The organism is Arcobacter vandammei (genome assembly GCF_016106035.1).
Classification (GTDB): Bacteria; Campylobacterota; Campylobacteria; order Campylobacterales; family Arcobacteraceae; genus Aliarcobacter; species Aliarcobacter vandammei.
This window is the reverse complement of the sequence record NZ_JADKPZ010000015.1, coordinates 1-56,541: the sequence shown is the minus strand read 5'-3', so window position 1 is coordinate 56,541 and position 56,541 is coordinate 1. Positions and strand designations below refer to the sequence as shown.

At 24.5% G+C, this 56,541-nt stretch carries 47 protein-coding genes and 1 pseudogene; 35 read left to right on the top strand and 13 right to left on the bottom strand.

Translation table 11 applies throughout. The features are described from left to right. Positions 1-617: 617 nt before the first annotated feature. Together IQC44_RS09190 and IQC44_RS09185 are read right to left on the bottom strand one after the other, a co-directional pair. Positions 618-1,634 carry a ParB/RepB/Spo0J family partition protein gene (locus tag IQC44_RS09190; protein WP_198306067.1) on the bottom strand — a complete coding sequence of 339 codons (1,017 nt, stop codon included), beginning with the start codon at positions 1,632-1,634 and terminating at the stop codon, positions 618-620. Between the two features lie 9 nt (positions 1,635-1,643). Next, entirely contained in the window at positions 1,644-2,558 is a 915-nt protein-coding gene (locus IQC44_RS09185; protein ID WP_198306066.1) for a ParA family protein, read from the bottom strand. 232 nt (positions 2,559-2,790) lie between these two features. Between IQC44_RS09185 and IQC44_RS09180 the strand changes: the two genes are divergently transcribed. Beyond that, positions 2,791-3,207, top strand: coding sequence for an NUDIX domain-containing protein (locus IQC44_RS09180; RefSeq protein WP_141051728.1), 417 nt, complete (start codon positions 2,791-2,793; stop codon positions 3,205-3,207). A 73-nt stretch (positions 3,208-3,280) separates the two neighbouring features. Here IQC44_RS09180 and IQC44_RS09175 read toward each other — a convergent pair whose 3' ends face one another. Then, positions 3,281-5,041 carry a hypothetical protein gene (locus tag IQC44_RS09175; RefSeq protein ID WP_198306065.1) on the bottom strand — a complete coding sequence of 587 codons (1,761 nt, stop codon included), beginning with the start codon at positions 5,039-5,041 and terminating at the stop codon, positions 3,281-3,283. Beyond that, positions 5,035-8,499 carry a DEAD/DEAH box helicase family protein gene (locus tag IQC44_RS09170; RefSeq protein WP_198306064.1) on the bottom strand — a complete coding sequence of 1,155 codons (3,465 nt, stop codon included), beginning with the start codon at positions 8,497-8,499 and terminating at the stop codon, positions 5,035-5,037. The genes IQC44_RS09175 and IQC44_RS09170 overlap by 7 nt, the downstream gene beginning before the upstream one ends. 673 nt (positions 8,500-9,172) lie before the next feature. Here IQC44_RS09170 and IQC44_RS09165 point away from each other — a divergent pair. The 5 genes from IQC44_RS09165 (at position 9,173) to IQC44_RS09145 (ending at position 12,502) form a co-directional block, all read left to right on the top strand. Then, on the top strand, positions 9,173-10,816 hold the full coding sequence (locus IQC44_RS09165) for an ATP-binding protein (RefSeq protein ID WP_198306063.1): 1,644 nt from the start codon (positions 9,173-9,175) through the stop codon (positions 10,814-10,816). Beyond that, positions 10,813-11,031: a hypothetical protein gene (locus IQC44_RS09160; protein WP_198306062.1), complete on the top strand. Its 219-nt coding sequence runs from the start codon at positions 10,813-10,815 to the stop codon at positions 11,029-11,031. The genes IQC44_RS09165 and IQC44_RS09160 overlap by 4 nt, the downstream gene beginning before the upstream one ends. 303 nt (positions 11,032-11,334) lie before the next feature. Further along, positions 11,335-11,730, top strand: a complete 396-nt coding sequence (locus IQC44_RS09155) for a hypothetical protein (RefSeq protein WP_198306061.1) — start codon at positions 11,335-11,337, stop codon at positions 11,728-11,730. Further along, positions 11,731-12,192 carry a hypothetical protein gene (locus IQC44_RS09150; protein WP_198306060.1) on the top strand — a complete coding sequence of 154 codons (462 nt, stop codon included), beginning with the start codon at positions 11,731-11,733 and terminating at the stop codon, positions 12,190-12,192. It begins immediately after the preceding gene. Positions 12,193-12,202: 10 nt separating this feature from the next. Further along, a complete protein-coding gene (locus tag IQC44_RS09145) occupies positions 12,203-12,502 on the top strand; it encodes a hypothetical protein (RefSeq protein ID WP_125296409.1) in 300 nt (99 codons plus the stop codon). Positions 12,503-12,551: 49 nt separating this feature from the next. Here the strand turns inward: IQC44_RS09145 and IQC44_RS09140 are convergent, their stop codons facing one another. Then, positions 12,552-13,229 carry a hypothetical protein gene (locus tag IQC44_RS09140; RefSeq protein ID WP_198306059.1) on the bottom strand — a complete coding sequence of 226 codons (678 nt, stop codon included), beginning with the start codon at positions 13,227-13,229 and terminating at the stop codon, positions 12,552-12,554. Positions 13,230-13,328: 99 nt separating this feature from the next. Here IQC44_RS09140 and IQC44_RS09135 point away from each other — a divergent pair, with 99 nt between their 5' ends. From IQC44_RS09135 to IQC44_RS09025, 23 genes and pseudogenes are all read left to right on the top strand, one after another. Next, complete coding sequence (locus IQC44_RS09135) at positions 13,329-13,676, top strand: SLOG family protein (RefSeq protein WP_198306058.1); 348 nt, start codon at positions 13,329-13,331, stop codon at positions 13,674-13,676. Between the two features lie 28 nt (positions 13,677-13,704). Further along, a complete protein-coding gene (locus IQC44_RS09130; RefSeq protein WP_198306057.1) occupies positions 13,705-14,166 on the top strand; it encodes a hypothetical protein in 462 nt (153 codons plus the stop codon). A gap of 75 nt (positions 14,167-14,241) precedes the next feature. After that, on the top strand, positions 14,242-14,538 hold the full coding sequence (locus tag IQC44_RS09125) for a hypothetical protein (RefSeq protein ID WP_198306056.1): 297 nt from the start codon (positions 14,242-14,244) through the stop codon (positions 14,536-14,538). Positions 14,539-14,606: 68 nt separating this feature from the next. Then, positions 14,607-15,533 (top strand): WCX domain-containing protein, encoded by a 927-nt coding sequence (locus IQC44_RS09120; protein WP_198306055.1) that lies wholly within the window; start codon positions 14,607-14,609, stop codon positions 15,531-15,533. 26 nt (positions 15,534-15,559) lie between these two features. Beyond that, positions 15,560-16,366 carry a hypothetical protein gene (locus tag IQC44_RS09115; RefSeq protein WP_198306054.1) on the top strand — a complete coding sequence of 269 codons (807 nt, stop codon included), beginning with the start codon at positions 15,560-15,562 and terminating at the stop codon, positions 16,364-16,366. Next, positions 16,363-17,283: a PD-(D/E)XK nuclease family protein gene (locus tag IQC44_RS09110; RefSeq protein ID WP_198306053.1), complete on the top strand. Its 921-nt coding sequence runs from the start codon at positions 16,363-16,365 to the stop codon at positions 17,281-17,283. Before IQC44_RS09115 ends, IQC44_RS09110 begins: the two co-directional genes overlap by 4 nt. 83 nt (positions 17,284-17,366) lie before the next feature. Continuing rightward, positions 17,367-17,978 (top strand): hypothetical protein, encoded by a 612-nt coding sequence (locus IQC44_RS09105; protein ID WP_198306052.1) that lies wholly within the window; start codon positions 17,367-17,369, stop codon positions 17,976-17,978. 15 nt (positions 17,979-17,993) lie between these two features. Continuing rightward, the gene (locus IQC44_RS09100) at positions 17,994-18,239 is read left to right on the top strand and encodes a hypothetical protein (protein WP_105915056.1); all 246 of its coding nucleotides are present in this window, start codon (positions 17,994-17,996) and stop codon (positions 18,237-18,239) included. Then, positions 18,236-18,673, top strand: a complete 438-nt coding sequence (locus IQC44_RS09095) for a hypothetical protein (RefSeq protein WP_198306051.1) — start codon at positions 18,236-18,238, stop codon at positions 18,671-18,673. Before IQC44_RS09100 ends, IQC44_RS09095 begins: the two co-directional genes overlap by 4 nt. Before the next feature lie 38 nt (positions 18,674-18,711). Next, complete coding sequence (locus IQC44_RS09090; protein WP_198306050.1) at positions 18,712-19,200, top strand: hypothetical protein; 489 nt, start codon at positions 18,712-18,714, stop codon at positions 19,198-19,200. A gap of 2 nt (positions 19,201-19,202) precedes the next feature. After that, the gene (locus tag IQC44_RS09085; protein ID WP_198306049.1) at positions 19,203-19,901 is read left to right on the top strand and encodes an SIR2 family NAD-dependent protein deacylase; all 699 of its coding nucleotides are present in this window, start codon (positions 19,203-19,205) and stop codon (positions 19,899-19,901) included. A gap of 132 nt (positions 19,902-20,033) precedes the next feature. Next, complete coding sequence (locus tag IQC44_RS09080; RefSeq protein ID WP_198306048.1) at positions 20,034-20,777, top strand: 3'-5' exonuclease; 744 nt, start codon at positions 20,034-20,036, stop codon at positions 20,775-20,777. Further along, a complete protein-coding gene (locus tag IQC44_RS09075; RefSeq protein ID WP_198306047.1) occupies positions 20,778-23,105 on the top strand; it encodes a PD-(D/E)XK nuclease family protein in 2,328 nt (775 codons plus the stop codon). Continuing rightward, positions 23,098-24,420 (top strand): DUF262 domain-containing protein, encoded by a 1,323-nt coding sequence (locus tag IQC44_RS09070; RefSeq protein WP_198306046.1) that lies wholly within the window; start codon positions 23,098-23,100, stop codon positions 24,418-24,420. The genes IQC44_RS09075 and IQC44_RS09070 overlap by 8 nt, the downstream gene beginning before the upstream one ends. Further along, the gene (locus tag IQC44_RS09065; RefSeq protein ID WP_198306045.1) at positions 24,420-26,318 is read left to right on the top strand and encodes a DUF262 domain-containing protein; all 1,899 of its coding nucleotides are present in this window, start codon (positions 24,420-24,422) and stop codon (positions 26,316-26,318) included. Before IQC44_RS09070 ends, IQC44_RS09065 begins: the two co-directional genes overlap by 1 nt. Then, positions 26,308-29,430: a UvrD-helicase domain-containing protein gene (locus IQC44_RS09060; RefSeq protein ID WP_198306044.1), complete on the top strand. Its 3,123-nt coding sequence runs from the start codon at positions 26,308-26,310 to the stop codon at positions 29,428-29,430. Before IQC44_RS09065 ends, IQC44_RS09060 begins: the two co-directional genes overlap by 11 nt. A 28-nt stretch (positions 29,431-29,458) precedes the next feature. Next, positions 29,459-31,879: an AAA family ATPase gene (locus tag IQC44_RS11565; RefSeq protein WP_228286316.1), complete on the top strand. Its 2,421-nt coding sequence runs from the start codon at positions 29,459-29,461 to the stop codon at positions 31,877-31,879. Positions 31,880-32,044: 165 nt separating this feature from the next. Further along, entirely contained in the window at positions 32,045-33,304 is a 1,260-nt protein-coding gene (locus IQC44_RS09050) for an McrC family protein (RefSeq protein WP_198306043.1), read from the top strand. 78 nt (positions 33,305-33,382) lie between these two features. Further along, on the top strand, positions 33,383-34,669 hold the full coding sequence (locus tag IQC44_RS09045; protein WP_198306042.1) for an ATP-binding protein: 1,287 nt from the start codon (positions 33,383-33,385) through the stop codon (positions 34,667-34,669). A gap of 23 nt (positions 34,670-34,692) precedes the next feature. Then, the gene (locus IQC44_RS09040; RefSeq protein WP_198306041.1) at positions 34,693-35,619 is read left to right on the top strand and encodes a 5'-nucleotidase; all 927 of its coding nucleotides are present in this window, start codon (positions 34,693-34,695) and stop codon (positions 35,617-35,619) included. 55 nt (positions 35,620-35,674) lie between these two features. Next, a complete protein-coding gene (locus IQC44_RS09035) occupies positions 35,675-36,556 on the top strand; it encodes a M28 family peptidase (RefSeq protein ID WP_198306040.1) in 882 nt (293 codons plus the stop codon). A gap of 18 nt (positions 36,557-36,574) precedes the next feature. Beyond that, positions 36,575-36,819: pseudogene (locus tag IQC44_RS09030) on the top strand (DUF2779 domain-containing protein); the annotation flags it as partial. Beyond that, the gene (locus IQC44_RS09025) at positions 36,816-37,559 is read left to right on the top strand and encodes a hypothetical protein (protein ID WP_198306038.1); all 744 of its coding nucleotides are present in this window, start codon (positions 36,816-36,818) and stop codon (positions 37,557-37,559) included. The pseudogene IQC44_RS09030 and the gene IQC44_RS09025, both read left to right, overlap by 4 nt. 267 nt (positions 37,560-37,826) lie before the next feature. On the opposite strand, the gene IQC44_RS09020 is transcribed toward IQC44_RS09025, so the two are convergent. Next, a complete protein-coding gene (locus IQC44_RS09020) occupies positions 37,827-39,125 on the bottom strand; it encodes a DNA polymerase Y family protein (protein WP_198306037.1) in 1,299 nt (432 codons plus the stop codon). A gap of 95 nt (positions 39,126-39,220) precedes the next feature. Here IQC44_RS09020 and IQC44_RS09015 point away from each other — a divergent pair, with 95 nt between their 5' ends. Beyond that, the gene (locus tag IQC44_RS09015; protein ID WP_198306036.1) at positions 39,221-39,889 is read left to right on the top strand and encodes a LexA family transcriptional regulator; all 669 of its coding nucleotides are present in this window, start codon (positions 39,221-39,223) and stop codon (positions 39,887-39,889) included. A 315-nt stretch (positions 39,890-40,204) separates the two neighbouring features. On the opposite strand, the gene IQC44_RS09010 is transcribed toward IQC44_RS09015, so the two are convergent. The 3 genes from IQC44_RS09010 to IQC44_RS09000 all read right to left on the bottom strand — a co-directional run bounded on the left by IQC44_RS09010 (position 40,205) and on the right by IQC44_RS09000 (position 46,203). Continuing rightward, on the bottom strand, positions 40,205-44,476 hold the full coding sequence (locus IQC44_RS09010) for a response regulator (RefSeq protein WP_198306035.1): 4,272 nt from the start codon (positions 44,474-44,476) through the stop codon (positions 40,205-40,207). Positions 44,477-44,478: 2 nt separating this feature from the next. Next, positions 44,479-45,390, bottom strand: a complete 912-nt coding sequence (locus IQC44_RS09005; protein WP_198306034.1) for a GGDEF domain-containing response regulator — start codon at positions 45,388-45,390, stop codon at positions 44,479-44,481. 93 nt (positions 45,391-45,483) lie between these two features. Next, positions 45,484-46,203 (bottom strand): transposase, encoded by a 720-nt coding sequence (locus tag IQC44_RS09000; protein WP_198306033.1) that lies wholly within the window; start codon positions 46,201-46,203, stop codon positions 45,484-45,486. A 16-nt stretch (positions 46,204-46,219) separates the two neighbouring features. Between IQC44_RS09000 and IQC44_RS08995 the strand changes: the two genes are divergently transcribed. The 3 genes from IQC44_RS08995 to IQC44_RS08985 all read left to right on the top strand — a co-directional run bounded on the left by IQC44_RS08995 (position 46,220) and on the right by IQC44_RS08985 (position 48,592). Further along, positions 46,220-46,612 carry an ATP-binding protein gene (locus IQC44_RS08995; RefSeq protein ID WP_198306032.1) on the top strand — a complete coding sequence of 131 codons (393 nt, stop codon included), beginning with the start codon at positions 46,220-46,222 and terminating at the stop codon, positions 46,610-46,612. Between the two features lie 541 nt (positions 46,613-47,153). Then, on the top strand, positions 47,154-47,456 hold the full coding sequence (locus IQC44_RS08990) for a hypothetical protein (RefSeq protein ID WP_198306031.1): 303 nt from the start codon (positions 47,154-47,156) through the stop codon (positions 47,454-47,456). A gap of 17 nt (positions 47,457-47,473) precedes the next feature. Beyond that, on the top strand, positions 47,474-48,592 hold the full coding sequence (locus IQC44_RS08985) for a tyrosine-type recombinase/integrase (RefSeq protein WP_198306030.1): 1,119 nt from the start codon (positions 47,474-47,476) through the stop codon (positions 48,590-48,592). A gap of 90 nt (positions 48,593-48,682) precedes the next feature. Here IQC44_RS08985 and IQC44_RS08980 read toward each other — a convergent pair whose 3' ends face one another. Then, the gene (locus IQC44_RS08980) at positions 48,683-49,774 is read right to left on the bottom strand and encodes an AAA family ATPase (protein ID WP_198306029.1); all 1,092 of its coding nucleotides are present in this window, start codon (positions 49,772-49,774) and stop codon (positions 48,683-48,685) included. A 364-nt stretch (positions 49,775-50,138) separates the two neighbouring features. Then, on the bottom strand, positions 50,139-53,138 hold the full coding sequence (locus tag IQC44_RS08970) for a Tn3 family transposase (RefSeq protein WP_198306028.1): 3,000 nt from the start codon (positions 53,136-53,138) through the stop codon (positions 50,139-50,141). A 161-nt stretch (positions 53,139-53,299) separates the two neighbouring features. Here IQC44_RS08970 and IQC44_RS08965 point away from each other — a divergent pair, with 161 nt between their 5' ends. After that, positions 53,300-53,911, top strand: coding sequence for a recombinase family protein (locus IQC44_RS08965; protein ID WP_138154205.1), 612 nt, complete (start codon positions 53,300-53,302; stop codon positions 53,909-53,911). Between the two features lie 220 nt (positions 53,912-54,131). On the opposite strand, the gene IQC44_RS08960 is transcribed toward IQC44_RS08965, so the two are convergent. After that, positions 54,132-54,734, bottom strand: a complete 603-nt coding sequence (locus IQC44_RS08960; protein ID WP_141050928.1) for a recombinase family protein — start codon at positions 54,732-54,734, stop codon at positions 54,132-54,134. Between the two features lie 129 nt (positions 54,735-54,863). Between IQC44_RS08960 and IQC44_RS08955 the strand changes: the two genes are divergently transcribed. Further along, positions 54,864-55,631 carry a DUF4158 domain-containing protein gene (locus IQC44_RS08955; RefSeq protein WP_198306027.1) on the top strand — a complete coding sequence of 256 codons (768 nt, stop codon included), beginning with the start codon at positions 54,864-54,866 and terminating at the stop codon, positions 55,629-55,631. A gap of 8 nt (positions 55,632-55,639) precedes the next feature. Here IQC44_RS08955 and IQC44_RS08950 read toward each other — a convergent pair. Beyond that, the coding region (locus tag IQC44_RS08950; protein WP_198306026.1) for an IS3 family transposase at positions 55,640-56,541 on the bottom strand (902 nt) is incomplete at its 5' end.

Genomic DNA, 56,541 nt, shown 5'->3' with positions numbered 1-56,541 from the left:
CTAATTTCTTATGTCTATTTATACCTTTGACATATAAATTGAGAAAAACTATTCATTATCTCTATATTTCTGCTATTTTGTCTAAAAGTTCTCTTTTTATATGTTATATCTATAATTTACTTCTTGCTATTTTCAATTACTTACCCCAAAGTAGGGCATTTGTATATTCTTCTCATACCTTTATAAATTCTATAGCTTCGATTATATTGGATATTTAACTATAAAGTTCTAATTTCTTATGTCTATTTATACCTTTGACATATAAATTGAGAAAAACTATTCATTATCTCTATATTTCTGCTATTTTGTCTAAAAGTTCTCTTTTTATATGTTATATCTCCATCAATAATATATGGCTATTTCAAAGATATAAGTAAGATAAATTAAATAAATAAAAAGGTAGTTATATTTCTCATTATATATGTTATATCATATACTTTGAGATTCAATAGTTCTCTATTTTTAAGTCATAACATCTCAAATGAGGTGTTATATTTCTCATTTCATATGCAGCTAATGTTATTCAAACGGCTATTTCTTCGTGCTTTGAGGAGTTCTTATAAACTTTAATAAAAATACTTATAAAAAGGAATAAACTCTCTTAAAGAAAAGAGAGATCATTCTTTAATTTTAGAGTTTATTTCAAGATATAATTTTTCAATATCTTTTAATTTACTATCAATAAAAAATTTATCTTCATTTGATAATCCTGAATAAACTTTTTTAGATAATTTCTTTGAATAAAAACTTACCTTATCAAATATATTTTTATTTAAAGGCTCATCTTTAGTAGCAGATTTTTTTAAATTATCTATATAAACTTTTAATTCATTTACAGATAACTTTTTATTTTTGAGTACTTCTAAAATTTTTGTTATTTCAGCTTGAGTTTTTAATTTAGATTTTATAACTTTTGCTTGGCTATAAGTTATTTGCTCATCAATTAATGCTTGTTTAATCAAAGGATCAAGTTTTAAAACAGATAATCTATCAACAAATGTAATAATATCAAATCGCCCTATTTTTTCAAAAACATTACTTACATTTTTATGTAAAACTTTTTCTTCTTCATTTAAACTACTTTTCCCAGCTTGGAAATTTTTTACTTTATTTAAAAAACTTTTTACACTTTCAATATCACTAAAATTACAAGCTAATTGAATATGTTCTAGAATAGATAGAGTTTCATCATATGTATTTAAATCTTCTCTATTTAAGTTTTCACTAGATCTCATAAATCTAGCCAATTCATCACTTACATTTTCTAAAATTATTGCTGGTACTTGTTTTGAACCATTTAATTTTAAAGCTCTAATTCTATTTTCGCCATGAATTCTTTCTAATTTTCCATCTTTTTTTCTTAACATTACAGGATTAAGTAATCCTGTACCTAAAATACCAGCATCAACTTCTGCTAGTTTCGAAATATTTTCTGCTAGTTCAAGTAATTTTGATTTTGAATAAGATATTCTATTGTGCATTAATATATCATTGTCTAATTTTAATTCAGAAATTGAATCAATATCAACCAATATAATATTTGTATTGTTTTTTAATAATATATCTTGTTCTGCTTTTAATTCATCAATTGTGTTATTAATTGAAGTTATTCTTTGAGGTTTAACTTTTGCCATATTTAATCCTTAATTTAATTCATCTGCAATATTATCAATCATTAAAATTAAATCTTGATTTTGTGATCTTTGGAAATCCATAATATAAGGAACTAAAAAATATTTTAAACTAGGGGCTTCTTGAACACAAGATTTTTGTGGGAATGGATTCATAACTTTGCAATTTAAATTTCTTAAGTTTTGTGTTTCATGAAGTAGAGTAGGGATTCTTTTTATTTCAGCAAGAGTCTCTTTTGCATCTGTAATTCTTTTATCAAACATATTTGGTACTAAAACAATTTTTTCTAAATTCTCTAAATTTTCTGTAACAAATATTTTATCTAAAGTTCTAAAAAAACCAACCATTCCGTCTGTATCAACGTTTTTAGTTGGAATTGGTATTAAAATTGATTTTGCACATTTTAAAATAGAAGTTGTAATTATCCCAAAAGAGGGTGGGGCGTCTATAATGATTTTATCATATTGCGATTTTAAGCTTTCAATAAAGTTTGATAAAATATTAATTTTTTCATCTCTTTTAAATTCATCAGATTCTGTTAAATTTAACAACTGAAAATTAGAAGGGAAAAAATCAATTTCTAAACTATCTTCAAGATAGTGAGGTTGTAGCATTTTCCCTTTATTAGGATTGTCAATATATTTTGTTGTTTTTATAGTAATTGGAGTAACTTTTTCATTTCTGAATATATTTGTTATATTACTTACGTCATATTTTAGAATACCATTTTCTTCAGTGTATGTAAATGCACCGTAAGAATAACCAAAGAAAGCACCTGAAAGTGTTGCTTGTGGATCAAGGTCAATCAATGCTGTTTTATAACCTTTATTTGCGTATGAGTACGCTATTGCTTGTGAAAAAGTTGACTTTCCAACTCCACCTTTTTGAACTGTAACACCAATAACATCACCTAATTTTTTAGACATTTTATTCCTTTATTCGTTATGTAACGAGTAATTTTTGTATTATTTTATCTAAATAAAAAATTTATTTCAAGTAATACTTGATATATATTTATATATTTTTAAAATTTGTTTTTTTTATGTAACTAATAAATTGATTATAATAGCTTAATAAGATAATTTTATGTTACTATTTATTACTCGTTTCATAACGAATAATTAAATTTTGTAAAAATTATTAATCTTAGGTTGAAATATGATAAAAACACCTTTTTTAGCAGTAGATGGAATTATAAAACTATATGATCAAAATGAAAATTTTAGAGGCATAATTTTAATTGAAAGGCTTAATAAACCTTTTGGAATAGCAATTCCTGGTGGCTTTGTTGACATTGGTGAAACTGTTGAAAATGCAGTTATAAGAGAGATGAAAGAAGAAACTTCTTTAGATATCACTATTGAATCATTATTAGGAGTTTATTCAGATCCGAAAAGAGATGAGAGATTTCACACTGTATCAGTTGTTTATGTTTGCAAAGCTTATGGAAATCCTAAAGCTCAAGATGATGCAAAAGAAGTCTATGTATACAATTTAGATGAAATACCTTTTGAGAAATTAGTTTTTGATCACAAAAAAATAATCTTAGATTTTTTAGAAAATAGGGCAGAGTGAAGAATGTAATGATCTTAACTCCGTTTTTCCTAGAATCATAAACTTATTTACTCGTTATGTAACGAGTAAATATTTACAAATTGATTTTTAAAAATTCTCTCAAATATTTTAAGATAAAAGGCAAAACTGTAAGCTCCTTATTTCTTACAAAATATTCATCTAGTGAATTCAAATAGGCAATACAATCAAAATTTTTATCACTAAAGTAAACTTTTCTTATTATATTTGCTTTTGTTGTACTTCTTTTTAAATTATCAATACTTGTTGAACTAAAATATGTTAAACAATTGTTGTCAACATGGTAATTTATACCAGAACCAGCTGTTGTAAATTTTTTATATTCATTTCTTCTTAATCTAGGACTATCTTTATTTTCTATAAATTTATTATATATTTTTAATGACTCTTTTATATTTGGAAGTATAAATTCATTAGTTCTAGTTATTGCAAAATAATCGTTATTTTTAAATGCTATAAACTCTATATTTTCAAAATTATCTTTTAGCTCTTGAATTCTATTTATTTTAAATCTATCAAATAAATCTATATTTACTATATTTATGTTGTTATCAATGATTATTTTTTCCCAACAAGTATCTTCTGAATCATTTTTACAATCTATTGGAACAAAAAATTCGAAATCTTTAAATGATTTCCATTTTGATGATAAATAGAAACTACTTTTACAAATTTCATTTTTTATTAATAGTTCTTTTAAAATAGCTTCAAATAAAATATTATTTTCATTTAAAATAGTCTTACAATTTTTATATGAAATAACTTGAGTAAGTTTGTATCTCTTTTTTAGATCTAAATATGGGTCGTTATTATTTTCATATTCATTTTTTTCATGTAAAAAAATGAAAGTAGGTATATGATGATTTATTTTATCCACAAACATAGCTTTAATCTTTTTATCAAAAAAATTCTCTATTTTTGAAATTATTTCAACTTTATATTCATTACTTAATTTATTTTCATAATCAAATAATTGAATATATTTATTTTTTAAAAAAGCCTCTTTTATAAGTTTTGTTAATTCTTTAACTCTTTTTTCCTTATTTAAATATGTTTCATGTTGAATGAAGCTTTCTTCTTTTAATTCAAATGTTAAATATTTTGATAGTCTATTATTGATACCTTCAAGAAAAAGTCCTAAATATCCTACTTTTGAATTTAAAAAGTCATCTTCATAATTAATAAAATTTATAGAACTTTTCTTATAGCTACTTTTTTGTATAAACAGATCAGAACTTGTGTCAAGTGGATTTACAACTCTAATTAATCTATTTCCTTCTAAACAATAAAAAATATATTTATTTGAATTAAATTTAGTACACTTTATTTTTGTAAAAGTTGAAACATTTAAAGACAATAAACTATTTTTATCAACACTAAATTTAAGCGTTATAACTTTACTTTTTTCAATTTTGTGAATAACAAAACAACCATTTTGAAAATTTCCAAGAGTGAACATATTTCCACTCGTTCCATAAAGTACTAATAATATATTTATTAAAAAATAGGGTGATATTTTATTAATATTTTGATTATCCACTAGTTTAATATCACAATTTAATTTTTCCAAATCATCATTATCTTCTAACTTGTAAATTTCTCTTTTTTCTGTTAGTAAATATATATGAAATACTGATTTATAATAAGCCAATACATTAATGTTTTTTTTCAATAAATTCCATATTTTGCCATAATCAGCTTCTAATTTATTTTTATTTTTTGGAATTTCAATTTTTATTAGATCATAATCTTTTAGTATTTCACTACCATTAATTTTATAGTCAACTTTATTTGTCCAATAATTTTGTGTTAACATCCTATAATCTCCCTAATAATTTCTATCATTTTGATATCTACATACGGCTTATTTTTATCTTTTGAATTAACTAAATAAGGTATTACTACGACATTTTCATGTGATAGTACCGAAATTTCTGCTTTTATTTCAGCTTCAGCGAAAATATTTACTATAACTGCTTTGTTAAGTCTATTTATTTCTAACTTATATTTTGATCTATCAATAATATTTTTAGTACTATAATTTAAACTTTTTTGTGAATAATATTTAAAATCAAAGTAAATTCCTTTTTTTTCATATTTAAAATCAAAGCTCTCAAATTTTTCATAAATATCACCATTTAATTGTTCTAAATTAATATTACAATATTTTTCAATTATATATTTTCCAAAAACTTCTCCTAATGCACCTTTATATATATTGTTGAAGGCATTTGGAATAAGTAAAGTGTTATACTTGAAAGTAGTTGCTATATTATTTTTGATTGCAAATTCATTTAATTCTGGGCAATTTCTAATTAAATGTAAATTAGCAGCTTCTTCTGATATTTCAACTTTACTGTAATTATCTTTTTTATTTAAAGAAATATCTTTATAATTATTTGCTTGATAGCATACATATTTTTTATCATTAGTTTCTATGTGACAAATTTCATTTAGGTTTAAATACCCTTTTAAATTTAAATCATAAATTGATTTTAGTGTTGGATTTTGTAAAAAAAATACTCTAATACCATTCCATATTTTCTGCATATCAGATAAGTTTTCTTCACTGATAGGATCTTTGAAAACTTTTAATGAATAGTTTATTAATTGATTTAATTCATTTGTAAGTCGATTTAATTCGTTTTCAAAGATTTTTTCTTTTATTGAATTTTCTTTAACACTATAATCTTTATAGTGATTTAGAAGTTTTAATGTAGATGGTAAAAGTGGTATTTCATGATTTGCAAATTTGCTCAAAATTTTAGTTAATTTATTATCTACAAATAAAAACATATCGCTATTACTATTTGTTCTATGAAGTCTTCCAATAGCTTGAATAATAATTTGCATTGTTGCTTCAATACTATCTTCTGTTTCTTCATATACACTAGAGTATTTTTTTTGTCCATTAAATAAAGATTTTAACTCTGATTTATACTCTTTCTCACTAAGATTATAATTTATATATAAACTTTCTATTTGAAAAATTCCTTTTAATTTTTCTTCTGTAGATTTTGGTGATCTAACCATAATTTTTGTTGGTTTTTCTAAAAATATCGCATCAAAATCTTTTTTTAAAATTTTTTTATCTATATTATCATTAACATCTATTGATTTTTCAATATTATATTCTAGATTTTTACCAGTTCCAATCCTTTTATAAACTGCATAGACAAAAATTTTCTCATTTTTTTTATTTGATACATAATTCTCATAACTATTTTCTGTCTCTTTTTTATATTCAATAAAAAAAATATGTTCTTTTTTTTGTATTTCTATAATATTTTTACCATATTCTTTAATTTTATTTTTTAGATTTTTTATATAATCATTTTTTGGTTCAATGTAATTAATTAATTCAACAAGCAAATGTATTAAATATTTATAATTTATATTGTCATCCATAAAATCATCTTTTATGTATCTGTTTGAGAAATAAATCATACTATGTATCTTATCTTCTTCAAGAAATTTTTTGTAACAATCAATAAAGTTCATATATTGCCTCAAATAAAATTCTTTTATAGATAAGCTTTCAATATAACTAGAGATAGTAATATCAGAAGAGTAATTCCTTCTACAAAATTCTCTTATAGTATCTTTTATTTTTAGATCATCATTGATAGTTTCTATGTGAAAATTTCTATTTCTTTGATGTTTGCTATCCAAATAAAGTTCTTGCATGTGTAAAATTTCATTTTCTGTAGGCTGATAAAAATTTGTATTTGATTTTAGATATTTAATATCAAAGTTATTTATTACACTATTTATATTTGCTGTTGCAGAAATTCCTACAATCATCATTTTTTTACTTGCATTTAACAAAAGATCTTCAGGAGTTGACAAAAGATGGAGATATTCTATATCAGTAATATTTGAAGCTATATATTCTTTGTTAATGTTTATTAAAGAAAAGCCATTTTGATAAAAATTCCATTTTCTTTTACCTAAATCCTTTTTAAACTTATTTCTTAAAAATAGATCATTTTTTATTCGATTTTTTAAATAAGTGTATTTTTTATCTCCGATAGATAATCCAAAAATCTTTATATTATTATGGATAACAGCATTAGCATAGTTATCTAAATTTAACTCGTCTTTAACAAAAGTATCATTTTGACTATATGTTTCAATTTTTTTGTAAATATCATTTATACAAAATTTTATATATCTAGTGATAACTTGTGTAATATCTTTTAAGAGATCAGAAAAAGGGAAGGAATTAACAGTTTTTTCCTTAATTATTAATAGTTGCTCATTTTTATCATCAACCTCTACATATAGTTTAGAAGAATCTCTTTGAAAGCTAAAATTACTAAAATTTGAATCTATCAAAAAAGGTAGAGTATCTAGTTCATTATTTACAAGCTTCGTATCAATTACATATTTCAATTTTTTTTCATTATATATTTCTTCAAATTTCAATTTTATTGGATTAAAGTGTTCTAAATCATAATTAAATTTATTTTGATATGTCATATTTTTGAAAGTATCAGCCATTAATCTAAACAGTTCAATTATATCAATAGATGTTGATAGCGATTTGCTAATAATTGAATCTAAATAGTAATGTTTTTGACTATCAAATTCATCTAAAAATACTAAAGCATTTTTGAATTTTTTAAAGTCCCATAAATAGCTACTAGATGAAATAGTATTAATTTTATTAGCAAATTTACTTGCAGTTGTAAGTATTATTGTATATTTTTCAATATCTAATGATTTAAACAGTATTTTCGCATCTTTTAATAAATTATCTTTTAGTTTTTTATTATCTTTATAGTCAAAATACTGTTTTTTAATTTTATTTAATAATAAACCTCCTGCCTTATTTAGTTCATTTTCATCAAAATTGTTTAATGATTTATTTTCTTTAAAAATTTTATAGCTTTCCAAAATTGTTAATAATTTTTTGAACTCTTTATAATCAGAAAAACAAAAAATTTTATCACGTTCTGAACTTTCATACCAATCTATTAATTCATCACTTATTGATTTTAGCACAAAAACTTTATTTTGAACTTCTGTACTCAAATTTTTGAGTAATTTATTTTTAAAATCATTTAAAGTATTTTTTAAAGGGATTGCATAAATAAACTTTTTATCATTTGTAATATTTTCTTTAATATATTCAATAATAGCATGCGTTTTTCCACTACCTGTTGGAGATGGTAATAAAAATAGCCCATTGTCTATATTTATAGTATATTTTTTTATTAAAGATAGATTATATTCTGTTGTTTCATAATTTGATGTATTATTTATGTTCATAAAATTTCCTTTACTATTTTCAATACTTTATCATATTTAAGTTACCAAACTATGTAATTCATTTTATAAAATAAAATTAATTCAACTTCTGTGTTTTTATAACATTTGATATAAATTATATAAAATACACACTTTTTTATATAAAACATACTGACTTTATTATCAATCCTCTTTGATAATATAGACTATCATACAAAAAATCTCTTTTTTGTGTAATTTTTGAATAAGTTGGTAAATACAACTTTAATAACTTGCTATAAACCAGTTATAATTACACTTATAGATTTAGCTATTTTATAATTGGAAATTTAAATATTTTTTTGAATATAAATCAATGTTACTTTTTTTACTGAATTTTTAAATTTTTGAATAAAATAATATTTATATCATTTAACCATTCAACTCTTCACTAGCATATCTAATAATATCAACACCATATTTGTCTCTTACTTTTAATAGGTTTTCATTTAATGCTTTATATTTTAGATCTTTTTTATAATCTATTACTGAAAATGTTTTTAAGTTACTATATGAATTTGCAAAGTTAGATGCACTTATTGCTATATATTCATTATCAAAATTAATTATTTATTAAAATGAATAATAAATATGGACAATTAATTGTCCATATAAAAGTTTAAACTTCTAATATAAAAAATTAGGAGTTTAACAAATGTCAAGCTTATATTCAAAACTATCAGTATTAAAAGATGATGAAAATTTTTTCTTAAATAGTAGAACAAATAAAACAGTAAAAGAGATTCAAAAAGAGTTAAATATAACTATTGATGAAGCTATGGTTTTATCAATAATTATCTCATATCAAATTCAAGATACATACTCTACAAGTTTTGATAGTCTAAAAAAAGATTTTAAATTACAAAGTGATGAGTACTTAAAGTATTTAAATATTGCATATAAACTTGAAAAAAAAGGTTTTATTGCATTGGCTGAAGAGAGAAGAAGAGGAAGAAGCTCAAGAATAAGTCCTGAATTTAATGTTGATGATATGATTTTTAATAAATTAATTTTAGGTTATGACTATTTAGATGATGTTGATTTTAGTGATATATATAGTGTTGTAAAAGTTATTGCTGAATTAATTTATAAAAAAGATGATAAAAAATTAACAGAATTTAGATTGGTTTCTGAAGCAAATAGAGTTTTTGATAAACTTGATATAAAAGAGGAATTTACAAAAGCTATTTTAAAATATTCAACAAAAGAGAAATTAATCATAATGTACCTTATTTATGAGTATATTGATGGAAATAGTGGTGAGAGAGCAAACAGAATTTGCGAAATATTTTTTGATGATTTGTCACATAGAGCAAGATATTTAGAGAGTATATTAAAAAAAGAGTTGGATATTTTTAAAGATAAATTAGTGCAACTTGAAGAGAGAAGTGGTCTTTTTGATTCATCAACTGATATACAATTAACACCAAAAGCAATTGCTTTGCTTCTTAAATCAAAAGATAAAAATAAAAAACAAGAGTTTAAAGCACAGTTTACAAAACATATAAAATATAATAGTTTGAAAAAAGAGATATTTTTGGATGAAAGAATAGCTCGTGATATTAATCAATTAAAAGATGTTTGTAGCTCAAAGAATTTTAATAAAATTGTAAAAGATTTAAAAAAAGCAAATTTGCCATCTGGTATTGTCTCTATTTTTTATGGATTTGCTGGAACAGGTAAAACAGCATCTGTTTATGAGATAGCAAAACTTACAAAAAGAGATGTGCTTCAAGTTGATATTAGCTCTATTCAATCAAAATGGGTAGGGGAGAGTGAAAAAAACACTAAAGCAATATTTGATGAGTATTACAAAGCTTGTGAGATTTTAAAATCAAAACCAATATTGCTATTTAATGAAGCAGATGCAATCATCTCTAAAAGATTAGATGTAAATGATGCAGTTGGTCAAATGAATAACACTATGCAAAATATCTTACTTGAAGAGTTAGAGAACTTTGATGGTATTTTTATGGCTACAACAAATCTAATAGATAATATGGATGATGCTTTTTCAAGAAGATTTTTAAATAAAATCAAATTTGATAGACCAACAGCTAAAACTAGAGAGTTTATCTGGAAATCAAAATTACCTGAACTTGAAGATAAAATCTATGAAAAACTATCAAAATATGATTTAAGTGGTGGACAAATAGAGAATGTAACAAGAAAATATCTAATAAATAAAATTTTAAATCAAAAAGAGTTTGATTTTGATGAAATACTAGAGTATATAAAAGAAGAGATTGAGTTTAAAAATAATGATGAAAATATTTTAAAAGTTGGGTTTTTGAAATGAAATTAAAAAGAGTATTTAGAAAAGAGTTTTTTATAACACTCTTTATAAAACAAAATAAACATCATAGATTTGGAGTATTACTTCATACTTTAGCACTTGTTTATCATACTACAAGACATAAACAATATAAGATGATACCATCAGCTTTTTTACATGATATTGGAAAACCTATTATTACATTTCAAGACGAGAAAGATAAAATAACAGGTGAATAATCTTTTCATAATCATGAAGAACTTTCATATCAAGTTATTAAAAGTTGAAAAATCTTAACTTACACAAAAAATCTTGTTAGGTATCATTACCTAATAAGAGGAATGTACAAAGCCAAAGAAAGAAATCAAATAGGTAAATACAAAAGAATGAAAAGGTCTTATGATAAATTGGATTCATCTTTTATCAATGATCTTGAGCTATTTATGAAATTTGATGATTTAGCTAAAAAATCTTTCTAAATAGACAAAAAACTGTCCATATAATCTCATATAATTTTTCTATAACAAATAGGAGAATAATACATGATACCTTCAAAATTAATTACAAAAGAGAATGCAAAAAAACGCTTAGAGCAAAGAGGTCAGGATTTTATGGCTATTTTTGTTTCTGGTTCAAATGTTCATCCTGATCCCAAAATGTATAAATATTACTGGTGGATATACTCTATGGAATCAAAAGAAAAAAGTGCAGCTGAAGTATTTTATTCAAAAGCATATAGATTAACTACAAAAAAGTTTGAAGAAGAATCAATAAGATTACAAGACAATAAAATTTCTTTTGCGTATGTAAATAGAAAATTACATAGATTAGGTACAACTTTTGATTATAAAAAATTAAAAGAGAAATATCCTGATATGGAATTTGCACCAGCTTATGAAGATGATAATGATGAAATGATAGAGAATGGACATAAATAAATGCAAAATCTATCCAAAACTCAAAAAGTAAGATTATTAAAATTAAATCTTAGATTACAAAATCTTCAAGAAAAAATCATAAAAGAAGCAGTAAAACTAGATATTGAATTATCTAAAAGAGTATCTGATGAAACTGATATTCTTGATGATTATGAAATTGATTTAAAAATACATTTTATTTTAAGAAAAGATGATAAAAACTACAAAGAAGATGATGATAATTTTGTTACAGTTATAAATGAATACCTAAAAGGTATATCAAAAAAATCAAATACTTATCCTTGGAGTTTAGAAGATAATCATAATGAATTTAGGGAATGGGAAAATCATCCTATGAAAAATGATTATCATTGTTGGTGGTTTCATTGTCTTTATGACCATAATCATTTAGAATGGGAAGATATGTTAAAAATTGGGGAATTTTGGAGTGATTTAAAAGTTTATTATCAATATTTTGATTAAGGAGTCTATTTTGCAAGGAACTTGGAAAACAAAGAAAAAACATATTCAAAAAGATAAATTTGAACAAATTGTTAAAACTATTAAATATTTAAATCCAATAAAATTTAAAAAAGAACTATCTGTATCTTATTTAGAAGATTACAAACTCAAACAATCAAAATGCCCAAATAATCCTAGAAAAAAAATATATAAAAAAATCGTAAATACAAAAGATAGAAGAATAAAAAGAGATTATTTAAAAAATATGGAATTTGAAAAAGAAATTCCAACACATAGGCTTTCTAAATCTATTTTAAGGGAGATTATATAGCTATAAAAAAATTAATTAAAATTTCTGTAAATAAAATATTACAGAAACTTTAGATTTTGATATCAAGCAATTTTAAACAATCTTGTACTGAAATTTTATTTTCTTCATCTTCAATAATTGCATAATCAGTTTCATCTAAATCAACACTTGCTTCAATTCCATTTATGTAAAATCCATTAATATAATGTGGTAAAAACAGATAACAAATCTCATCTTTTTGAGCTTTTGTTTTAAGAAGTGATATATTTAAAACAGGATAGTTATCAAAATATTTCAAGCAGATATTTTCTAAAGATTGTTTTGAAAAACTGTTTAGTAGTTTATAATGAAAACTAAAAATAGGGTGTTCCATTTTATGAATAAGTTCTTTTAGATGCCAATAATATTTTAACTCTTTAAATATATTTAAAAAGTTGTCAATTATGCTTTTGTAATGTTTCTCTATCTTTGGTATATGTTTTCCAGCTCCAAACTCAAAATCTTTCCAGATTGATTTATCTATAGGAACTAAAGATTGTTTTATATTTGACCATGAGTATAAAGATATCTCTGCTTTTAAATCATTTGATTTCTTTGAAAGAATTAGTTTAAAAAATATACCTAAATCTACTTTTTTATTATCATTTTCAAGTACCAATTCATCATTTGCATTTATAAAAAAAGATTTATTGTTAAATTTCTTGTTTTCTAAAAAGTTTTTCAATGTAATTGAATATCTTTTTTGCATAGCTTGCCTTACTGTTTTTCTTTAATTATAAAGATAAATATAGACAAAAATATGTCTTTATAAATAAATATAATTGTTTAAATCTTTCAAAGGAGAAAAATGTCAAATGTAGCAATAATAGGAAGTAGTGATTTCAAAAATAAAGAGCTTCTTGATACTACTATGAAAAAAATTCAAGAACAAAATACTATTACAAAAATCATAAGTGGTGGAGCAAAAGGTGCTGATACTATGGGAGTTCAATGGGCGAATAAAAACAATATAGAAACATTAGTATTTTATCCTGATTTTAAAAAGCACAAAAGAGCTTATCATTTTAGAAATAGACAAATTGTTATACAATCAGATTTAATAGTTGCCTTTTGGAATGGTTATTCAACAAGAACAAAATATACAATAACTTTTGCAAAAACTTTAGAAAAAGAAGTAATAGTAGTTAAATATTAACAATTAAAAAAAATAAAAGGAACAAAAAATGCCAAGATTATTAAAAACATTAACTGAATATGTAGCAACTATAAGGAAAAGAGAAACTTATTTTATGGTGTTTAATACTGTTTATAATGATATTTATGCTTTTGGAAACGAACAAAATTCTGCTGAAAATGGAATATTTGGATATTTAAATAAAAAGTATGTAAACAATATAGCTAGAGATGAGTTTATAAATTTTATGAAAGATAATTTTCCTAATGTAAAACTTGAAGAGGTATTTGATATGGTAAGTCCTGGATATATGGTTTATCCATATTTAGGAACTATTGTTATTGATTGTAAAAAAGATGATGAAGTTTATAATGCTATTTGTAAAAAGTATGAAGATGAATTAGGTAATCCACTTTCAAAAGATGCAGTTTTTTGGTCTATTAGTTATGAAATTGCTTTAAAAAACTATAATGAAGTAAAACAGATGTGGGATGATGAACTTGCAGACTAAGATTAATTAAAATAGACAATAATATGTCCAGATAAAAATATAAATAATTCTTCATTTCAAGATAATATATCTGTGGTGATAGATACTTTAGATTTTTTAAATGATGAGTTAAATGAAAAAATCCAAAAACTAAATGAAATAATAGCTATTTGCAAAGATTACTCAAAATTAAAAAAAGAAGAGAAAGAGCTAATAAAAGATAGTTATTTTTTTGCTAGATATATTCAAATACTTTGTACTACAAACTATTATAAATATTATTTGGATAACTATTTTGATATTTATGCTTCTATTGAAAATGAGTTACAGAGTAGTTTTTGGCTCTCTTTTAAAATTTATATTAGGAATATTTTAAAATATAGGACAAAATAGTGTCTAAATTATATAAGGATTTAATAAATGTTATGTAAAATAAAAACTATTTTACGCAAAGGAAAATAGTGCCAAAAATTATTCAAAAACAAAACGACAATACAAAATACAACAGAATAAATCAAATCTACTCCATGTTGAAAAACAATGTTCACGGATTTACAATTGCTGAATTAGCAAAAGAGTTAGATGTTAGTACAAAAACAATTCAAAGAGATTTATATGAAGTATTAAGTGATTTAGGAGCTATAAAAGAGGGAAGAATTTGGAAGATTGATCCAAAACTTGCCTCTGATGATTTAAATACAAATGAAAGACTCATTCTTGGTATTTTAGATGAGATGGCAAAGAGTGCTGGAAATATATTTTACTCAAAAGCTCACTCGCTATTATCTCAAATTACTCAACAACTAGATCACCCAATATTTACAAATGTAAATGGTGAATATCTTGAAGATAAAACTGTTGCTTTGTTTGAGAAAATAGAAAAAGCTATTAAAGAAAAAGAGGAGATAAAGTTTGATTATGAAAAATATAATTTTCATGTAAAACCACTAAAACTTGCATTCTTTGATGGCTTTTGGTATTTACTTGCATTTCATATACAAAAAGATAAAGAAATTTTCAAAAAATATCACCTAAAATCTATAAAAAATATAGAAACTCTTAATTCAAAATTTGAAATACCTGTTATAGTTGAAGAGAGATTAAAATATGCAAATAGTGTTTGGTTTAATTTGGATGTTCAGTTTAGAGTAAGATTGTTTATAGATAAACAAATTAGAAAATATTTTGAAAGAAAACCTCTTAGAGGTCAAAGTATAATTGGAGAAGATAGAGATGGCTCAATAGAAATAGAGATAAAAATTTCAAATAATATGGAAATACTCCCACTTATTTTATACTATATTCCATATATAAAAGTGTTAGAGCCACAAAGTTTAGCAGATGAGATAAAAGATAGAGTACAAGGATATTTGGAAGAGATATTATAAAACATAAAAGACAACAAGGAATAAATATGAAAACACTAGAAAAATTTATCGTTGAATATATAAATAATAAGTTTTATGAAAAAAATATAGATATATTAGAATATTTAAAGAATAAAAGAAATGATTTTTTAAATGACAATATAATTGAAAAAATTGATACTTTAAAAGAAAATCTCCCTAAAGAGATAGAATCTTTTTATAAAGATATATTTTTGAAATTTATTTTAAATGAAATGTTAAATCAAAAAGATGATAAAAAAATCCATGAATGGATTGTAAAAGATTGGGGAGGAATTAAAACTCATAAAGATTTTAATACATTAAAGGAATCTATGAAAAATTATAGTTTTGATAGAATTTCAAGCTGGTCGAAAATTGCTTCTTTTAAAGATCTTAGTAAATATGTAATATATGATTCAAGAGTAATTTACTCTTTAAACTGGATAATTTTTAAATATAATAAAAAATATAATAAAACTGAAAAATACTTCTTTCAACCAAGTGGTAGAAACAAATTATTAACTTTACTGCCTGTTGATTCAATTATCAATTTTGGAAATATAGAATGTTTAAAAGTTCATAGTAAAGGCGATGATATATTTGGAGATATTTATTTTCAAAAATCAGAATGTTATTTAAAAATGTGTGAATTAACTAAAAATTTAAATAAATTAATTTTTAAAGATATAGAAATTCAAATTAAAGATATGAAAATACAAGCAGAAAATTATCCATTTTTTACTGAAATGTTATTGTTTCAAATTGCAGATGATATTATTTTTGATGATATAAAAGATTCTATAAGTATTAATGTAAAGGAAATAAAAATATGAATATATTTAGTGTATTGAGTATGGGAAAATCAAGATTACATGAAACAAGCATGTCAGCAATGTTAGCTTATTTATTAAATCCAAATCAAGATCATGGAGTTGGAAATAAATTTTTAAAAAGTTTTCTTGAATTATCAAATGAAAATAATATTTATTCTATATACATAGAAAAAATAGGATCAACTCAATTAAAATTTGATATAGATTTAGAAGTTCAATATTATTACGATGGGAAAAGAAGTGATATTGATGTTCAGATTAAAATATTTGATAACAATTGGAATGAATTACATAGAATTATAATAGAAAATAAAATAAAAACTGGTGCAGCAAATCCAGAACAATTAAAACAATATTATGAAGCAGTAATTAATGATGAAAATGAAGAAAAGATTTCTGAAGATAAATTATCTGTAATATTTATAACTCCAGATTTAAATAATAAAATTTTGGAAGATGAATTTGATAATCTAAAAACAGATAAAAAAACTTGGATTTATTGGAATAGCTCTTTGGAAGATAAAAATACTGTAGTGAGAATTATTCAATCTATTTTAACACAAGAGCAAAATGCAGAAATATCACCTATAAACGAATATATGAGACATACATTTAAAGCATTTGCTTATTTTGTAAATAAAACTTTAGATACATCTGTGAACAAATTTAGATTTGGTGAAGATATAGGCGAAATTAAAAAAGAAATTTCACTTGAAATTGATAATAAATTATATAAATTAATTTTAAGAGATAGTGGACAAATCCAATTATTTGATGAAAATGATATAAAAGTAGTTGCAAGACCACTCTTAATGAACTACTTAAAAAAAAATAATATAAATATCACAGATAAAAAAACTACAAGACAGTATGGGCAAGAAATTTTTGCAATATTAAAAGCAAAAGAGATATTTTAAAGAAAAAAAGATATTTAACTAGACACAAATATGTCCAGTAGTTTATTTATAATCTCTTATAAATAAATCTACAAGGACAAAAAATGATAAAAGACATACTATTTCTTACAAAAAAAGTTTTTGATGAAGCTTTGATAAAAGAAGAAAATTTACCAAATCCAAAAAAAGTTTATGATGTTTATAGAAATCTAAAAGATGTTATAAGTGATTTAAATTTAGTTGCAAATCACTATTTAGCTTTAGATTTTAGTGAGCCTTATTTGCAAGGTTCATCTTGGGGAGAACCTATTGATAAATGGAGAAAGTTTTTTAATGAAGATTTGGAACAATTAAATGAATCTGTTAAAAAATATTTACATAATCTTTCACATTTAGGACATGGTGATTTTGGATTTGAAACATATGTAAACAATATTTATAGTGCAAAAATATATTATGCTTTTGTAAGAGATAGATATAGTGTTGGTTTTGTTGAACCAAAGTGTAGTTTTTTACATATAAACAATCTAAAAATCGAACTAAATAAAATAGAATCATTTTATATTTCAGAGCATAAGAAAATAGATTTATCTACTTATGAAGCAAGAGTAAATTTAAAAGATCATTTAAATATTATAAAAAATGATTTAGAAACTGAACTAAAAAATTTAAAGAAGTATATTAAAGATAGATATACTTTAGATGATTTATTATAAAAAAAGGGCTTACAAATGATAATAGATTTTTTAAGAACAATTATAGGTGTAGCGTTAAAATTATTAATGTACCCAATAATATTTGGTGGAGGTTTAGCTCTTTTAATATATTCTTTATTGGCTATAAAAAAAGATATAGAGATTAAAAATATAGTATTTGCACAAGCATATGAAGAGAAATATATGTTTAAAAGTCCTAAACTAAAAGAGAGTTATGAAGATTGGACAAGAAGAATGATAAAAAATGGAGAAATAAAATGATTGAAACAGTTAAAAGTATTTTTAAATATTATATTGCATATTTTATCTTTGCATCAATTCTATCTTTTATAATTGCATATTTTTTTATTGCACCATATATGGGAAACGATAAAGCTCTTGGACTTAATAACGAAAATACATATATTTTATTAAAAAGTGAAAATATAAAAATAAAAGATGAAAGTGTAAATGAATATATTAACGAGAGATTATCATATTACAATAAATATTTAGAAAATGAAAAAATTAGAGTAGATAGCTTATTAGAAAATAAGAGAACTTTATTAAAAAATGGGATAACTTTTGAACAACATAAAGATATAGATTGTTCTATAAATTTTTTTATTGAAAAAGCTCGAATATTAGGCAAAAATAATTTAGTAAAAGAGTACACAAATTTAAGAAAAAAAGAGATGCCAGAGTGCATCTATTAGTTTATTATAATTATTTTAATAAATAAGAAGGATAAGATTTGTATATATTAAATAAAACTCCAATATTTCTTGAATTTCTAAAAAGATTTATGTCTAAAGCTGGATATGTTTTTAAAGATGAAATTATTCAAAATAGACTATTTTTACACTCAAAATGTAACTGTGGACAAAAAGATTGTGCAACAGTGTATTTAAAATCTAAAAAACCTTTTAAAGAAGAGTCCACAGGAATAAATATCTTTAATACAAATAAAGGTTATATTATAGTTCATATCTTAGATGATGGTTATTTTGAGTTTGAAGCTTTGATTTATAAAAAATATCCATATAAAAAAGAGATTGATAAATTTTTTAATAAAAATAGAAAAATAGATAAAAAATTACCAAAAATAAAAACTAAAGTTAAAAAAATATCAGATAAAAATAAGAAAAAAATAGATGATTATTTTAAAGATTTAGAGTTTTTAGAACCAAATATAATAGATTTAGGCGAAATAGATTTCAACGAGATAAAGAAAAAGGATTAAAATTGGCAAAAGTAATAATTTTAAGTGGTGCAGGAATTAGTGCTGAGAGTGGAATATCAACTTTTAGAGATGAAGATGGACTTTGGGAAAACCATAAAATAGAAGATATTTGTGTTAGCGGTTGTTTGGATTTTAATAAAGATAATACAATAAAATTTTATGATATGTTAAGGGTAAATTTAAAAGATAAAAAACCAAATTATGCTCATGAAGTTGTAGCAAAATTAAAAAATAAATATCCAGATGATATTGCAGTTATTACTCAAAATGTTGATAATATGTTTGAAAAAGCAAACTGTAAAGATGTACTTCATTTACATGGTTTTTTACAAGAAATTAGATGTGTAAACTGTAATAATATTGTAAATATAGGATATGAAGAGCAGTTTAAAAAGCATGAAACTTGCCCAAAATGTAGTGGCTTTTTAAGACCAAATATTGTCTTTTTTGCTGAAGATGCTCCAAAATATATAAATATGTATAATGAATTTTATGATTGTGAAGTTTTAGTTGTAATAGGAACTAGCGGAGCTGTTATAAATACGGATAGACTTTTAACTTCAAAAATTAAATTTTCTATCTTAAATAACTTAGAAAAAAGTGTATTTTTAAATGATACACTTTACTCAAAAGTTTTGTATAAAAAAGCCAGTTTGGCTATTGATGAGATTGCAAAAGATATTGAAGAGTATTTAAAATAAGTTATTTGTTTAAATTTTGTATAGATATAACACAATTATTTTTATTTCTTTATTTTACCCATAACTAGACATTATTTGTAATGTAACTATAATATAATATAATAATAAACACAAAAAACTAGGGGATTTTTAATGGCAAAATATGTACTTTTTGATACAGAAACAACTGGCGCAAGCGAAGAAGATAGAATTATTCAAATAGGTTCAATGATAATTGATATAAAAGAGCCAATTGAAGTATATGATGAATTATGTTCTTGTGAAATTCCTATAAAACTTGAAGCTATGGAAGTACATAATATTACTCCTGATTTATTAGAAAATAAACCAAAATTTATTGATTCAAAATTTTATAGAAGATTAAATGAACTAAATAGTAGTGAAAACTTTTTAATTGCTCATAATTTACCTTTTGACTTAGGAATGTTACAAAAAGAGGGATTTAAAAACAATTTTACTTTGATTGATACTCTAAGATGTGCTAGACATCTTTTAGAAGATTCACCTTATCATCGATTACAATATTTAAGATATTCACTTGAACTATATAAAAATGAGTTAGAAGAAGCAAATAAACATAATATTACTATTAAAGCCCATGATGCAATTGGTGATGTGTTAGTTATGAAACTACTTCTTTCAAAATTAGTAACTCTAGCAAAAGAGCAATATACACAAACACATCCTATGCAAACATTAACAGATTTAACAAAAACTCCTGTATTTATTAAAAAATTTAAATTTGGAAAATATAAAGGTAGAAATATTGAAGATATTTGTAATGAAGATATTGAATATATAAATTGGTTTAAGGCTAATATGCAATTGGATGAGGACATGAAATATACACTTGATAAAATCGTGGGAAATATATAAATGAATTTAAAACAAAATCTAATAATTACATACTCAAATCAAAAAGTAAGAGAATTAAAAAAATCTTTAAAAAATCCATTTGATAAGGTAATTACCTTATCATCATTTGTAAATGAATTTTTTGAAAAAAATAGTTTTAAAACATTGATAAAACCTTTTATTGCTACGGCATTTCTTTATAAAATCATAAAAGATGAAAATATAGAGTATTTGGATTTTATATCTCAAAATAGTGATACTTTAGATTTAATTTACGATTTTATTTTAAAAATAAATGCTTCAAAAGTTGAATTATCTAAAATTCTAAAAGATGAAAAATTAAAAGCTATTGAGATATTAAATATTAAATATAAAGAGTTTAAATATAAAAACAATCTAGTAGATATGAATGATATTTTTCAATTAATTATTGATAATTTTGATAAAAATGATTTTACTAAATATGAAAAAATATATATAGATAGTTTTGAAATAGAAAATATTAAATTATATAAGTCAAATTTAGAGTTAGAGTTAATTAATCTATTTAGAGAAATATCAATACCTTTAGAACAAACTATAAATACAAATATATCTGCAAAATTATATAAACTAAACAAACAACCTTTTGATATAAATGAAGAAGTAGAATGTGCTTTAAAACTATCTCGTAAACTTCTTGAAGATGATGAAAATCTAAAATCAAATGATATATGTATAGTTACTACTGATATAAATGAATATGCACCAATATTTAGATTATATCTTCCAAAATATGAGTTAAAGGGATTTGATTCAAAAGGTATTTCTTTAAAACTTTTTAGTGGTAAAAAATCATCTAATTTACAAGTTAAAATGGCATTTGATGAAATAGAAAAAGAGTTGAAGTTTTATGATGAAAGTTGTAAGAAATTTGGTTTAAATATTGATTTGCAAAAAATAAAAGAGAAACTTGCAAATGAAACATATATTCTTGAAGATAAAATTGGAATAGAGCTAACAGAAGCAAATCAGTTAATAGGACTCAATAAACAGTTTGAGCATATTATTTTTATAGGAACTGATATAAATCATTTTCCACCAAAAAGAAGTGATAATTTTTTATTTACAAGCCAAATAGCTCAAGATTATTTTTGTGAGAATAGTTATTATGAAAGTTCACTTTTTCAATATAAAGAGTTGAAAAAATTAACTAAGAACTTATATATTTTATATCCTAAATATAAAGATAAAAGAGAGCTAACAGCTTCAATTATTATTGATAAAAACATAGAAAATTTAGTAGATATTTCAAATATCAAAGCAAAAAAAGAGAAAATTAAAAAAGAAGATTTTCTTGATTCTATAACTTTGCAAGAGTTCACAAAATATGATGGTTTGGAAGTGTCAGGAGTAAAAGCAAATCATTTATCAGCTTCACAATTAGGTTCTTATGCAAAATGTCCATTAAAATATTTATATATAAATAAATTAAGAATAAGAACTCCAAGAGAAGATGAAGATGGATTTGATGTTGCACAAATGGGAACTTTGATGCACTCATGTTTTGAAGCTTTTGCAAAAAAAGTTCAAGGCAATAAAATTTTAGGAATAGAAGCTTTTAAATCTATTATGTTTGATGTTTTAGATGAAGAGTATCAATTATTTATAAATAATCCAGATAATGAGATAAAAGAAGAAAATATCTTACATTTACTTTATAAATATACACTTGCAAGAGGTTTAAAAGATGATAAAAGTGATGGATTATTAATCAAATTCATAAATTATTATCAAGAGAAGAAAGAGGAGCTAAACTATTTTATAAATAGTGAATTTGAGAAAGAGTTTGCTTTAGATGATGAATTAAAACCATATAAATTAACAGATGAAAATGATAAAAACTATTTTATAAAAGGTTACATAGATAGATTTGATAATTTAGAAAATCAAGTAAATATTGTAGATTATAAATCAAAAAAAGCAAATGGAGTTCTGCAAGATAAACTTGAAGAGATTATGAATTTCAAAGATTTCCAACTTGGACTTTATACTTTATACTCAACGCAAGAATATAAAAAAGATGTTGATTCATATTTACTAACATTTAAAACAGACAATGATTACACAAAATTTGCAAGAGTTACCACTAATAACGAGCTTATTCCTCAAAATAGAGGTAAAGATACAGGTGTTTGGTATGATGAAAATTATAAAAATGATTTAAAATCAAATATTTTTGCAATCAAAGAAAAAATAGAAAATGGTGATTTTAGATTTGATAGTAGTGATGATACATATTGTGGTTATTGTGAAATAGGGTTTATGTGTAATAAGAGTTTGTTGAATAAAGGGAAGATAGATGAGTGAACAAGTGGAAAGAGTAAATATTGTAAAAGTACAAGAATTAATAAAAATTACAAATTTAAATATACCAGAGTATCAAAGACCTTATAAATGGACGATTAAAAATGTTAATCAGTTAATAGATGATATTTTTCTTTTTAAAGACAATAAATCATATCGATTTGGAACAATTGTTTTACATAAGGAAAATAAAGATAATAGAGAAATATTAAATATTGTAGATGGGCAACAAAGAACTATTACACTTTTTTTGATAATTTTATCTATTAAAAATTCATTTAAAGCTAAAAAGTATTTAGAAAAACATAAAAGCAGTTCTTTAGATATTGAGAGTAAGTTTGAATTTACAAATTTATTATCTCAACACAATATAAAGCAAAATTATCAAGAAATTACTCGAAGAGTTAAGGACTTTGACACACATATAATTAATTTTATACTTGAAAAGTGTGAAGTTGTTGTGGTTACTTTAAGTGATATATCTGAGGCATTTCAATTTTTTGATTCACAAAATGCTAGAGGAAGAGATTTAGAACCTCATGATTTATTAAAAGCATTTCATTTACGAGAGATGTTTGATTGTAGTGAAGAAGAAAAAGCTCAGGTTGTAAAAGTTTGGGAAAATATGGATCAATCAAAACTATCAGATTTGTTTACTAATAGACTTTTTAGAATAAGAAATTGGTCTAAAGGTAATAGTGCAAGGTATTTTACAAAAAATGAAGTAGATTTGTTTAAAGGTATTTCTATAAATTCAAAAACTAAATCACTTGATCCTTATTCAAAAGTTTATCAAATGGCAAATGTATTTGTAGATAACTATAATAAAAGTAGTGACAGATTAGTTGATTTTAACTCTATGGATTATCCATTTCAGCTTGATTTACCCATTTTAAATGGAAAAAGATTTTTTGAGATGATTAGTTATTATGAAGTTAAATATGACAAATTTTTGAAAGAAAATGAGATCATTAAGATGTTAAATGAGTATGAGGGAAGATACAGAACAGGTGATAAATATATCAGGATGCTTTTTGATTGTGCTTTAATTTTTTATATAGATAAATTTGGTATGCAAGAGGTTGAAAAAGTAGTCGAAAAGATATTTATATGGGCATATAAGAAAAGATTAGAAATGCAAGCAGTCTATTTAGAAACCATTGATAATTATGCATTAGAAACAAATTTATTTAAAATAATTAGAGAAGCAAATTCTTATAAAGATGTTGTGAATATGCATATCTCAAAAATTAATAAATCAGATATTAGATTTGAAAATATTAATGAAAAAATCAAAACAAAAATATTGGAGTACTAATGACGACTGATAAAAATAAAATAAAATCTTTTAAGATAAAAGAACTTTTCAATTCAAATGATGAATACTTAATACCCATATATCAAAGAAACTACGCATGGCAAGAAGCCCAGGTGGTGCAACTTGTAGAAGATATTGCTGATTATGCAGAAATGAATAAAAACAATCATGTAAAAAAAACTTACTATATAGGAACATTAGTAGTATATGAAAGAATAAAAAATGGAAAAATTGTATATGAAACAATAGATGGACAACAAAGACTTACAACATTGTCTATTTTGCTTAGTGTTTTAAATAATATTTTCAAAATGCAAATTGAATTTAATGCTCTTTTGAGATTTGAAAGCAGAGAAACTTCAACAAAAACATTGGAAGCCATATATTCAGACAAAGGATTCTCTGATGATTTAAATCCTACAATGAAAAATGCTTATGACATAATCAAAAAATCAAAAAAACTTAAAAACCAAGAAAATAGAGAAATATTTAAAGATTATTTATGGAATCATGTAGAAATTCTTAGAGTCAGCGTACCTGAAGATACTGATTTAAATCATTATTTTGAAATTATGAATAATAGAGGTGAACAACTTGAGAAGCATGAAGTTTTAAAATCTTATATGTTAGCTGTATTTAAAGAAGAAGAAATTAGAGAAAGAAAAGTTTTTTCAAAAATATGGGACGCTTGTTCTGATATGAGCAGATACGTACAGTATGGATTTAATACAAGTGAAAGAGTAAGTCTTTTTGGAGATAATTGGGATAAGTTTAACAAAATAAATTTTGATAATGTACTAGAAATTTTAAAAGAAGAGGGAACTATCAGCAACAATGGTATATCACTTCAAGAAATTATCAATAAAAAAGAATATGAGGATAATAAAAATAAAAATGAGGATAATAAAACATCTGAAAGATTTACCTCACCAGTAAATTTCCAAAATTTTTTGCTTCATGTATTGAGAATTCAAAAAAAAGATGATGACATTCCACTTGATGATAAAAGATTGATTGAGACATTTAAACCTTATTTAGAAGAAAAAGATTTTGTACAAACTTTTGGATTTAACTTATTAAAGGCAAAATATTTATTTGATAATTACATTTTAAAAAGAGATTATAGTGATGGTAGAAAAGAAGATGGAGAATGGAGTCTAAAAAAATTATTAAAAGGAACTTCATCTGCTCAATATAACAATAGTTTTGGAGATGAACAAAATGATAATCAAAATAAAAAGCTTATTAAACTTCTATCTATGTTTCATGTATCCAATCCATCCCAAATATATAAACACTGGCTTACGGGAGCATTAAATCATTTATATAGACAAGATGAAAATAATATCAATGCAAATAAATATATAATATATTTAGAAAAACAAGCTGAATTATTTTTGAAAAATAATTATTTAGCTCATATTTCTAATAATTATAAAGACATAATTTTTAATGATAATCTTAAAATCAATACGGATATTAATTTAGAATTACTAAATCAAGGCACTAATGTAGAAAATTTTATTTTTAATTATTTAGATTATTTGTTATGGGATAAAGATAATCTAAAATATAAAGATTTCCATTTTACATTTAGAAGCTCTGTTGAACATTTTTATCCTCAAAACCCACGTGATGGACAAGATGAACTAGATAATATAACTCTTAATAGTTTTGGAAATTTATGTTTGATAAGTGCAAGTAAAAATTCTAAATTAAGTAATTATCAACCTGAAGCAAAATCAGATCATTACTACAAAAGTGGTTATGACAGTCCAAAACAAATGTTAATGATGGAAAAAATGAAAAAATCTAATAAATGGTGGAAAGATGAAATTTTAGATCACCAAAAAGAAATGATAAATCTTTTAATTAAGGATTTAAATAATGCTAAATAAATTCACAATACAAAAATCATTTGCCATAAATGCAGGTGCGGGAAGTGGAAAAACATATACTTTAAGTAGAAGATATATAAATGCTATTTTAGGATTTGATTTCTTTAGAGAAAAGGGATTTGAAGATATTTATTTTGAAAATCTAAAACAAGCTACCACAAAACAAATAGTAACTATTACATATACTGAAGCTGCTGCACTTGAAATGAAAGAGAGAATATTTGGACTTATCTCAAAAATTCTTTCAGTTGATAGTTTAGATGATAAAGATGCAGATAAAAGCTCTATTTTAGAAGCTTTTAAAATTTTAAATCTTGAGCAAAAAAATTATGTGATTAATACTTTGCAACAAGCTTTAGTTCAAAGTAGTGATGCAAAGATTTCTACAATTCACTCATTTTGTTTGGATATATTAAAAACAAATGCTGATATTGCAAAGTTTGACTCACAAGTTGATATTATAAAAGATGATGAAAAAGATAAACTTATAAATGATTCGATTTTTCAAACTCTAAATAATCCTAAAAATAAAGAGATTATTAAAGAGATCTCAAAATATCTAAATCTATTTTTTATAGATACTATTTTTAAAAAATATGCTACATCATCAACTTTTAGAAAAGAGTTTGATAGTTTTGATGAAAATTCTTTAGATGAAAGAAGTTTGAAGTTTTTACTTTTGGATTTGTATAAATTGCCAGATGTAAAAGAAGATTATGAAATATTATGTAATAGATTTGATGAAGATAAATTAGAACCAAAATATAAAGATTTTTTAGCAAAATATATAGAAAACTATTTTAATTTTAATGCCTTTTCATGGGGTGAATTATCAGCCCAATTTGATGTATTAATACAATTTAATAGACGTCCATTTACACAAATGAAAGATATAAAAGATAATGTAGAAAATATAAAATCATTTGATAGTTTTTACTCTATTTATCAACCAATAAATAAAGAAAAAGAGGCACTTTTTTATAAAAAAATAGAGCTTTTAAAATCTTTGATGATAGAAACAAAAAGTTTATATGATTCTAAGTTAAAAGAGTTGGGAAAACTAGATTTTGATGAGATTATTTCAAAAGCTCATGAGATTATTAAATATGTAAATATGGATATAAAATATATGATGGTTGATGAGTTTCAAGATACAAACTCAACTCAATATGAGATTATAAAAAATGCTTTAAATAAAGATTCAAATTTGTTTGTTGTTGGTGATAGTAAACAATCAATTTACTCTTTTCAAGGTGCTGAAATAGAAGTTTTTAATGATGCAATTACTGATAAAAATTATATATCTAGTGTTGAACCTATGGATGTAAACTTTAGAAGTGATGGTGTAGTTTTAGATAATGTAAATAAGATTTTTGAAAAGCTTTTAAAAACAAATGATGAAATTACTCTTATAAAACAAAACTATGAAGCAACACCACAAGCTCTAAAAGTATCAAAAGAAGAAAAAGCTAATAAGGGTTCATTTAAATTTTTAATAAATTCAAATGTTGAAGATAGTGAAAATGATACAAATGAATTTGAACAAATAGCAAAATTCATTGCAAATATTAAATATGGAAAACTAGAAGAGTATAAACATATAAGAGAATTAATAGAAAAGCAACAAAAGGCAATTGCTGTTGTATTTGATTCTAAAACAAAAATGCTTGAATTAAAATCTTATTTATCAGAACATAATATTGAATGTAAAGTAAGTGCTAGTGAAAACTTCTATCATACAAAAGAGGTAAATGATATATTTAATCTTTTGATACACCTGCAAAATCCAAAAGATAAATATTATAAAGCAGCAGCACTTAGAACAAATATTTTAAGATACAGTGATGATGAGATATATCAAATTATCTCAAAAGATTTAGAAATTGAAGAATTGAATAGTTTAAAAAATGAGTTTGATACTAGAATATTAAGTGATTTTGTATTGTATGTATATCAGAAATACTCTTTCAAAGAGTTACAAAATTATTTTAGCGATAGTGAGCAAAAAAAAGCTAACTTAGATAAGTTTTTATTTAAAGTTTTAGATTACGAAAACTCAAATGGAAATGATACATATATGTTTTTAAAACAGTGCGAAAAGAATATTTACTTTAGTGAAGCTGGAGAAGATGAAGTATTTTTTAAATCTGATAATTTAGAAAGTATTCAACTTTGTACAATTCATAGTACAAAAGGTTTAGCTTATCCTATGGTAATTTTGGCAAATAGTGATAAAAATGTATATTCTCAAATACAAAGTGATAGTATCAAACATAATAGTTTTACTTTAGTTTCAAACAATGAAAAGAAACTAATAACAGGTTTTAAAGTAGATGATTATGAACCACTTAGTTTTAGACTTTTAAAACAAATAGATAAATTAAAACATTTAGCAGAGAAAAAAAGACTTTTATATGTGGCACTTACAAGAGCTGAACATGATGTGATAATTTCAGCAAATATGAAAAATTCAAATATAAGTGATAGTTCATATCTTGGAATGATTGTAAATGGTTTAGGCATAAATTCAGAAGATTTATTTAACAAAGATTTTGAGGGTTGTATCACAAATCTTGAAAATATAGAAATATCAAAAGAGACTAAAGTTTTAGAAAACAAAGAAGTAGTTTTAAAAGAACTAAAATTTGAAGAGTATATAAAACCAATAAGTGCTACAAGTTCTTCAATAAATGAAGATAATCTTGCTACAAAACTTGGAACTATCACCCATAAAATATTTGAACTTTATTGGAATAAATTTGATGAAATAGATATTGAACTTATACTTAATAAATTTGAAATAATTGAAGAAAATGAACAATTAAAAATCAAAAATTCAATAGAAAACTTTAAAAGTAGTGATGTTTACAAGCTATTAAAATCTAGTGTTGAACATAGATTTGAGTTAGAGTTTAACTATCAAGATAAAAAGGGTTTTATTGATTTAGTTTATTTTGATGAAAGTAAAGCAGGGTGGATAATAATAGATTTTAAAACAGGAATTAAATCTCAAGAAAAAGAAGAAAAATATCAAAAACAGTTGAATTTTTATGAAGAGGTTTTAAGTGATATTGGTATGAGTGTTGTTGGGAAAGAGATTTTGTGGGTTTAAAAAGAAAAAAATTAAAGGATAGTTGTCAATGAATGAGAAATTAGGTTTAATAGTAAATAGTCAAGAATATTATTTCCAGAAATTAGAAGATGCATTTAAAAAATTTGATGATTATAAAATAAGTAATAATCAAATAGATATATTAATTGATAAGGTGAGCAAATTTTACGATAATAATAAATCAAAAAATAATAAATTTTTAGAGTTTATTGAAGAAAATAAAGAATTTAAAGAAGTTTTTAATCTAATTGGTCAAATAATATCTATGTGTGATTTAAATGCTTCAAATAAAGAGTATTTTAATCCTTATGATGACAATAGAGTTGTTGCTAAAGCAGGTGTAAGACAAAATGATTGGATAATAAATTTATTAAAATATAAAAAAAATGGTTTGGAAGAGATTCCACCTTCAATTAAAGCTACAATAGAATATATAAAAGATCCTGAGAATAATTTAACAGTATTATCAAAAAACCATAAAAATTTAATTTCTAAAAAACTTTTGAATAGAGAGTATTCTCAAGATACATTTATCTCAAAATTAAAAGAATATTTTGATAAAGAATTAAATAATTATCAAGTGATTAACAAAAAAAATATTAACATTATTATTAGTAATTTACTTTATACAAATGAAATCAAAAATATATGGCTTTCAGAACAATATATAGAAGATGCTTTTAAAAAATGGTTGTTAAGTATTAAAAAATTAGAAACATCGACTTTTAATAAATATACAAGTAGATTAAAGAATGGAATCCCTCAAAAGTTAATTGACGTCAAATTTAAAACTAAAAAAGAAAGCTTATATACTTTAACAAGTTCTGATCTAATGAAGATTAATGAGTTATTTGAAAAAAATAGTTATGATTTACAAAGTTGGAATAGAGATAAAACTAAGACGGAGGCATCGAATTCATTAAAATATTTAATAGAATTTTTTAACAATAATGAAGAATTTGTAACAGTATCAGAAAAATTAAAAGGAAAATATAACATGTCAACTAACAGTAAACTACCACTGAATCAAATATTATATGGAAGTCCAGGGACTGGGAAAACTTACAATACTATAAATAAAGCTTTGGAAATTATTTTTGAGAAAGAGTTAGGCGAGAATTATTTAAAGTTATCTAGTAAAGAAAAAGAAGAAAAGCTTATTTCAGAAGCTAAAAATATTTATGAATCAAATAAAACAAAAATTTCATTAAAAAAAGAAGATAATGATAGAGAATTATTAAAACAAGTTTTTGAATATTATAAAGAACAAGGACAAATAGAGTTTGTAACATTTCATCAAAGTTATGGATATGAAGAGTTTGTTGAGGGAATAAAAGCTATTTCACCAGATGATGAACGGAATCCAACAGATGATTTAATTTATAAAGTTGAAGCAGGTATTTTCAAAAAGCTTTGTGAAAATGCAAAAATTATTAAAGCTCAAACTAATAAATTAGATTTTGATTGGGATAGAGGAAACATTTTTAAAATGTCTTTAGGTGGAAAAAGTGATTTAGAGATATTAGATTGGTGTTTAGATAATGAATATATAAGTATGGGCTGGGGAAATGAAATTGATTTTAGTAGTATAACTGCCCAAAGTTGGGAATCTTTTAGAGATAAAGCAAAATCTCTTTATCAAAATTTAGATACAGATAGATTTACTTTACAAGCAATGTATGCTTTTAAAGAATGGATGAAAAAAGATGATTTAGTATTTGTTTCTTTAGGTAATTTAAAAATAGTTGCCATTGGTCAAGTTGTTGGTGATTACGAATATAAAGAAAATATTGATGAAATTAGATATTCACAATTTAGAAAAGTTAAATGGCTTTTCATTGATAAATCTGGGATTCCAGTAGAAAGATTATTAAACAAAAAATTAAGTCAACAAACAATCTATAATTTGGATAAATCTTATGTGAAAAAAGATTTCCTAAATTCTTTATTTATTGAAAATAATGATGAGCAATTAAAAAATTATGTTTTAATAATCGATGAAATAAATAGAGGAAATATATCAAAAATATTTGGGGAACTTATTACACTTATTGAACCCTCAAAAAGAATAGGAGCTGATGAAGAGATAAAAGTAAAATTGCCTTATAGTGGTAAAGAATTTGGAGTACCAAAAAATCTTTATATCATAGGTACTATGAATACAGCTGATAGAAGTATTGCTCCAATTGATACAGCACTTAGACGAAGATTTGTATTTGAAGAGATGGCTCCAAAGTCTGATTTATTGAGTAAAAATATTGAAAGTGTTAATTTACAATCATTACTTGAAGCTATAAATACACGAATAGAGTATTTATACGATAGAGACCATACTATCGGACATGCTTATTTAATAGATGTAAAAACTTTAGATGATTTAATATTTGTATTTAAAAATAAGATAATCCACTTCTTGCAGAGTATTTTTATGAAGATTGGGAAAATATAGATTTAGTTTTAAATCAAAATGGATTTATAATTCCAAATACTGAGAATAAATCATATTTATCAAAAAAAATAGAAGATAAAATCAGAAATAAAATTACTTATAAAGTAAGTGATGATAGCACTTGGACAAAAGAACACTTTATAAATATATACAAAAATTTAGAAAATGAAGAATAAAGCAACTATTAGCGAATTTGGACTTATTGGAATTGGAGAAAAACCATCTAGTAAGTTTTTATCCACTCAAGTTTGCTCAGATTTTTACAAAGAGTTAGAATCTTTTGCTAAAACAGATAAAGGTAAAGATGTTTTACAATTTACTGGAAATGGTAGATATTTACAAGCAAAAAGTTATGTAGGAACTATTCAAACGACAAGTGGATTTATTCTTGAGATATTACCAAAAACTGTAAAAGATAATGATGTAGAAAAATCAAAACAAATCTTTATGAAACTTTTACATTTACTTTATAAATTGCCAAATTATAAAAATATTGATAGTGCAAATTTTGAACTAATTAAAAATTTAGAGATTTTTGAAATATTTATTTTTATGTTTTTAGAAGAAGTAGGAATTATTATAAAAAAAGGGATAAAGTCTGATTATGTAGGGTTTGAAGATAATCTTTTTTATCTCAAAGGAAAACTTTTAATAAATGAGCAAATAAAAAGAAATAGTGTTCATAAAGAGAGATTTTATGTACAATATGATGAGTATAATCAAAATAGAGCAGAAAATAGACTTATAAAATCAACCTTAAAACTATTATCAAATCTTTCAAAAGATTTTAATAACCAAAGAAAAATAAGACAATATTTAGAACATATGAATTGGATTGATTTATCACTTAATATTGATAAAGATTTTTCTATGGTTAAAACAGGTCGTGGAATGGAACACTACAAAAATGCTCTGATTTGGTCTAAAGTATTTTTGAAAAAAGAGTCATTTAGCTCTTTTAGTGGAGATACTGTTGCATTTGCTATTTTGTATCCAATGGAAAAACTTTTTGAATGTTTTGTAGAGTGGTGGCTCGAAAAAAAATATCCACATCTTCAAATAGAAGCTCAAAATGGTGGAGTTGTTTTTGTAAAAAAACTATTTACTGTAAGACCTGATTTTTTAATCAAAAAAGATAATCAAGTTATTTGTATAGCAGATGCAAAATGGAAATTAATAGAGAGTGATAAAGAGTTTTCACAAAGTGATTTTTATCAGTTATTTGCTTATAAGCATATATTTTTAAAAGAACAAAAAGAGAATTATATAGATGAAATTTGTGAACTTATGAGTTTAAAAATTTATTATCCAAAATCAGATTTTTTAGAAAATAATAGAATATTTGAATATTTTGATAATACAGAAATCAAAATAGTTCCTCTTGATATTGAAACAAAATTATTAAAAGAGAGCAAAAATTTATAGAAGGAATTAAAAAATTGTTAAAATATTTATAAATAATATGCTAATATACAGAATACATTCCTAAAAAGGATAAAATATATGGAATCAATTCTTTTAGAAGATAACCCACACTGGAACAATTTAAGTGCTTATGATAATTTTATAAGTCGTGAATTATTGCCAAAAGCAGTTTCATACTTAACTGTAAAACAAATTTTAGCACTTATTGGTGCAAGAAGAGTTGGTAAAAGCACTCTAGCAAAGCTTATGATAAAAGAGCTTTTAAAAACTGTTGAAGCAAAAAATATATTTTTCATAAATCTTGAAAAACCAGAGTTTATTCCTTATAAACAAGATGCAAGTTATTTAGCAGAAATATTTGATAATTATCTAAAATTAGCTAATCCAAACTTATCAGAAAAAATCTATTTTTTTATAGATGAGATACAAATATTTAAAAATTGGGAAGTATTTGTAAAATCAAAATATGAAAATAGCAATATCAAATTTATTATCACAGGCTCAAATTCATCACTACTTACAAGTGATTTTGCAACTGTTTTAACTGGAAGAGTTCTTAAAATATCTGTTCATAGTTTTAGCTTTACAGAGTTTTTAAAATTTAAAAATATCTCTTATGGCTCTAGAATAGAACAAATATCAAATAAAATAGAAATATCTAGAGCAAAAGATGAGTATCTTAAATGGGGTGGATATTATGATGTAATAAGTACAGATGATGTGATAATAAAAAAAGATATACTAAAAAATATTGCAGAAGATATCATTTTTAAGGATATTGTTCCAAGATACAATATAAAAAACTCATCACAACTAAAAGATCTGTTTTACTATATAGTATCAAATGCAACTTCATCACTTAATTATTTAGGTTTAGCAAAAAAAATAAATATAGATGCAAAAACTATAAAAGAGTATATAAACTATTTTGAAGATAATTTTTTAATCCATACAATTTCGTCGTATCATACTAAGATGACAGAGCAAATAAAATCTGCTAAAAAACTATATCTTAGTGATAATGGTTTTTTAAATTTAGGTATAAGTAGAACTATAAATAATGGAGTTATGTTAGAAAATGAAGTATTTGTTGTACTAAATAAATTTTGTGAAGAGCTTACATATATAAAAGAGAACTATGAGATAGATTTTAGATGTGAAAACTCACTTTATCAAGTATCATATAATATAGAAGATGAGAAAACAAGACAAAGAGAATTTAGAGCATTTGAAAATTTTGATAGTGAAAAAAAATATAAATACAAGTTAATTACCTATGATGAAACGTCACTTAACGAAGATATTGAGATAATAAAATATGAAGATTTTATTTTTGGATTTGAAGATACAAAAAGAATAAATTAAACAAAAATATAAGGAATCAAAAAATGGCATATAACCTAAACGATAAATTAGTAATTGCAATAAGCTCAAGAGCGTTGTTTGATTTAGAAGAAGAGAATCAAATATTTGAAAAAAATGGATTAGATGCTTATTATAAATACCAATTAGAAAATGAAGATAAATCTTTAAAAAAAGGTACAGGTTATAGACTTGTTGAAAATATCTTAAAAATAAATAGTTTCTTTTCTAGTGATGAAAGGCAAGTAGAAGTAATAATTTTATCAAAAAATAATGCAGCTACAAGCCTTAGAATAACAAATGCTATAAATGATTTAAAACTAGATATTATAAGGTCTGCTTGGACAAGTGGAACAAATATTTCAAACTATTTAAAAGCTTTTAAAGTAGATCTATTTTTGAGTGCTGATGATAATGATGTTTTAAATGCAATTGAAAATGGTGTTGCAGCTGCCAAAATATTACATTCAAATGAAAATATACATAATATTTCAAATGAGCAAGTAAGAATAGCATTTGATGGTGATGCTGTTTTATTTAGTGAAGAATCAGAACTTGTATATAAAAATCATGGATTAGAAGCTTTTATAGAACATGAAAAAGAGAATAGAAATAATCCACTTGAAATGGGACCTTTTGCAAAACTTCTTTTAACTATTGCAAAAATACAAGCAAAATTTCCTACTGATAAATCTCCAATTAGAACAGCTTTAGTAACAGCTAGATCAGCTCCAACTCACGAAAGAGTAATTAAAACTTTTAATCTTTGGGGAGTAAGAGTTGATGAAGCATTTTTTCTTGGAGGAACAGATAAATATGAGATACTTCAAGCCTTTGGTGCAGATATTTTCTTTGATGATCAAGATGTGCATTTAAATCTTTCTTCAAATGTAGTTCCTAGTGCAAAGGTATTAAATAAAAATATTATGTTAAGTGAAAAAATAAATAATTAGACATAGTTCTGTCCTTTTTTTCTTGTAAAATTTTACAAATTTAACAAGGATAGTTATGGTAAAAACACTAAAATACTTAACACAAATACAACCACCAAGAAATTATAGAAATATTGATTCACTAAATAATGTAGCTTTGTATCTTGATGATAGATTTAAAGATATAGGTTTAGAAACTTCTTTTCAAAATTATGTAGTTGATAATAATGAATATAAAAATGTAATAGCAACTTTAAATCCACAGTATGAAAAAAGATTAATTATTGGTGCTCATTATGATGTATGTGGAGATTTTCAAGGAGCAGATGATAATGCAAGTGCAGTTGCAGGACTTATTCAAACAGCAAAACAACTTTATGAGATAAAAAATCTATTACCAATTAGAATTGATTTTGTATGTTTTACACTAGAAGAACCACCATATTATGGAACTGAAAATATGGGAAGTTATATCTATACTAAATATTTATTTGATAATAAAATAGATGTAATAGGTATGATAAATTATGAAATGATAGGTTATTACACAAATGAAAATGTAGATTTATCAAAGTTATCAATGTTTATTACAAAAAAACAAGCAGATATTTCAAAAGGAAATTTTATAGCTATGGTTTGCGATGAACAATCACAAGAATTTATGAATGAATTTGATTTTGAAAAAATTGATAAAAAAATAGATTATGTGGAAGCTATGATTCCAACACCAACAAATCAAATAACAGTATCTGACCATCTAAATTTTTGGAAGTTTGGATATAAGGCTATTATGGTAACAGATACTGCACATTTTAGAAATCCAAACTATCATTCAGAAAATGATATATTAGAAACTTTGGATATTAAAAAAATGTATTATGTTGTAGATTTAATAGTAGAAAGTATAAAAAAAATGACAAAAAACAAGAATTTTTTAATTAGACAAAAATATGTCTAGTAGTTTATTTATAATACAAATATGAAAGGAAGTTATTCTATCAAATATGTACTTCCATCACTTGTTCCTGAGTTTGAAAATGCTTATAAAGAGTTAGATTTAATCCATAATGGTGGTGAAGCTATGGAAGCTTTTGCAAATTTATCAAAAATAGATGATGAAAAGTTGAAACAAAGATATAGAGATTGCTTTTAGAGTATTGTAAACTTGATACTTTGGCGATGGTTAAAATATTAAATAAATTAAAGGAGTGTGTGAGATGAGTAACTTTACTTGGGTGGAAATATATAAAGAAATAGTAGAAAAAATAAAGGATAAAAATACTGAAGATTTAGTTAATTTACTTAAAGATTGTGAGAATTGTCAAATAAATTATTTAAAAGATAAAAATGGAAATTTTATCGCTTTAGATTTGTTTACATTTTTTGGGACTTTTAACAGAGATGTAAAATTTGAGAATAGAATTAAAGTATTAATACATTTAAAAGATAAGCTTAAATTAACAAGTAATCTTCCAAGCGATTTCAGTGGAATACCTACCATGAACAATCAAAATAGTTGGTTTTACTGGGGTGGAAATCCAGAAAATGAAAAAGATATTACTAAATTAAATGAATTATTTATATTTGCAATACCTGAAGATAAGAATTTAAATATTGAAGAAAAATTTAATGAGTGTCTTGACATTAGTGGTGTAGGACTAAGTAAATTAACAACTGGACTTTTTTGGATTAACCCTGAAAAATTTATGCCAATAGCTGGACCAGTTATATCACATTTGAAAAGAAAATTTCCTAATTTTGGGCATGAGAATGAAAAAGGTGCAAAAGCATGGGATAAAATATTCAAAGGGATGAAGTGGGAACAATACAATATAGTTCTTAATTTCTTGAATAATGAAAAAATTAATTTAAATGGTAAAAAGTCTTTTAAAGAGCTATCTTTAGAATCTATTGAAAGTAGTGTAGAAAATGAGATACTTGAAAACAAAAATATTATATAAAATACACACTTTTTTATGGAAAACATACTGACTTTATTATCAATCCTCTTCGATAATATAAGCTACCACACAAAAAATCTCTTTTTTGTGTAATTTTTGAATAAGTTGGTAAATACAACTTTAATAACTTGCTATAAACCAGTTATAATTACACTTATAGATTTAGCTATTTTATAATTGGAAATTTAAATATTTTTTTGAATATAAATCAATGTTACTTTTTTTACTGAATTTTTAAATTTTTGAATAAAATAATATTTATATCATTTAACCATTCAACTCTTCACTAGCATATCTAATAATATCAACACCATATTTGTCTCTTACTTTTAATAGGTTTTCATTTAATGCTTTATATTTTAGATCTTTTTTATAATCTATTACTGAAAATGTTTTTAAGTTACTATATGAATTTGCAAAGTTAGATGCACTTATTGCTATATAGTGGATTTTATAGTTTAATCTATTATCTAATTTTTTTATCATTGATTTTGATAAATCTATTAGAAATTTTTCATTAAATAGTCTATTTTCAGTAATTGATTGAGAGTTTTTTAATCCATACTCATATCTAATTTTAAAGTAAAAAGTAGTTGGATTTAATTTTAATTTTGTAATTGTATAACTTAGATATCTGGCAAGTATAATTACTCTTCTATAAATTTCATCTCTAGCAATAATTGCTTTAAAATTTCTACTAATTCCAATACCTCTTCTATCATTATATGGTATTACTTTGTCGTTATCAGTTCCACAAATTCTCTCATATAAATCTCTTCCAGTTTTTCCATAAGCATATAGTAAATTAGGTCGTTCTCTTAACTGTGCTAATGTTTGAATTCTATAATCACTTAATTTTTTACCTATTGCACTTCCAACACCTGGAAAATCATTTACACTAATATCTTTTGTGTAATCAAAAACTTTTTCTTGCTCTAGTGCTATTACTCCAAAAGGCTTTACGCAATCAGTTAAAAGTTTTGCTATCCATTTACTACAACTAGCTCCAATGGTAATAGGAAGATCAAATTTAGCTTTTATTTCATCTCTTAAATCTTTAATAAAATCTAATGTATCACTATCTTTAATCCAACCATTTAAATCTCCAAAAAACTCATCAATTGAGTATTGTTCAAGTATAGGTATTTTAAATTCAAGATATGCTTTTAGCTTTTGAGATAGTTCTTGATAAAATAGATGATCACTAGGAATAATGATTAAATTAGGACACATATATATTGCTTCTCTTAATGGAGTTCCTGTTTTTATACCATAAGGTTTACACTCATAGCTTTTTGCAATTACTATTCCATGAATTTCACCATTTTCATCTAAAAACTCATCTCTCCAAGCTTTTAATATATTATTAGCATCATAATTGTTTCTAAACTCTAATACACTATTAAATGCTCCAGTATCACCAAGAATTACACCTTGTTTTTTATCTTTAGAAAATATCTTTTTATCACTACTTTTAGCAACAACAACATTTTTATCTTTTAAAAAAGGGTATCTAGTTCTCTCAGCACTTACAAAATAGCAATCTAAATCCAAATGTATCTTCATATTTATCCCAAAATTATATTTAATTAAAGGAATTATAATTATAATTGCAAATATGAATAAAAAAGTTAAATAATATTTAACTAAAGGTAAAAAATATGGATATAAATGAGATTATTGATAAAATAAAAGATATATTATCAAATGAATTAGATAATAAAAGAGTATTTGATAAAGATGTAGCAGCTGCTTTAAATCTTTCAAAACAATCTCTATCAATTCTAAAGAAAAAAAACTCTGTTCCATATGAAGAGATAGCAAAGTTTTGTGCAATAAGAAAAATATCTATTAATTGGGTTTTATTTGATCAATTACCAAAATCACTAGAAGAACAAACAGAAAAATATTCAAGAATAAAATATTTTAATGAAATCAATGCAAGTGCTGGAGGTGGTGGATTTAATTATGATGAGAATTTTGAGTATCTAAATATTGATAAAAAGATATTAAACTCTTTATATAAATCAAACAACTCAAATACTGAATATATAATTGCATTAAATGTTATAGGTGATTCAATGGAACCAACACTGCTAAATAAAGAAGTAATTTTATTTGAAAAAAATAATACAGATATTTCAAAAGGTGGAATATTTATTATTTCAACAAATATAGGATTACTAGTAAAAAGAGTATCTTTAAAATTAGATGGCTCAATAGAGTTAATAAGTGATAATAAAAACTATAATAGTGAAATAATACAAAATAGTGAACTTGATACTATTCAAATCTTAGGTAAGGTTGTTGGCAAAGTTGGGTTGGTGTGATAGGATTTATCCTCTTAATGCAAAAAACCTCTTCTTTTAAGGAGAGGATGTAAGCATATTAAACTTTGAAAACGAGATATTAATTAGCTTATGGTTTTTGGAATGAACCACAAACATTAGGTAATCTTTTTAGAGATTTAGAGTGTCAGCTTGAAACCCTTGCAATTTCGATGGAACTATTTATAAAAATATTAGAACAACTAGTTAGCCCAAGAAATTGTCAAGAGAAATAAAGATTTACTTCAAATTATCGTAGTTATAAGTGCTTTCACTCAAAAAGAGTTAGGTTTTATGTGCGAAAGTTGAGTAATTATATTAAACATCCAACTTTTCTAAAATATCTAAAGCTTTAGAGTATTCAAAATCATCAATAAAATCTTTTAAAGTTTTTATATCTTGATTGCTTAATCTATTTTTTAAATTTAAGTATAGTTTTTCTAAAGTTTCTTCAAGGATTACACTACCATCTTTTAAATCTTTTTTTATACTATTTATAAGCTCTTTGAACTCTATTTTGCTTAAAATATTTATATTTTCCTTATTTAATTGGTTTTTTGTACTATCTAAATGTTTTAGTTCAAATTTAACTTTTGCTATCTCTTCTTCTAAAGTTGAAATTTCTACTGAATTTACTGCATTTTTGTTTTTAAATTTACTATCTATTTTTTTGCAAATTTCAAAAAGAGAATTTGCTCCTAAATTTCCACTAACACCTTTTAATCCATGAATTAAAGATGGTGCATCAATACTATTTTCTCTAACTTTTTCTACAATAGAAGCAAAATCTGTGTTTAGTTGTTCAATAAACTTATTTAAAAGTTTATTTATTAGTTCTTTATTACTTAAAGATTTTTCTAAGAATTCCCAATCTAAAACAATATTTTCATCACTTTGTGATTTAGAAAATATAAGGTCTTTTTTAGTTATTTTTTTTGAGTATTTAATAATTGTATTATATAGCTCATTGCTATTTATTGGCTTACTTAAGTGATCGTTCATTCCAAATTTTAGTACTTTTTCCTTATCTTCTATCATAGCAGCAGCAGTAAGAGCAACTATTGGAATATTTTTGTCAAATTCACGAATTTGTATTGTTGCATCATAACCACTTAAAATAGGCATTTGTAAATCCATTAGAATTAAATCATATTTTCCTTGATTCTTTTTGTATATTTCAACCGCTTCTAAACCATTGTTTGCAACATCTACTTCAATTTGTGCTTTTTGTAAAAACATTGAAGCTACTTCTTGATTTATTTCATTATCTTCAACCAATAAAATTTTTAAACCAAAAAGATTTGGAGCATCTTTATGTATATCTGAAGAATTTACCTCTTTTACTATCCCTTTTTTTATCTGTGCTAAGGCATCAAAAAGAGTCGAACTCGTAACAGGTTTAGTTAAGAAGTTATCAATATGGACATCATCCAAATTTATCTCATCTTTTGAGTAAGCTGAAACCATTAAAATAGACGGAATATTTTTTTTAATCTCTTTTTGATTATACAATTCATAAATTTTTTTAATTGCTTCTTTTCCATTTAATCTAGGCATATTCCAATCCATAAGAATAAAATCAAAAGGTTCATTTGAAGCTTCAGCTTCTTTTACCATCTCTATTGATTCAATTCCATCTTTTGCTTCATAAGTAACATAATCAAAATTTTCTAGAATATCTTTTAATATTACTCTTGAAATTTCTTGGTCATCAACTATCAAAATTTTAAATTTTTTACTATTTAGTAAATTTTCTTTTGACCACTCTAAAACTTCCATATTTATAGTAAAACTAAATTCCGTTCCTACATCTTTTTGACTTTGTACCTCTATTGTGCTACCCAAAGAGTTTACTATTCTTTCCGAGATTGATAATCCTAATCCAGTTCCCCCATATTTTCTAGTTGTAGAGTTATCTGCTTGAACAAAAGGTTTAAATAGATTTGAAATTTCATCTTTGCTCATTCCAATTCCTGTATCTTGAACACTAAATCTTATTTTTGCACTATTTTCAGATATTTTTTCAAGAAGTTCTATCTTTAAAGTAATATTTCCCTTATTTGTAAATTTTAAAGCATTGCTTATGAAATTTGTTAGAACTTGCAATATTCTTAACTCATCACTTAAAACAATTTTTGGATTTCCTGATTTATTGTAAAAATATAGTTCAATGTGTTTGTAATTATCAATGTGAGAAAAAACTACATTTAATTGAGATAATAAATTATCCAAAGAGAAAGCTTTTAAATCTAAATCAAAATTACCTGCTTCAATTTTTGAAAAATCTAAAATATCACTGATAATTCCTAAAAGTAGTTTAGAAGAAGTATTTATTTTTTTTATAAAATCATACTGTTTTTCATCAATTTTTGTATCCGCCAAAAGTTCACTTAAACCTATAATTGCATTCATAGGAGTTCTCATTTCATGACTCATATTTGCCAAAAACTGATTTTTTGACTCATTTGCTTTTTGTGCAATATCTTTTTGAAGTTTTAGATCTTCATTCATTTTTTGTAATATTATTTCACTCTCTTTTAATTGAGTTTGATCAAACATATATCCTCTTATAGCTTCAATCTCTCCAGAAGAGTTTTTTATTACTTGGTTAAAATCATAAAACCAACGATACTCTCCATTTTTAAGACGAACTCTATAAGACTGCTCATAAGAGTTTTTATCTTTTGTATAAAAACTAACCTCTTTTGAAACTCTTTCTAAATCATCTTTATGAATTATTGATGAATAATTAAAATCTTCTGAAAGCATCTCATCTTTTGTATATCCTAAAACTGTTTCACAGTTCGATGATATATATTTTACAGGCCAATTTTTATCAAATTCCCACTCAACTACCACAACTGGACCACTAGAAAAAAGATTTCTCTCTTTTATCAAAGCTTTTTCTGCAAGTTTTTTCTCTGTAATATCTAATAGTGTCCAAATAAATCCTTTTGATAAATCACTATTATCAAGAGGTGTACCAAAAAGAGAGCAAAAAATAGTATTCCCATTTTTATGTTTAAGAGGAAACTCAAAATTTGTTAAAATAGAGTTTTCAAATTTTTTATACTCTAGTGCGAATTTATCAAAATACTCTTTTGAAAAGTGAATTCTTTCAAAACTTTGATTAATTAGCTCCTCTTTTGTATAACCAAAAATTTCACAAGCAGTTTTATTTAAATTTAAGATAACTCTATTAGATGAAGATAAGAATATAGCAACAGGTGTATTATCAAATAGTGCTTGATTGTATTTTAAACTCTGTTTTAATAACTCTTCATTTTCAAGCTCTTGAGTAATATCTTCAAATGTAACTACATATTCATTATTGTTTAAACTTTTTTCATCTAATCTTTTTGCATAAACTTTAAAAATATGTGTATTTACATCTTTTTTTATTTTAGCAAAGTGAGTTTTGTTTGGATGAGTATAAATATATTCTACCCAAAACAAGTTTCCCATTTTTGTTTTTAAATAACCTGCTTCTTCTATAAAATGGTCACAAATACATCTATAATGTTGTTTAAATTCATCAATAGATTTAAAATTAAAGAAGTTTGAAAAAGATGTGTTTACTTGGATTAGCTCATTTCCATTTTTTGTAACTATTACTATACTATTTGAAGAGTCTAATATCTTTTCTGCTCTATTTTTTTGAATAGAGATTTGTTTATAAAATAGATTAAAAATATAAAGAATTAGCAAATAAATAATAAAAATTGTAAATAAAGATATTAAAAAAATCTTTGTTAATCTATTTTCAAAATCTGTATAGTGTTGAGTTAAATCATGAGCAAATATAAAGTTTCCCAAAAATTCACCATCTAATGAAGTTAAATTAAAAAATTGTAGAGTCAAATGTTTATTGTCAAACACAATATCTCGATTTACTTTTTCATATTTGAAATCTTTTATTAATTCTAGGAATTTTGAATCAATAGGAAAATTAGAATTTGTAAATTGGTTTGTATCTTTTTCAAAAATAGCACCCTGAATATGATTGAAAAAAGTTACTGAGTACATTATTTTTGATAAAGAAGTGCCTATTTCAAAAGCTCCTAAAAATTCATTGTTTTCATCAAATAAAGGTATTGTAACTCTATATGATAAACCAGTAAATCCTTTTTCAAAACCAAAATGAGCTTGTTGTGTTTCAAGTGCTTTTTTTAACATAGGTCTTGAGTTTATTAAATTATCACCAGAGTAATCTAATTTGTGTAAACGAAGAAAATGTGTACCATCTTTTAAAAAAAAGTTCATTTGAGTTATATATGGATCTTTTATTGTAAGATGCTTATATTTTTGGAAAGCTAATTGTTCTAACTTATTTTTATCTTTTTGTTTAAATGCTTCTATCATATCAGAATCATCTAAAAATTTTTTACTAATATCAAAAGAGTAGTTTTTTAGATTTTTTTCTATAGTTTTATAAAAAAAATTCTCTATTTGATTTGTATTGTCATCTTTTGCATGAATTAATCTCTCTTTTTGAAAATCATAAAAAATATAAACCAAAGAGCTAAATGAACTTAAAAATAAAAAAATTATTAAACCTAAAAACTTATACTTTAAAGAGTAATTTTTCATAACTAAACCTCTAAGATTGCAAAATTATTTCTACCACTATTTTTAACATTATATAAAGCTTCATCTGCTTTTAGCAGTAACTCTAGTTTTGTAACATCAGAGTTTGAGTTGTAAAAAGATGCTCCAATGCTTACTGTTACATAGTTTTCTATTTTTGAAAATTCATGAGTGATTTTTAACTCTCGAACAGCATTTAAAAGATTATTTGCAACTGCTTCAACACCATCTTTGTTTATATCTTTTAATAAAATTACAAACTCTTCACCACCATAACGAGCAACAAAATCAGATGCTCTTTTTATAGTTTTTTCAAGAGCTTTTGCAACTTTTCTTAAAGTCTCATCTCCTTGTCCATGACCATAGTTATCGTTATAAGGTTTAAAAAAATCTATATCTATCATCAAAACAGCTAAAGATTTTTTATCTCTTTTTATTTCACTGAATGTTTTTTTAAAAGTTTCATCAAAATATCTTCTATTTTTAATATTTGTTAAACCATCATACATAGATAATTTTTCAAGCATATCATTTTTAATTTTTAAATCAAGATAGTTTTTTATTCTTAGTTTTACAATAGCTTTGTTAAATGGTTTTGTAATATAGTCAATAGCTCCTAAGTTTAATCCATACTCTTCATCTTCTTGGCTTGTTCTTCCTGTTATAAAAATTATTGGAATATTTTTTATAGTTTCATTGTTTTTTATTCTTTTACAAACATCATAACCATTAATATCAGGCATCTCAATATCTAAAAGAATCAAATCTATATCATTTGGTGATTCTAAAATTTCAAGAGCTTTTGTGCCACTTTTTGCAATTTTTACTTCATAAGTATCTTTTAGCAAATCGTGAAGTAAAAGTAGTGTTGTTGTCATATCATCAACAACTAAAATGGTTGGTTTTTTAAATTCCATAATCTCTCTCAAGAACTCTTTTTAAACTTGTAAATAAAGCTTCTATTATATATTTATTATTATAAATATAATATAAATCTTATAATTAATTACTCAACTTTCGCAGATAAAACCTAACTGTTTTTTAGTGTAAACCCTGAGCATTAGGATAATCTGTTCCAAATCTTTATTTCTCTTGACAATTTCTTGGGCTTGAACTAGTTGTTCTAATATTTTTATAAATAGTTCCATCGAAATTGCAAGGGTTTCAAGCTGACACTCTAAATTTCTGAAAAGTTCTCCTAATGTTTGTGGTTCATTATTGATTCGGTTAATGTAGCTTGTTAGATTATAAGCAAGGAATGATAGAGTTATTCTAGCTATTAAAGCTTCATAAATTCGATTCTCCTCTTTACCAAATTGAAAATATTCTCTCAAATCTTTATATCCTTGTTCTATATTCCATCGTTTTTTGTATGTATTGATAATTTCTATATCTGATAAAATTATATTTGTAGAAATTATTGGTATAAGATTATCTTTTGTTTTTATAAAAACTATTTTGATTTTTCCAAGTGTTTTATGAGTAACAATAGCAGAAACATAGCTATATTTGATAGAATTATAGTTACCTAGTTTTGAACATTTATGATGTTTAGTTTGATTATAAAGTGATTCAAGGGTTTTTGAATTCCCTATAAATTGCCAAATTTTGTTTGATTTTGAAACTCTTGCAATCACATCAAGACCATTTTGTTTGACTTCATTGATAAAATTTGGTTTTGCATACCAACTATCTACAAGAAGATAATCAGCATATATTCCTGCATTCAAAGCTCTATTTATCATATTGATAGAATGTCTTGCAAGAAGAGCAATTGATTTAGGATATACAACAAAGTATTATAGAGTTTCAAACTTACTTGAAGAAATTAGAGTTTCAAGAATGGCAGGAAATTATACAAAAACTTTAGCAAAAATCTCAAAATTTAAACTTTTACTTCTAGATGACTTTGGAGTATCTGCTTTAAGACCTGATGAAGTAAATGATTTATTTGAAATTATAGAAGATAGAGTATTTAATGGTTCAATAATTATAACAGCTCAACTTCCAATAAAAGATTGGCATGCATATTTAGGAAATGAAACAATAGCCGATGCAATGATGGATAGACTTATTCATACTGCACATAAATTGGAATTAAAAGGTAGTTCTATGAGAGAATATTTAGCAAAAAAATAAAAACATTTGGCCACTTATGTTACAATACACCAAGAATACTTTTTAACTATTCAACTGGCCAAATGTTTATGCATTTGTGTGGCCAAGTGCATGCGTCTCAACAATAAGCTTTAAAAAAAACATTTTTGTCTTTTTTTGTTGCTTCGTTGTCAGAATTTTGTATCGACTCATTTAAATTATTCATTTTTATCCTTTAGGCGTAAAATATCTTCCAATGCATTGAATTGATAAAATTGTACAACACAAAAAGAGAAAAGCAAAAAAATATCAAAAAATTGTAAAAATTAAAAGAATACGGAAAATATACTTTTGATTAAAAGCCTTTTATGTTTAGGAATATATTATTATACATCAAAATGTCTTTTTAGAGCATTTTATTTTTAAGTTAAATTTAATATTTTAATAATGTAGATAAATAACAGCAAAAAAAATATTGAATTCTTCATTATATACGGAAAATATAGTATTTTCCGTATATAAAATAGCTATTTTCTGCTATAATTTCAGATATATTTCAAATATCTATATTAAGGAGATAAACTTGGAAGTAAAAACCGTTGAAGATTTAAAAAATCTTGAAATAACTAACTATGAACAAGGATACATCTATTCAAAAATATTTAAAAGTAATAGATATGAGATTAGAAAAGAATCTGAAACAAAATTTGCAATTTCAGATGGAGAGTTTTACGCAGGAAGTCTATACTATGTTCCAGATGAAAATATATGGAAATTTGAAGGAAGTTTTTTTGAAATAGACTACGATGAAGTTTTTGATAATCTTGAACTAGCATTAGATTTTATTATTGAAAATGCAAGAACTAACCTAATAAGAATCATGTAAGTAAAAAAGGAAATGGAATGATAAGAAATATTTTTATTGAAGATGTATTAGAGTTTGAGCCATTTAATGATTTTGAACAAAATTATATGCACTGGTTTATTCCATATATGAGTGATGTTTTTAAAAATCAATCAAAAAGAAAGATTAAAGATATGAAACTCCATAGAAGTCTTGTAAAAGATTTTATGAAACAAGATAATTTTGAAGAGATGAGAGAGATTATTAATGCTTTAGGAAGAAATGGTTTTAAAGGTCCAAAGACTTATTTTAATCCAAATAAGCTATTTTATGAGTTTTTAATTGAGAATGGAATTGAGAAATTATCACAAATAAATGCAAATGTATTAAAGCACTATTTGTCAGAAGAGCTAGAAAACTACTCTTATGCTTCAAAGGTAAATAACTATGTTGCAATAAAGAATTTTCTATCTTTTATAGAATCAAAAAATTATATAAAAGACGATAAAGCAGGCTCTGGTCATGTATTTAGACTTCATAAAGATGTAATAAAAGTAATTGGAAAAGAGAAGAAAAAACTTGCATATCTAAACCCTTATGATGAGTTTTATAAATTCCTTGAGACTATAGATAAAATGCCTTGGAGAGGACAAACAAAACATAGAAATAGACTGGCTCTTAAAATATTAGTTCTTACAGGAATGAGAGTAGGTGAGCTTATTGATATTAAAAAAGATGATTTAATAGTTAGTGAAAAAGATAATAGATTAGACTTTAAAATCATTGGTAAAGGTAATAAAACAAGAAATATTAGTATTGCGTATGAACTTGTAAAAAATGACTATAATGAATATTTAGCAAATACAAATAACAATGTTTTTTTATTTTCAACTTCAACTGGAAAACAACTAAATGATAGATATATCTACACTTTAGTAAATAGTACAAGAGAAGCAGCTGGTATTGCTAAAAAAGATAAAAATGGTCCACACATGTTAAGGCATACAACAGCCAGCTACCTATCTGCTGTTGCAAATTTTGATATAGTAAAGATTCAGCACTTCTTAGATCATGAAGATATAACAACTACTAGAAAGTACCTACATCTTGACCAGCAAGTAACAGAAGATGTTAAAAATAGAACTTTTGAGTTGCTAGGTGGTGTGCTAGTTAAGTAGTGTTAACTAGGTGTGAACTCACCTCGCCCTAAAGAACGGGTTTTTCGCAAAAAGATTGATAAAATAAACTGTGCAAACCACCTTTGGATATTAAATTCCTTCTACCCAAAGCTCAAAAACTCTGTCTGGAATAAAATATTTATCATCATTTTTATCTATTAGTTCTTGTTTAAAAAGTGCTTCAACACTTGATTGTAGTGTTTGTTTTTTGATATTAAACTCTTCTAACACACTTTGAGAAAATATTCCACTTTTATATTTACCAACAATCTTAAGTGCTATTTTTTGATTATTTCCTAATGTATCAAAAAGTAGTCTATAGCTAGAATCTTTTGAACCAATTATCTCTTTTAAAACTATATTTATCTGCTCTTTTTCATCTACTTTCTCTTTTTTTATAAACAGTATATGCAAAATTTGTTGGATTAATTTTGTTTCGCCATCACTTAAACTATAAATATACTCGCACATTTCAAAACGAATATCTATATGCTTTGTTGCATAATTAAACACATCTTCTAGTTTAAGTGCTTTTAGCTCTATATGATTCGCCATTTCATAAAGTGGTGCTTTATACTCAAAAAGTGATGTTAGCATATGTCTTTTTGAACCCAAAAATATATAAGATATATTACTTCTATTTTGAATATATTTTCTTAAAATCGCATCAAGTTTTACATCTGTAATATTTGCAATTTGTTGGAACTCGTCTATTGCTAAAACAACTTTAGATTTTTTTGATAGTTCATCTAGAGATGAAAAAAACTCATCCATCATCTCTTCAAAACTTAAACTTGTAATATTTGGTTTTATTGAGTATTCAAGAGTATTTGTATCAATTGATGGCTCAAATCTAACTCTTTTAAATAAAGAAGTAAGATTTTTGATTGCACCTTTTATATCAAATTTTTTACTGTTATAGTTTGCAAGTGCTTTTAAAAGATTTGATATAAAATCCTCTTTTGATGTAATATCAAAAATATCACTATATAAACAAATATAATTATCTTCATATTTATTAAATAGTGCTTTTATCAAAGAACTTTTCCCCATTCTTCTTTTTGAATATATTAAAGCATTATTTGAATAATCAACAATTTGACTTAAGTTTTCAAGCTCAGTAGTTCTTCCAAAAAATTCATCTTTTGATGGTAATCTATCATAAGGAAATGGTGAATACATATTTGACCTTTCTAGTATCTAATTTTAAATACTATTAGTATATCTAAAACAAAATAATTAATCAATACAAAAAGTATCTATTTTTAAATATTAATAAAAAAGCTAATGGAAAATTCAATATTCAGAAAATCGCACAAGACACAGGACTTAGTAGAAATACTGTATCAAAACATATTAGCAAGTTATATAATCTAACTTGAATTACGGCTACTTGGGAACATTTGGGAAAAATGCGACAAAGAATTTTAAATTAACCTTAAAATCAGATACTTTGCTCTATGAGCCTCTAGAATTGATTTTCCCATAAAAGATACCCTTTCAACTCCAAAAACGATTTCTAGCTCAATTTCATAAATATTCTATTCTAACTGATCATTGCACTCACTTTTTTATCAACTTTTGTAAAGTCATATGTGCCATAAAAATTGATATGAGTCCAGTGAACTATGGAACTATTTTTGATTGCATCAATGATTTCATCTTTTTGAATCTGAGATTTAGCATCTCTTAGTTTTTTATCAATATAGAGGTAATTCCAAAGTATCACAGAATTTTGGATAAGTCGTTTGCAATTATTTGCGATATTTTGCTCCTCTTGAGAAGCGAATATGAACTCTGCATTATTTCCAAAAAATACTGCTTTTGAAAAACGATTTGAAGCTTCTATTTTATTGAGCTGTTTTTCAATCCTTTGACGAAGCTCCACATCATCGATATAGGTAAGGAGGAAATCGGTTTTGATAATTTTTCCAAACTCTTTAATTGCAGTGTAGAGTTTATGGTGTTTTGAGTAAGATGTAAGTCGCTTGAGTAATTGTGAAGCTGTTGTTTTTCTTGATTTTATCGTAAGGATAAATCTTAAAATATCATCCCAATGTTCTTTGATAATCTCAAAGTTGATTTTTCGTTTTGGAACTAATTGATATCCTTTTTGTAAATAGTATTTTGGTGAAAAGATTCCATAGAGTTGTTGATCTTTAAAGTTTTTAATCCTTGGTCCAAATGCAAATCCTAACAAATGAGTTATTCCAAATATAACTTCTGAAAAACCATGTGTATCGGTGCTGTGGATATCACTTTTAACAACATCATTATGCATAAGTCCATCAATTACATATCCACTTTCCCTTTCACTTACATTGATAACAACAGAGTAATACAATCGATGTTTTTCATCTATAAAAGTGTTAACAATAACACCTTGATCTAATCCAAAATATTTATGAGACCATCCAGCATTAGTTGAATCGATTGATGATTTCATATTATACTTTTGCCCATCACTTGATGTATGATTATACTTAGGATCATGCTGTAGTAATTTCGCAATATCAAGTGAATCGATAAATGCAACAATTTTATCATTTGCTTCCATGGTATTTTCTTCACTTAAGTACCATGTAGTGGTAGTATCAAGTTGATTCTCACTGATCCCTTTAGATATTTTTGCCATCTTTGAAAGTGTGATATTACAACCATATCCAACAATTGAAGCATATAACAGATTTGGTTCAAGTTTTTTAATAGGTGTATTTTGGAGTGAATAGTGTTTAAATGAATCTAAAAAATCTGCTTTTATTTGCACCGAATGGAGCAGATCAATTACAGATATAAACTCTGCTTGTGGAAAATATTTTCCAATAGTGTGTTCTAATTGATGATCTGTTTTTTCTAATTTTGGAGTAGTGAGAATAAACGAATCTGGTGTAGGTTTAAAATAGATATTGAGCTCTTTTTCAATTCGTTCATTGGTGTTTGCAAAGCTCATTTCAAGTTTTTGGATAATTGGTTTTATAAAAGTATCGAAATCTTCAAGATGTTCCAATTCATGATATTTGAGTAGCTCTTTTTTATTGCTTATAAACTCATCTTTAGAGATTAAATAATCTTCAAAGCTTTTGTATTTATAGGAGTATTTGAGATTTAAAATCCCTGATCGTATCCCATCACTAAGATGAACAAATAAAAATGCTTTATAGAGTGAGACCCTTATTTTCCCTTCACTATCAAATATTACCTGCTGTTCTTCATCATCTAAAAAACTCAATGGTGCATCTTGTTTTATATTAGATGATTCTTTGAAATATTTGATAGCAGTTAGTAGATTTTTATTAGATGATTTCTCATCAAACTCTACTAATTTAACTACTCCAGATAATTTTCCTTGAAGTGATTGTGATCCTTTTTCAAGAAAATCAAATCGATCTAAATTTGAAGTTTCAATTAGAGATTTTTCCACTAAAAGTGTTTTTAAATTTTGTGTTTTAGTTTCAACGAGTGCTCTTAGGGCAATGATTTTATCTCTGTCACTAAGCTTTTCATTGTTAACAATACTACTCACATCATTTAAAATTGAAAGATTTGAATCCTCTAAAGATTGCACTAAAGCCCTTTGTTTAGGTTCATTTTCAAAGTGAAGATCCTTTTGATGGCGAAGAAGAGAGCTTTTAGTACTTTGCATAATAGCAATAAATCTATCGATTAGGTTATCATTTCTGATAAAATATTGATATTTTACAAACGAAAGAAGTAAAAATTGTTGCTCTAACTGTTGTTTTCTTGTAAGTTGAAACATTTTAATTTGCTCAATCCATTTTGAGTGATACTGTGCAATTTTATCTGTAATACCAACTTCATCAATAATTGGTTTGAGCATATCAAATTTGGATTTGATGGTGTTTAGTTGTACTACTGAATTATTCATCTCCTTTTTCTTAGTAGAGTGTCCTAATTTTTTGAAGCTATTGATGTTATATTTGTTTGTATAATTTTCATCTTTATTGGTAAAATCATCAAGAAGCATTAGTCTTTTATCTTTTTGAAAAGTTTTTAGATGAAGCAGAATACTTTTTGTTTGATAATTGAGTGCAAACTCAATAAGTTTTGACAAGGCAAAATAGCTAGGTACTTCAATGTTTATCTTTTTTGAGTAATCTACAAGTGAAAAAAAGATTTTTTTACGATTAGTAAAATTATTCGCTAGTTCAATGGCATGGTGTTTTAGTTGTGATTCAATATCTAAAGTATATTCATTGATAAAGAGATTTGATTTGATAAGTTGTTTATATCGTTGAATTGTTCTTGGAGTCACAACACGAAAATCAAATGAATCAAAATTGTTTCTAGTAGCTATGTACAAATAATTTTCATCATCTCTTTGAATATCAAAAAATTTATTGGTAGCTTTAAAATACCCATACATTAAAATGAACAAAATTTTATTTGAATCATTTTTCATCTCCATTGTCATATGGTTAAGAGCATCAGTCATTTTAAAAAAGTGATTTTTTGCAAGCAAATCAAATTTTGGAGCTGATTCAAAGTTTTTAATTTCATCTTTTGTGAGAATTTGTAATACTGACATTGTCTTTCCTTAAAATTGTAATTTATACTTATTTTATATGATATTTAATATAATTTGAATAATTTATATGTTAATTTACATTATATAGGTTCTTTAGAGAGATATTTTTGAATGTATATTAAACGGTCGTTTGAGATACACTTTTTTACGAGGAGAAAAAAATGTTCATTGGATATGCCAGAGTTTCAAAATCAGATAATTCACAAGTATTAGATTTACAAATCGATGCACTTAAAAATGCTGGAGTTGATGAAAACAATATTTATACAGACAAAATCTCAGGAAGTAAAGATGAAAGACCTGGATTAGATAATTGCATTAAAGCTTTAAGAGATGGTGATACTTTAGTTGTGTGGAAGCTAGATAGACTTGGAAGAAATCTAAAACATCTTATATCCATAGTTGAGGATCTTGCAAAAAGAAATATTGGATTTAAAGTGCTAAGTGGTCAAGGGGTTAATATTGATACAACTTCACCTGCTGGTAAAATGATATTTTCAATATTTGGAGCTTTAGCTGAGTTTGAAAGAGAACTGATTCGTGAAAGAACAAAAGCTGGAATTGCAGCTGCAAGGGCAAGAGGTAGAATGGGTGGAAGAAAATTCAATCTTACAAAAGCTCAAGTGAGACTTGCAGAGGTTGCCATGAAAAATAGAGATACGAGTGTCACTGAACTTTGCAAAGAATTAAAAATAACAAGAGCAACTTTATACAAATATATTTCACCAACTGGTGAGCTAAGAGAGTACGCTAAAAGGGTACTTGAGAAATAAAGCTTAAGCTATCTTTAAATTTCTTTGTCGCATTTTTCCCAAATGTTCCCAAGTAGCCAGTTTACTGCGTATACAATATAAAAGCGTTCAATTACCTATTGATAATCTAAGTCCCCCTACCAATCTTTAGGGTATGGTTTTAAAAGAGTGATTTATGTGATATAGGCTATCTTTACATAAAGGTACCAAAAGCGACAAGCGATTTAAAAGTAGCTTAATTTTATGATTTTTTCAGATTGTGTCTTTTCATCCAATTATATAGATTTGCTTCTGTAGTGTTATATCGATTAGCAATAAATTTTTGAGTTGATCCATTTGATAAAAGAGCTTCAATTTCTGGCTTGAATTTATCCAGTTTACTTTTACCTGGTCCTTTTGGTCGACCAAGTTTTATCCCATTCTCTTTTTTAAATCGTAATGCTTCTTTTGTTCTTGATGAAATGAGATCTCTCTCTATTTCTGATGCCATTGAAAATACCATTGCCATCACTTTGCTTTGGATTGAGCCATCTAAATGCCAATCACCTTTCACTGAATAAATTTTGAGTTGTTTTTGAGTAGCAATAGAGAGGATTTCCATAATCTCCAGCATACTCCTTCCAAGACGAGAGAGTTCGCTTACAATTATCACATCATCTTTTTTAGCTTCATTAATGATTGCAAATATTTTTCTATTCCTCCAAGATACTTTTCCAGATATTTGTTCTTCAATAAATTCAACATATCCAAGTCGTTTTTCATTAGCCAATTTTAAAATATCAGATTTGTTTTTTTCTATATCTTGATCAACTGTAGAAATTCTAAGATAGGCAGTAGTTTTCATGAAAATTCACCTCATTTAATGAAAAGGATTTAAGTTAATTAATTATAGTGTAAATAGCATTGTTTTATCAATGATATTTAAAATAATTTATCACATAAAATATATGAACATTAAAAATAAAGGATTTACATGGCAAGAATTGACTATTTAACAGAACAAGACAAAAAAAGGTTTGAAATGGCACCTGAATTTACTTCTAGTAATGAAAGGAACTATTTTTTCAATTTACCAAATGCAATATATAAACAAGCATTACTTTTGGGAAATGATGAAGCATTTGCAACATTTGCATTGATGTTTGGATATTTTAAAGCAACAAATAAATTTTTTGAAGTAGTTGCATTTGATAGTGAGGATTTGAAATACATCATTGATAAATACCAATTATCAATGATAGATGTCACTCAACTTTTAGAAAATCAAAGAACACTCCAAAGATACAAGCAACTTATCAAGTCTTATTTGAGTGTAAATGAGTATACCACTGAAATTAGTGCAAAGTTGGTACACTATGCAGTAGAGTTAGCAAATAATTTTACTCATAGAAAAAAGATATTTTTTTCATTAGTTGACTATTCTAAAAAGCTGAATATTGAAATACCAAGCTATACAATACTCTCTAAAATTATTGGTAATGCACTTAGCTCTCAAACAAAGGGAATATTGCACCATTTAAAAACATATCAAAATGATGAGAGACTTAAACTTTTAGATGATTTTACCAATAAAGATGAAAATTTCAAGAATAGATACAACATAGGAAATTATAAAAAATTAGGGCATGCAATGAATAAAAAGCAGATGAATAGCTCACTTTTTTATCTTTCATCTATAAAAGATAAGTTTGATATTTTATTACCGATAATTGATCAAGTTGGAATGACCCCAAGACTGTAGACACTTTTTTAATCAGTTAACACCTTAGGTTTAGTAACATTATCATTGTATCTTTTCTCAAATTCATTTGGACTTATAAAATCTAAAAAACTATGTCTTCTTTTTGAGTTATAAAACATTTCTATATATTCAAATATTTTATCTCTAGCTTCTGCTCTTGTATGAAATATAGTTTTTCTAACTAACTCTTTTTTTAATGTCTTAAAAAAACTTTCAGCAACTGCATTATCATAGCAATTACCTCTTCTGCTCATACTTGGTATAATATTATGATATTTTAAAAATGTTTGGTATTCATAAGAACTATATTGACTACCTTGATCAGAGTGTAGAATTAATTTATTATTTTTAATTCTATGAGTCGTTTTTTTCAAAGCTTCAATTATCAAAGAAGTTGATTGTCTATGCCCTGTTGCCCAGGCAATTACTTTCCTTGAATAAAGGTCTATAACTGTAGCTAAATATAGCCATCCTTCATATGTTTTTATATATGTAATATCACTAACCCAAGATTCATTTGGTTTATATGTTAAAAAACATTGTTTTAAATGGTTTGGATGTGCTTTATGAATCGCTCCTGCCTTATGTTTGGGTTTTCTTTTATATGTACCGATTCCAAATAGTTTAGCCTCTTTCATAAGTCTAGCAACTCTTTTCTTATTTACATTGATATTTGAAGCTTTCAAATCTTTATGGATATTTCTATATCCATAAATCCCATTTGATTCTTTATATGCTTTTATTATCTCTTGTAAAATTTTATGATTTTTTATTTCAAGATTTGAAATTGGTTGTTTTAACCATTTATAATACCCACTTGGATGAACTCTTAAAACAGTACACATTCTTCTGATTGTGTACTGTTTATCATGCTCTTTTATAAATGCGTACTTTAATTTGGGTTGTTTGC

What these genes read in the sequence shown, in the direction of transcription:
- IQC44_RS09190 (WP_198306067.1), bottom strand. Translation starts at nt 1,634, where the DNA reads ATGGCAAAAGTTAAACCTCAAAGAATAACTTCAATTAATAACACAATT.
- IQC44_RS09185 (WP_198306066.1), bottom strand. Translation starts at nt 2,558, where the DNA reads ATGTCTAAAAAATTAGGTGATGTTATTGGTGTTACAGTTCAAAAAGGT.
- IQC44_RS09180 (WP_141051728.1), top strand. Translation starts at nt 2,791, where the DNA reads ATGATAAAAACACCTTTTTTAGCAGTAGATGGAATTATAAAACTATAT.
- IQC44_RS09175 (WP_198306065.1), bottom strand. Translation starts at nt 5,041, where the DNA reads ATGTTAACACAAAATTATTGGACAAATAAAGTTGACTATAAAATTAAT.
- IQC44_RS09170 (WP_198306064.1), bottom strand. Translation starts at nt 8,499, where the DNA reads ATGAACATAAATAATACATCAAATTATGAAACAACAGAATATAATCTA.
- IQC44_RS09165 (WP_198306063.1), top strand. Translation starts at nt 9,173, where the DNA reads ATGTCAAGCTTATATTCAAAACTATCAGTATTAAAAGATGATGAAAAT.
- IQC44_RS09160 (WP_198306062.1), top strand. Translation starts at nt 10,813, where the DNA reads ATGAAATTAAAAAGAGTATTTAGAAAAGAGTTTTTTATAACACTCTTT.
- IQC44_RS09155 (WP_198306061.1), top strand. Translation starts at nt 11,335, where the DNA reads ATGATACCTTCAAAATTAATTACAAAAGAGAATGCAAAAAAACGCTTA.
- IQC44_RS09150 (WP_198306060.1), top strand. Translation starts at nt 11,731, where the DNA reads ATGCAAAATCTATCCAAAACTCAAAAAGTAAGATTATTAAAATTAAAT.
- IQC44_RS09140 (WP_198306059.1), bottom strand. Translation starts at nt 13,229, where the DNA reads ATGCAAAAAAGATATTCAATTACATTGAAAAACTTTTTAGAAAACAAG.
- IQC44_RS09135 (WP_198306058.1), top strand. Translation starts at nt 13,329, where the DNA reads ATGTCAAATGTAGCAATAATAGGAAGTAGTGATTTCAAAAATAAAGAG.
- IQC44_RS09130 (WP_198306057.1), top strand. Translation starts at nt 13,705, where the DNA reads ATGCCAAGATTATTAAAAACATTAACTGAATATGTAGCAACTATAAGG.
- IQC44_RS09115 (WP_198306054.1), top strand. Translation starts at nt 15,560, where the DNA reads ATGAAAACACTAGAAAAATTTATCGTTGAATATATAAATAATAAGTTT.
- IQC44_RS09110 (WP_198306053.1), top strand. Translation starts at nt 16,363, where the DNA reads ATGAATATATTTAGTGTATTGAGTATGGGAAAATCAAGATTACATGAA.
- IQC44_RS09105 (WP_198306052.1), top strand. Translation starts at nt 17,367, where the DNA reads ATGATAAAAGACATACTATTTCTTACAAAAAAAGTTTTTGATGAAGCT.
- IQC44_RS09100 (WP_105915056.1), top strand. Translation starts at nt 17,994, where the DNA reads ATGATAATAGATTTTTTAAGAACAATTATAGGTGTAGCGTTAAAATTA.
- IQC44_RS09095 (WP_198306051.1), top strand. Translation starts at nt 18,236, where the DNA reads ATGATTGAAACAGTTAAAAGTATTTTTAAATATTATATTGCATATTTT.
- IQC44_RS09080 (WP_198306048.1), top strand. Translation starts at nt 20,034, where the DNA reads ATGGCAAAATATGTACTTTTTGATACAGAAACAACTGGCGCAAGCGAA.
- IQC44_RS09075 (WP_198306047.1), top strand. Translation starts at nt 20,778, where the DNA reads ATGAATTTAAAACAAAATCTAATAATTACATACTCAAATCAAAAAGTA.
- IQC44_RS09070 (WP_198306046.1), top strand. Translation starts at nt 23,098, where the DNA reads ATGAGTGAACAAGTGGAAAGAGTAAATATTGTAAAAGTACAAGAATTA.
- IQC44_RS09065 (WP_198306045.1), top strand. Translation starts at nt 24,420, where the DNA reads ATGACGACTGATAAAAATAAAATAAAATCTTTTAAGATAAAAGAACTT.
- IQC44_RS09060 (WP_198306044.1), top strand. Translation starts at nt 26,308, where the DNA reads ATGCTAAATAAATTCACAATACAAAAATCATTTGCCATAAATGCAGGT.
- IQC44_RS11565 (WP_228286316.1), top strand. Translation starts at nt 29,459, where the DNA reads ATGAATGAGAAATTAGGTTTAATAGTAAATAGTCAAGAATATTATTTC.
- IQC44_RS09050 (WP_198306043.1), top strand. Translation starts at nt 32,045, where the DNA reads ATGAAGAATAAAGCAACTATTAGCGAATTTGGACTTATTGGAATTGGA.
- IQC44_RS09045 (WP_198306042.1), top strand. Translation starts at nt 33,383, where the DNA reads ATGGAATCAATTCTTTTAGAAGATAACCCACACTGGAACAATTTAAGT.
- IQC44_RS09040 (WP_198306041.1), top strand. Translation starts at nt 34,693, where the DNA reads ATGGCATATAACCTAAACGATAAATTAGTAATTGCAATAAGCTCAAGA.
- IQC44_RS09035 (WP_198306040.1), top strand. Translation starts at nt 35,675, where the DNA reads ATGGTAAAAACACTAAAATACTTAACACAAATACAACCACCAAGAAAT.
- IQC44_RS09025 (WP_198306038.1), top strand. Translation starts at nt 36,816, where the DNA reads ATGAGTAACTTTACTTGGGTGGAAATATATAAAGAAATAGTAGAAAAA.
- IQC44_RS09020 (WP_198306037.1), bottom strand. Translation starts at nt 39,125, where the DNA reads ATGAAGATACATTTGGATTTAGATTGCTATTTTGTAAGTGCTGAGAGA.
- IQC44_RS09015 (WP_198306036.1), top strand. Translation starts at nt 39,221, where the DNA reads ATGGATATAAATGAGATTATTGATAAAATAAAAGATATATTATCAAAT.
- IQC44_RS09010 (WP_198306035.1), bottom strand. Translation starts at nt 44,476, where the DNA reads ATGAAAAATTACTCTTTAAAGTATAAGTTTTTAGGTTTAATAATTTTT.
- IQC44_RS09005 (WP_198306034.1), bottom strand. Translation starts at nt 45,390, where the DNA reads ATGGAATTTAAAAAACCAACCATTTTAGTTGTTGATGATATGACAACA.
- IQC44_RS08985 (WP_198306030.1), top strand. Translation starts at nt 47,474, where the DNA reads ATGATAAGAAATATTTTTATTGAAGATGTATTAGAGTTTGAGCCATTT.
- IQC44_RS08980 (WP_198306029.1), bottom strand. Translation starts at nt 49,774, where the DNA reads ATGTATTCACCATTTCCTTATGATAGATTACCATCAAAAGATGAATTT.
- IQC44_RS08970 (WP_198306028.1), bottom strand. Translation starts at nt 53,138, where the DNA reads ATGTCAGTATTACAAATTCTCACAAAAGATGAAATTAAAAACTTTGAA.
- IQC44_RS08965 (WP_138154205.1), top strand. Translation starts at nt 53,300, where the DNA reads ATGTTCATTGGATATGCCAGAGTTTCAAAATCAGATAATTCACAAGTA.
- IQC44_RS08960 (WP_141050928.1), bottom strand. Translation starts at nt 54,734, where the DNA reads ATGAAAACTACTGCCTATCTTAGAATTTCTACAGTTGATCAAGATATA.
- IQC44_RS08955 (WP_198306027.1), top strand. Translation starts at nt 54,864, where the DNA reads ATGGCAAGAATTGACTATTTAACAGAACAAGACAAAAAAAGGTTTGAA.